A 54,673-nucleotide genomic window follows, 5' to 3' on the forward strand; every position below is an offset into this window, starting at 1 on the left:
GCATCTTCCAGGACCCGGGCCTATGGGTTCGGTTCCGGGGACCGTTCGTGGGAGGAGGGCCGGTGAGGGGGCGTGAGGCGTTCGGGATGGCGCTGGAGGCGCTGCGGGTCAACCGGATGCGCAGCCTGCTGACCATGCTCGGCGTGATCATCGGCGTGCTGTCGGTCGTGATCCTCGTCTCGGTGGGCACCGGTGCGAAGGACACCGTCGAGCGGGAGATCTCCGGCCTGGGCAGCAACATCATCCTGATCGTCCCCGGCCGCCTGAACGTCGGCGCCGCCCCCACCCAGAGCCGGTTGGACCTGACCGACGTGGCGTACGTGCGCCGCGTGGTGGGGGATCCGGGCAAGGTGACCGTGTCCCTGCAGTCCGGCGAGACGGTACGCGTGGGCAGAGCCGAGGTGTTCTCCACCATTGTCGGCACCGACGAGAACCTGCCCAAGATCTTCGCCCGCCCCCTGGACAAAGGCCGCTACCTCAGCGAAACCGACGTCGACACCCGCCGCCGCGTCACGGTCCTGGGCTCAGAAGTGGCGAACAAGCTCTTCGGCGACATAGACCCGATCGGCCGCCAGGTCTCCATCTCCGGCGCCCGCTTCCGGGTAGTGGGTGTGTACGCCCAGCTGGGTTCCGCCTTCGGAGTGGCCAGGGACCAGGAAATCCACATGCCGGTCACCACGGCGCAGCGCCTGCTCGGCATCCCCCGCATCAACGGCATGGCGGTCGGCGCCGGCGGCCCCGACGAAATCGAGCCACTCCAGCAGAAGGTCGTGGACGCGCTGGTCGACCGCTACCCGGGAGAACACTTCTCGGCGGTGACCCAGACCCAGCTCCTGGGCACCATCGGCACCGTGATCAGCATGCTCACCGGCGTACTGGCGGCCATCGCCGGCATCTCACTCCTGGTGGGCGGGGTGGGTGTGTCCAACATCATGCTGGTGAGCGTCCGCGAACGCACCCGGGAAATCGGTCTCCGCAAAGCCCTGGGCGCCCGGCAAGGCGACATCCTGCGCCAGTTCCTGATCGAAGCAGTCCTCCTGACCACGATCGGCGGCCTGATCGGCATAGCCCTGGGAGTGGGCGGCGCCCTGGCCATCGCCACCTTCACCCCCGTCCCGGCCTCAATAACCTGGTGGTCGGTGGCACTGGCCTTCGGCGTCTCGGCCGCGGTGGGCGTCTTCTTCGGAGTGGCCCCGGCCCGCCGAGCCGGCAAACTCGACCCCGTAGTAGCCCTCCGCGCCGAGTAAACCCCCCACCACGCCAGCCTCACCCCCGCCCCGCTGACCTCACCCCTGCGGACCGCTCGCTCCGCTCCCCGAGCGGCTCGCTCCGCTCACCTCGCCTGCGCGGGACTGCGCCGCGCGGGTCGTCCGCCCGCCCAGGGGTGTTGCCGCGCCGGCCTCACCTCTGCGGGAGGGTCGCACTGCTCAGCCGAGCGGCTCGCTCCGCTTGCCCCGCCTGCGCGGGGCTGCGCGGGACTGCGCGGGGCTGCGCCGCGCGGGTCGTCCGCCTGCTCATGTGTGTTGCCGCGCCGGCCTCACTCCTGCGGGCCGCTCGCTCCGCTCGCCTCGCCTGCGCGGGGCTGCGCCGCGCGGGTCGTCCGCTCGCCCGCCCGGGTCGCCCTGCCCGTAGGGGATCGGCACCCCCGTCGGGTGTCCCACCGGCTTGCGCATGCGGGTCCATCGCCGGTTCGGGCTGTGGGCCGACCGCCGGTTCGTGTAGGCGGGGTTGGCTCGCTGGTCCCTGAGCTCGTCCGGCCTGAGCAGCGGGTGTGCGAAGGGCTGGTTTGCGCTGTCTGGCCGGGGTTGCGGGTGTGCGAAGGGGCTGGTCTGCGGGTGGGCGAAAAGGGATGGGCGGTGGTTAGGCGTCGCGGCGGTGGAGGAGGGCGGTGCCGGCTGTCAGGATGACGGCCACCCAGATCAGGTACACCGCGAAGCCGGTCCACGGCGGGAGGCCGGCGGCTCGGGGTTCGACCATGGTGAGCTGGAGGCCGGCGTTGGAGGTGAAGTGCTTGGTGACGATCTCCCCGAGCTGCCCCGGCAGCACGGTGGTCAGCTGGGGCAGGACCAGGGTCAGGGTGATGACCGCGACGATGGCGCCGGGGGTGTGGCGGATCAGGGAGCCCAGGGCCAGGCCGAACAGGCCGCTGGCCGCCAGGTAGAGGCCGGCGCCGGTTACCGCGCGCAGCACCTCCGGGGCGGTGATCGAGGTGTCGAGGTCCTTGATGGCCAGGACGCCCTGGCTGACGAAGAAGGCGGTGTACGCGGTCGTCAACCCCACGACCAGCGCGACGATGGTGAAGACGACGGCCTTGCCGTACAGGAAGGTCAGGCGTTGTGGCACGGCCTGCAGCGACGTCCTGATCATCCCGGTGCGGTATTCGCCCGAGATGACCAGCACCCCCAGCGTCGCCATGGCGATGGCGCCGAACGGCAGGGCGACCAGCGCGGTCATCACCGCCTGCGCCGCGGTGCCGGTGGCGCCGGCCGGGGCGTTGGACACGGCGGCCCAGGAGATGAGCCCGCCGAGGCCGACCATCATCACGAAGCCCGCGATCAGCGTCCACACCGTGGAGCGCAGCGAACGCAGCTTGGTCCATTCGGAGCGCATCACGTCGATCATGAGGTGTACTCCAGGCTGTCCTTGGTCAGCTCCATGTAGGCCGCCTCCAGCGTGGGCTGGACGAAGGTCAGCTCCTCCAGCGGCAGGCCGGCGCGTGCGGTGAGCGTGCCGATCTCCAGGGGCTGCATGCCGGTCACCCGCAGGTGGTCGTGGTGGAGTTCGCCCACGTTGAGGAGCTGGGCGACCTCGGCCAGGCGCGGCGAGCGTACCTTGACGAAGCCCTGGGAGCTGCGGCCGATGAAGTCGGCCACGCTGGTGTCGGCGATCAGCTCGCCCTTGCCGATCACGATGAGGTGGTCGGCCGTCTGGGCCATCTCGCTCATCAGGTGGCTGGAGACGAAGACCGTGCGGCCCTCCGCGGCCAGTTTGCGCATGAAGGTACGGATCCACAGGATGCCATCCGGGTCGAGCCCGTTGACCGGTTCGTCGAACAGCAGGATCTCCGGGTCGCCGAGCAGCGCCGCGGCGATGCCGAGCCGCTGTGACATGCCCAGTGAGAACCCGCCGATCCGCCGCTTGGCCACCTGGCTGAGGCCGACGCTCTCCAGGACCTGCTCGACCCGCGCGGCGGGCAGTCCGTTGCTCTGGGCGATGGCCAGCAGGTGGTTGCGCGCGCTGCGCCCGCCGTGCACCGCCTTGGCGTCGAGGAGCGCGCCGATCTTGCGGAGCGGGTGCTTGAGCTTCTGGTACGGCAGGCCGTCCACCACCACGGAGCCCCCGCTGGGATGGTCGAGCCCGAGGATCATGCGCATCGTGGTCGACTTGCCCGCCCCGTTGGGGCCGAGGAAGCCGGTCACCTGGCCGGGCTCCACGGTGAACGAAAGGCCGGAGACCGCGGTGGTCTGCCCATAGCGTTTGGTCAGGCCCGTGGCCTTGATGGAGGTCATGGATTCAAGGGTGCCGGGGAGATCGGCGGGGGGCTTCCTGCCGGAGGACCGTTCGGGTCGGCGGGAGGTAGGAGCCTGCTCCTACTCCCCGGGGCTGACCAGGCCCGCCTCGTAGGCGAGGATGACGGCCTGCGCCCGGTCGCGTACCCCCGTCTTGCCGAACAGGCTCGTCACGTGGTTCTTGATCGTGGACGGCGAGACGCTCAGCCGGTCGGCGATCTCGGAGTTGGAGCGGCCCTTGGCGATGAGCACGAGTACCTCGCGTTCGCGGTCGGTCAGCTCGGGCAGCGCGGCGGGCTCCCGGCGGGGGCGGGCGGCGCGGACGAACGTGCCGATCAGCCGGGTGAGCAGCCGGGGCGCGACGGCGGACTCGCCGCGGTGGACGACGCGTACGCCCTCGACGAGCTCCTCGGGCGAGATGTCCTTGGGCAGGAATCCGCCGGCGCCGGCGCGGAGGGCGGCGACGACGTTCTCGTCGAGGTCGAAGGTGCTGAGCGCGAGGACCCTCGTCGCCGGGAGCTCGGCGGAGATCAGCCCGGTGGCGGTCACGCCGTCCATGACGGGCATGTGCAGGTCCATGAGCACGACGTCGGGCCGGAGCTCGCGGGTACGCGCGAGCGCCTCCTGGCCGTCGCCCGCCTCGGCGACGACCTCGATGTCGGGCTGGGCGTTCAGCATGAGCTTGAAGCCCGTGCGCACGAGCGCCTGGTCGTCGACCAGCAACACCCTGATCATGTGGTCTCCAGCGGCAGCAGCGCGTACACCCGGAACCCCCCTCGCGCGCGGGGCCCGGTCTCCAGGCGACCGCCACACAGTGCCACACGTTCGGCCATGCCGCCCAATCCGAACCCGGACCCGCCGCCCACGGTCCTGACCGGCGAGCCGTCGTCGAGCACCTCGACCTCGACGGCCCGGCTGAGGTAGGCGACCCTGACGCCGGCCCGCGAGCCGGGGGCGTGCTTGCGGGAGTTGGTGAGCGCCTCCTGGACGACCCGGTAGACCGCGTGGTCGACGGCGGTGGGCAGCGGCACCGGCTCGCCGTCCACGCGCAGCGAGGCGTTGCCCGACTGTTCGACCAGCTCCGGCAGGCGGGAGGCGCCCACGCCGGTGGCGGCGTCCGGGCCGTCGGCGGTGTCGGCCCGCAGGACCTGCAGCAACTGGCGCATCTCCGACAGCGCCTGGCGGGCGCTGCTCTCGGCGGCCTCCAGGGCCTCGCGGGCCGGGGCCGACTCGGGCGGCAGCACCGTGCGGGCGCCGCCGACGAGCGCGTTGATCACGCTCAGGTGGTGGGCGACGACGTCGTGGAGCTCGCGGGCGATACGGCGCCGCTCGCCGTGGATCGCCTCGTCGCGCATCTCCCGCTGCCTGCGCTCCTTCAGCTCGCGGCGCAGCCGTACGAACTGGCCCAGGCCGAGCCCCAGGAACGGGCCGGCGAAACCGGTCAAGGTGGGCGCGATGGCGGAGGCGGCCATGGCGGGGTCGTACTGGGTGATCAGGCCCGAGATCGAGTAGGCCGTGCCCGCGGCCAGCCCGGTGAGCAGCACGCTCTTGCCGGCGCGATGGCGGCCCACGGTGTAGAGCGCGATCAGCGACGTGATCCCGAGGAAGACGCCGGACTCGATGAGGACCGGGACCGCGGCGTCCAGCCCGAGCACGAACCCGGCCACCGTGAGGGGGTAACGCCGCCGCCACACCAGCGGCAGGACGCTGGCCAGCAGCAGAAGCGGCGCGACCCGGTCGACCTGCGGGAGCGAGTACGCCACCCCCACCGCGAACAGGCTGCCGATCACGAGCGGGGAGACCAGCGCGACGTCCTGGACCCACGGGTTGCGCGCGAAGCGGTGCAGCCGGGGGAAGCGCATGCCGCGGAGGATACCTCGCGATTTCCGGATCATGACGATGGGCGGTGGCGTGCGCCTGCGGTAACGTCGGCGAAAGGCTAGGAGGGAGACTCATGTCTGGTGCGGCGAGGGTGATCTGGGACGATGCCCTGACCTCCTACGACTTCGGCCCTGATCATCCGCTGGCGCCCGTCAGGGTCGAACTGACGATGGCGCTCGCCCGCGACCTGGGCGTGCTGGAGCGGGTCGAGCTCGCGGGCTGCGCCCCGGCCACCGAAGACGAGCTGGCGCTGGTGCACAAGCGCGGCTACATCGAGGCGGTCAAGCGCGTCTCGGTCGCGGGCCTGCCCGACGTCTCCGCCGGGCTGGGCACCTCGGACAACCCGGCCTTCGCGGGGGTGCACGAGGCCTCCGCGCTGATCGCCGGCGCCACCCTGGCCGCCGCCCGCGCGGTCTTCGACGGTACGGCGGAGCACGCGCTCAACGTCGCCGGCGGCCTGCACCACGCCATGGCGGCCACGGCCAGCGGCTTCTGCGTCTACAACGACCCGGCCGTGGCGATCGCCTGGCTGCTGTCCAAGGGCGTCAAGAAGATCGCCTACGTCGACGTGGACGTGCATCACGGCGACGGCGTGCAGGCGATGTTCTACGACGACCCGCGGGTCCTGACGATCAGCCTGCACGAGAGCCCGCGCACGTTGTTCCCCGGCACCGGCTGGCCGGAGGAGACCGGCGCGGAGGGCAGCGCGGTGAACGTGGCGCTGCCGGCCGGCTGCGGCGACGGCGGCTGGCTGCGCGCCTTCGACGCGGTGGTGCCGCCGCTGCTGCGCGAGTTCCGGCCGGAGGTCCTGGTGACGCAGCACGGCTGCGACAGCCACGCCCTGGACCCGCTGGCCAACCTGATGCTCAGCCTGGACGGCCAGCGCGCGGCGTACGAGGCCCTGCACCGGCTGGCGCACGAGACGGCGGGCGGCAAGTGGATCGCGACGGGGGGCGGCGGCTACGAGCTGGTCCAGGTGGTGCCCCGGGCCTGGACGCACCTCATGGCCGAGGCGTCGGGCAGCCCGGTCGACCCGGCGACCAGAACACCCGAGTCCTGGCAGCGTTTCGTCCGCGAGCGCACCGGTGAGACACCCCCGCTGACCATGACGGACGGCCGGAGCCCGGAATTTCGTGACCTTTCCGGTGGTTATGATCCTGCGGATCCCATCGACCGTGCGATCATGGCGACGCGTAACGCGGTGTTCCCTCTGCACGGCATCGACCCGCTGCCCTAGGAGAGCTGTGCAGACCCGCGACGAACTCCGCGAGCACCTGGTTCGCACGCGCATCGCCGGCGACGTCGCGACCCCTCGCGAGAACAACCTCGACCACTACAGCTCCCTGGCCAACCGCGACCCGCACTACACGCTGGGCCTGACCGTCTCGCAGCCGTGGTCCTACCGCGACATCCTGGAACTCATGGCCAAGTCCGCGGGCGTGGTGGCCGACGCCAAGCACCGTTCCGGGCAGGACACCATCGATCCCGAGCGGACGATCGACGCCCTGGACGCCATGGCCGACCGGATCGCCGCCGCGTTGTCGCGGCCCTCGCCCCGGCTGCTGTTCGCCACGGGGCATCCGACGGGGCTGCTGGCCGTACACCTGCCGCTGGCGCGGTTCGCGGCCGAGCGCGGCGCGCGGCTGCTGACGCCCGCCGAGGGCTGGACCTACTGGGGCCAGGGCTTCGGCCGCAAGCGCAAGATCCGCTACCTGCAGGACGTCGCGATGCTCGACGACCGCGGCGGATTCGTGCACAGCCACGACCCCGCGCCGATGGTCGCGATGATCGCGGAGATGGGCGAGGAGCGCCCCGACCTGGTCGTCGCCGACCACGGATGGGCCGGCGCGGCGGGCGAGGCGGGCATCCCGACCGTGGGTTTCGCCGACAGCAACGACCCCGCCCTGTTCGTGGGCGAGGCCGAGGGCAAGATCGATGTGGTCGTCCCGCTCGATGACAACGTGCTTCCGCGCTATTACACACCGTTGACGGACCATCTGGTCACACGGGTCTCACGAGCCCTTTGAGTCGAATTCGGTCATCCCCATACCGTCTTTTCGCGCCTGCATTCCAAGAGGCTCGTCGTCCCTTTGCCAACTTTTGATGGGCCTGGGGCGACTCTTATGTGTACGAAGTTGGACAGTTCCAACGTCCTGGCGAGGTGCTCTGCCCGGCTGCTGGCCAGCGACTTTGCTGGTTTGGCTGACAGGTGGCTCCGCGAGCTGAGAAAATAGGGGGTTTGCGCACTCGGAGTCCCGACTTACGCTGACGGCAGTACACGTGCGTGAGCAATGGCACCAGTGGGGATAACCCGGAAACACGTGCGGAAGAGGCGTCCGATGGGTGCAGGCGAAAGACCTCTCAGCGAGGTGAAGTTCCTGACGGTGGCAGAAGTGGCCACGGTCATGCGAGTGTCCAAGATGACGGTGTACCGGCTGGTGCACTCGGGCGAACTGCCGGCCATTCGCGTCGGCCGCTCGTTCAGGGTGCCTGAGCAGGCGGTACACGACTATCTGCGAGAGGCCTACATCGAGGCCGGATGAGAGTTGGAGTAGCGGCGCGTTCGTACTCTCGCCGTGAATACACGCCGTGGGACAGGGCCCGGTCGCACGAACGCGGCCGGGCTCCCACCCCCGAGGGGCGATCTACCACCGATCGCCGGTAGTCTGTGAGCCGGCGTGCGCTCGCACGTCGATTCAGACTTGCTATCAGTTAACTGGGGGTCCCGTGGGCTCTGTGATCAAGAAGCGCCGCAAGCGGATGGCCAAGAAGAAGCACCGCAAGCTGCTCAAGAAGACGCGCATCCAGCGGCGTAACAAGAAGTAGTAGACGCTGTTGTGAGGCGCTGATGACCCGCACCGTGCTCGTCACCGGGGTCTCGCGCCACATCGGCGCCCGGGTGGCGAGCGTCCTGGCGGCCGACCCGGACATCAGCCGCGTCATCGGAGTCGACACCGTCCCGCCCTTGTCGCCGGCGCTTCCCTCGCTGACGCGAGACGGCGGCGGCTCCCTCGGCCGGACGGAGTTCGTCCGGGTGGATCTGCGCAGCCCCGACATCGCCCAGGTGATCGCGGCCGCGGACATCGACACCGTTGTGCACATGAGCCTGGTCAGCGCTCCTTCGCGGAGCACGGGCCGGGCGCTGATGAAAGAGCACAACGTCATCGGCACCATGCAGCTGCTCGGTGCCTGCCAGCGGTCGGCGACCGTGCGCCGCGTGGTGGTCCGTTCCACCACTGCGGTCTACGGCTCGTCGCCGAAGGATCCGGCGGTCTTCGACGAGGACGTGGAGCCGCACGACGGCCCCGGTCACGGCTATGCCAAGGACGCGGCCGAGGTCGAGGGCTACGTGCGCGGGTTCGCCCGCCGGCGTCCCGACGTGACCGTCTCCATGCTGCGCTTCGCCAACTTCATGGGTCCCGGCGTCGACTCGCCGGTCACCCGCTATTTCGCCCAGCCGGTCCTGCCGACGGTGTTCGGCTTCGACCCTCGCCTGCAGTTCGTCCATGAGGACGACGCGGTCGAGGTGCTGCGGCGGATGGCCACGGAAGACCACCCCGGCACGTACAACGTGGCCGGGGCGGGCGTGCTCCTGCTCTCACAGTGTGTACGCCGCGCCGGCCGGCTCTCGCTGCCACTCTTCTCACCCGCCTTCCGCGTGATGGGCGAGATGGCCAGGCGCGCCGGGCTGGTCGAGTTCTCACCCGAGCAACTCCGGCTGATGAGCCACGGCAGGGCCGTCGACCCAGCCAAGCTCGCCGCCGAGCTCGGCTGGAAGCCCAAGTTCACCACCGCGGCGGCCTTCGACGACTTTCTCCGCTCGCGCGGGCTTGGAGCCATGCTGACATGAGCGAGCCCGATCGGCTGGCCGAGATTCTGGCCTTCCTGCGCAGGCGGCTCAACGGAGAGTACGAGGTCGACGAGTTCGGCTACGACCCCGAGCTGACCGACAAGGTCCTGCTCGAACTCCTGCGGCCGATCTACCACCGCTGGTTCCGGGTGGAGACCGTCGGCGTCAAGAACGTTCCCGAGGGCGGCGGCGCCCTCGTCGTGGCCAACCACTCCGGCACGCTGCCCGTCGACGCGCTCATGACCCAGGTCGCGCTGCACGACGAGGCCGGGCGGGCGCTGCGGCTGCTCGGCGCCGACCTCGTCTACCAGCTCCCGGTGCTCGGCCACCTGTCGCGCAAGTCCGGCCACACGCTGGCCTGCCGCGAGGACGCCGACCGCATGCTGCGCAAGGGCGAGCTGGTCGGGGTCTTCCCCGAGGGCTACAAGGGGCTCGGCAAGCCGTACGCCGACCGGTACAAGCTCCAGCGCTTCGGCAGGGGCGGCTTCGTCGCCTCCGCGATCCGGGCCGGGGTGCCGATCGTGCCCACCGCGATCGTGGGCGCCGAGGAGATCTATCCCAAGCTCGGCGACATGAAGACGCTGGCCAGGGCGCTCGGCCTGCCGTACCTGCCGATCACCCCGCTCTTCCCGTGGCTGGGGCCGCTGGGGTTGTTGCCGCTGCCGTCCAAGTGGATGATCGAGTTCGGCGAGCCCATCCGCACCGACGAGTACGAGCCGGGCGCGGCCGACGACCCGATGCTCGTGTTCAACCTCACCGACCACGTGCGCGAGGTCATCCAGCAGATGCTCAACGAGCTGCGCCTGAGAAGAGGTCACGCCTTCGTCTGAGAAGGCTGCAACCGATCAGGCCCGGCGGGTGTTCACGAGGCGTAAACCAAGAAAGGAACCCTCGTGGACCTGCAGCTTTCCGGCCGTGTGGCCGTTGTCACCGGCGCTTCCAAGGGCATCGGCCTGGCCGTCGCCCGCACTCTTGCCGAGGAGGGCGCCCATGTCGTGGCGGCCTCGCGTACCCGCACCTCGGAGCTTCCGCCCGAGGTCGTGCACGTGCCCGTGGACCTCATGGACCCGCAGGCGCCCGCGCACGTGATCGCCACCGCCGCCGAGCGGTTCGGCGGGCTCGACATCCTGGTCAACAACGCCGGAGGGCCGCCGCCCGGCGTGACCCTGCCGCGCTTCGGCTTCCTCTCGCCCGGGGACGACGACTGGCGGGCGATGTTCGAGTTCAACCTCTACTCGGCGGTGCGGGCGATGCGCGCGGCCGTACCTCTGATGCTGGAGCGCGGCGGCGGCTCGATCGTCAACGTCTCCTCGGGCGGCGCGCGGCAGCCCGCGCCGATGAACGTCGACTACAACGCCGCCAAGGCGGCGCTGAACTCGGTGGGCAAGGCCCTGTCCGAGGAGTACGGCCCGCAGGGCATCCGGGTCAACACCGTCTCGCCCGGCCCGACCCTGACCGCCTGGTGGACCAAGGAGGGCGGCGCGGCCGAGGTGCTGGCCGGGGCGACCGGCGGCGACACCGCGACCGTCATCGAGCGGACCGCGCCTGAGATGATGCGGCTGGCCACCGGACGCCTGGTGGAGCCGCAGGAGATCGCCGACGCCGTCGCGCTGCTGGTCTCGCCGCGCTCCGCGAGCACGACCGGCGCCGACTTCGTGATCGACGGAGGCTTCCTCAAGGAGCTGTGAACCGGATGGGCGGGTTGCGGCAAGACATCCCTGACTGATTCCCCCACAGAAGGGCGGAGATGATCACGCAACCCGCCACCAGGGCCGCTGACGCAGAGCTCGTCAGCGCGTCCTGGACCGATCCGGAGGCGTTCGCCGAACTGTTCGACCGCTACTCCGGCATGCTCTACAGGTACGTCGTGAAGCGGCTGGGCCCCGAGCCCGCCGAGGACCTGGTGGGCGAGACGTTTCTGGTGGCCTTCTCCCGCAGGAGGAGCTACGACACGGGCTACTCCGACGCCCGGCCCTGGTTGTTCGGAATCCTGACCAAACTCATCTCGCGCCACCACCGCGGCGAGGCGGCCCGCTACCGCGCCATGCAGCGCGCGCCGCTCGACGGCGACGTGGAGTCCCCGGCCGACCGCGTGGCGGCCGGGGTCACCGCGCAGGCGGCCAGGCCCGAGCTGGCCGCGGCCCTGGCCGGCCTGCCCGCCAAGGACCGCGACGTCCTTCTGCTCATCGCGTGGGGCGATCTGACCTACGACGAGGTCGCACGGGCGCTCGACATCCCGATCGGCACCGTGCGCTCCCGCCTCAACCGGGGCAGGCGGAAGGTACGCGCGGCCCTCGGCGACACCAACCCGATGATCGAGGAGGAGTGACGATGGACGATCTGAAGTTGCTCCGTGACTTCGGCAGGGAGCTGGAGCAGGAGCCGCCGGCCACGCTGGTCCGCCAGCGCCGCCGGTACATGGAGACAGCGCCCAGGCGGCGCCTCCGTACCGGCTGGGCGATGATGGGCGCGGTGGCCGTGGCGACCGCGGTGGCCGTCGCGGTGCCCACGCTGCTGCTGGGCAACCGGGACCGGGAATCGCCGGTGGGGTCGGGGGACCGGCCGGTGAACGTCTCCGGCGTCCAGAACATCCTGCTCATCGGCTCCGACACCCGCCAGGGCGAGGGGAACGAGCAGTACGGCCCGTTGGAGGCGCGGACGGGGTCCAAGGCGCGGGCCGACACGATCGCGCTCGTGCACCTGCCCGCCGACCGGGGCAAGCCGATGGTGGTGAGCATTCCGCGCGACTCGATGGTGGAGATCCCCGCGTGCGGCGACTCTCGCGCGCACCGGGGCATGATCAACAGTGCCTACACCACGGGCGGCGTCGACTGCCTGGTCAAGACACTGGAGAAGCTGACCGACGTCCGAGTGGACCGCTACGCAGAAGTGGATTTTTCGGGATTCAAGAAGGTCGTTGACGCGCTCGGCGGCGTCGAGCTGACGATCAAGAAGCCCGTCAACGACCGGAAGTCGAAGCTGACACTGCCCAGCGGGCGGAGCGTGCTCACCGGCGAGCAGGCGCTCGGCTACTTCCGGCTGCGCGACTACGGCGACGGCTCCGACATCATGCGCATCAAGCGCCAGCAGAGCCTGCTCTACGCGATGCTGGCGAAGGCGAAGACCGCCCTGGTCACCGACCCGGCCGGGTTCCGCGAGTTCCTGGGCGCCGTGACGGCGGCCACCACGTCAGACCTCAACGTCGAGGAGCTGTACCAGCTCGCCGTCGACCTGCGGCAGAGCAAGCCGAGGTTCCTGACCGTCCCCTGGGCGCCCGACCCCGACGACCCCAACCGCCTGACCTGGAAGCAGCCCGAGGCCCAGGAGCTCTTCGCGAAGCTCCGATAGTCTTATTAGACAAAAAGTCCTATAGTCGCGGCATGCGGTACAAGGTGCTCGTGACCGGGCTGCTCCTCGGCGTCGCCGTGGGACTCGTCGCCCGGAAGAGGTCCAGCGAGACGCTCGGCGGTCGGCACGGCCGCCGGCTGCCCGTCGAGACGGACGACGGCGCCGTCATCGACGTCGACGTCAGGGAGTCCGGCACGCCCGCCTACGCCGTGGTCTTCGCCCACGGCTGGGTGCTCAACCGCGACAGCTGGCACTACCAGCGGGAGGCGCTGAGCGGAGGAGCTCGGGGGGAGAGAGCGACGAAGGAGCCAACGAGCCCCGAAGCGGCCGCGACCATGAACACGTCCGATGAGGCCATGCTGGTCGGTTACGACCAGCGCGGGCACGGGGTCTCCACGGCCGGTCCGGCGGGTCCCTGCTCGATAGAACGGCTGGCCGCCGACCTGGAGGCCGTGATCGACGCGGCGGTCCCGCCCGGCCTGCCGATCGTTCTGGTCGGCCACTCCATGGGCGGCATGACCATCATGGGCCTGGCCGCCCGCCGGCCCGAACTGTTCGGCGATCGGGTCGTCGCCGTGGCGCTCATCAGTACCTCGTCGGGAAGGCTGGCGGAGGGGCTCGCAGGCAGAACCGCCCCCGTGCTGCTTAACCGGCTGAAGGCCAGGGCGGCGCTCATCGACGCCAGCCCGGCGCTCCTGCGCGCCGGGACCAACTGGCCGGTCACCCGGCTGGCCGCCTTCGGGCCGAAGGCGCGCGGCCACCACGTGCGCTTCGTCAACAGGATGGTCGCCGCGACGCCCACCGAGGTCATGGTCGGCTACTTCCACGCCATCCTGGCCCACGACAAGCTCGCCGCCCTCCAGGCGCTGAGCCGGGTCGAGACGCTGGTCATGGTGGGCGAGCGGGACCGGCTCACCACGCCCGCGCACGCCCGCAGGATCGCCGCCGCGCTGCCGGACGCCACGCTGGTGGTCGCGCCCGGCGCCGGTCACATGCTGGGGCTGGAACGTCCGGAACTGGTCAACGCCGCGCTGAAGGCCCTGATCCGGCGCTCACTTGGACCGGTAGTGGCGGCGTAGCGCGATCCCGGCCGCGATGCCGCCCGCGACGGCGCCCAGGCCCGCCGCTATCGGCAGCGCGGCCATTGTGGCCTTCCTGCCGGTGCGGAAGTCCTTGATCGGCCAGCCGTGCTTCCTGGCGTGCTCGCGCAGCTCGGAGTCGGGGTTGATGGCCACCGCGTGCCCGACCAGCGACAGCAGCGGCAGGTCGTTGGCCGAGTCGCTGTAGGCGGTGCAGCGGGTCAGGTCGAGCCCTTCCCTGCGGGCCAGCGCGCGCACCGCCTCCGCCTTGGCCGGGCCGTGCAGCAGGTCGCCCACCAGGTGGCCGGTGTAGACGCCGTCCCTGGTCTCGGAGACCGTGCCGAGCGCGCCGGTGAGGCCGAGGCGCTGGGCGATCACGTGGGCCAGTTCGACCGGGGTGGCGGTCACCAGCCAGACCCGCTGGCCGGTGTCCAGGTGCGACTGTGCCAGCGCCCTGGTGCCCGCCCAGATGCGGTCGGCCATGACCTCGTCGTAGATCTCCTCGCCGAGCCGTACGACGTCGTCGACCTTGCTGCCGGCGACGAAGGCCAGGGCGGTCTCGCGGGCGACCGCGATGTGCTCGGGGTTCTCGTTGCCGCGCAGCCGGAACGCGGCCTGTCCGACCGCGAACTTCAGCAGGTCGGAGGTGGTGAACAGGCCACGCGTGGCCAGGCCTCTGGCGAAGTGGTAGATCGAGGCGCCGCGCATCATCGTGTTGTCGACGTCGAAGAACGCGGCGGCCTCCGGGTCGGGATCGGCAGGTTGGGTCACGACCGCCGCCGCGGCGGCGACCTCGCCGGCGACCTGGGCTTCCGTCTCGTGTCGTCGTCGAAGTAGCCGCCTCATGGACAGCAGCTTACCTAGGCACCGCAAGGCCTTCGATGTAGTGCAAATACGTACTCGCCTGGTCCTGCTCGGGGCCGTTGAGCTGCTCCAGCATGGGCTCGACCATGTCGCGCTGGTCCTGGGCGAAACTGTTGAGCTTGGGGGAGCGCGGCTCGACCCGCTCCATCCGCTTGATGGCCGATTTTGTGGATTCGGCCATGTCACTCAGAGTAGCCGAGACGAGGGGCCCGTCACCGGAGCCGCCGAGCAGCACGGCCACCTCGGCGGCGCGTTCCTTGGCCGAGACCATCTCGCGCTCGGCCCGCTCCCTGTCGTCGGTGCTGAGCCGGACGAGCGTGTGCTCCGCCGCCCGCTTGAGCGGGTAGAGCGTGTCGCCGGGCACCGACTGGTAGGTGAAGAAGGCCGACACCATCATGCCCGCGGCCAGGCCGAGCGTCGCGAGCTGCGACGGCCACGACAACCGCACCCTCCTGGTACGCCTGGCGTGCCGGGCCCTGCCAGGCGGCGCCTTGGCCTCTGGCACGGCGGGTGCGGCGGCATCGGCGTCGGCGTCGGCCGAGATCAGCCGTGTTCTCAGCCGCTCACGGAAATCGCCGTCCGGCCCGCCGCCCTGAGGCAGACTGCGCAGCTCGTCCAGATGGCCGAGAAGCCGCTCGTGCGACCCTTGCGTGGCTCCGAACGGCCATCGGCTAGGTCGCGCCCTACCCATGACTGCTCCCTGTGGCCCCCGTCCGGTGTGACACCTGCCTAACGAGGCGCCGCGTGCGGAGGTTACGCGAGGTCGTGCTTGAGAGCCCTGGCCAGCGCCCGGATCGCACGGAACTGCAGGGCTTTGATCGCTCCACTCTTCTTCCCCATGATCAACGCGGTCTCCGCGAGAGACAGGCCGTGCAGGAAGCGCAGGACCACGCACTCCTGCTGCTCGGGATTGAGGTCTCGGACGGCGCGCAGGACGCGGTCGTTGATGATGGCCGTGACCACCGCGTTCTCCGGGATGTAAGCCCCGTCGAGCGGTACGTCGAGCACCTCGCCGGTAGTGATCTCCAGACGGTAGCGCCCGGATTTGAAGTGGTCGGTGACGAGGTTGCGGGCGATCGTCACCAGCCAGGCGCCGAAGTCGCGGCCCTGCCAGGTGAAGTCCGCCACACGACGGAGGGCACGTAAGAATGTCTCTGAGGTGAGGTCCTCGGCCAGGGGGTGAGAGCCCACGCGGAAGTAGATGTAGCGGTAGACAAGATCAACGTAGCGGTCATAGAGCGTGCCAAAGGCTTCCGTGTCGCCGGTCTTCGCCCGCAACACGAGCGTACGCACGTCATCTGGGATCTCTTCGCGCACGGCAAGCTCGCTCGACCGGGTGTTGCCAGCGACCGCTGGCGACAGAAGCCCGGCGAACGGCCACGAGTCAGGCATCCGGTGTCCCTGGGGGTAAGGGCTGCGGCGTGCTCGAACACTCTAGAAATCAACCGGAAATTCCACAATCCGCTTCAGGGTGGCGTCACTAGCCGTAATCGGCGGATACGGTGTGGACCGACCCGTTCCCTCTTCGGCTACCGGCTGGGAGGCATCGTCCGGCAGCATTGGAGTCACCATGGAGATCCTTGTTGCTGTCATCGCGTTCGCGGGCGCGCTCCTCGCCGCGATCGCAACCGGTGCCCTGATCCGTAGTCTTCGCGAGGAGCGCGAAGGGTGGCTCATCGCCTGGACGGTCGCCACGGCGATGCTCTGCATCGCGCTGGGTGCGATCGGCACGGGCTACCTTATCGGCTTCGGCGAGGGCACGTTCAGGATCTACCAACTGGCCGGATCCTTGATCGCCCCGCTGTGGATGGCGATCGGCCTCATCCAGTTGCTGGCGGAGAAGACGCCGCCGAAGTTCGTCGCCTGGCTGTTCGGGATCGCGTTCACGATCGTCAGCTCGGTGGTGATCGTCTTCGACCCCGTGCTCAAGGCCACGGAGATGGCCAAGGCGCTGCCGCCCGGCTCGTCCCACTGGGGGCTGATCGCCGGCTCCGTCCTGGTCGGCGCGCACGTGATCGACGCGCTCATCCTGCTCGGCTGCGTGGTGGTCGCCGCCCTGCGCTGGCGCAACGGCGACGACTACGACACCGACAACCTGCACGCCGCCGCCGTCATCGCGCCCTCGGCGCTGGCCCTGATCGGCGCGGTGCGCTTCGCCGTGCCCGGCGTCTTCACCACCGCGCTGCTCGTGGTGGCCGCCGCGGCGATCTGGTACGCCGTGCTGCGCCCGCTCGCGCCGTACGAGGACGAGGAGGACGACATCAAGAGCGAGAGCTGGGAACCCGCCCCGACCGGCCGCAGAGCCATGCCTGAGCGCACGCCCGCCCGCATGGAGGCGCAGGCGCCGCTGGAGCCCCCGCGGCCCCGGCCCTCGGGCCTGAGCGACCTCGTCGCCGAGTACCGCGCGGGCGACCAGGACGTGGGCTTCGGCGCCCGCATGGAACCGGGCCCGGCGACCGGCCACATCAACCCGGCGAACCCGATGAACCCGGCGAACCCGGCGAACCCGATGAACCCGATGAACCCCGCGCCCGCGATGGACCCGGGCCCCTCGACCGGCTACATCATGAACGGCGGCCCGGAGCAGGCGTTCGGCCGCCACAGCGGCGGCCCGCCCCAGCCCCAGCAGCCGGACAGCTACAACATGCCGAACACCGGCGTCGTCTACCCGGGCGCCGAGGTGTTCCAGCCCAGCGCGCCCCAGCCGGCCGTCGGCGGGCGCCCCTCGCCCAGCATCTACGGCCTGCTGACCGTCTTCACGCTGATGGACGGATCCGGCGACATGTTCGACCGCCTGGCCGACCAGACCGTCGAGGCCGTGCGCCGGGGCGAGCCCGACACGCTCGTCTACGCCTGCCACGCGGTGAAGTCCGCGCCCCTGCAGCGCATCGTCTACGAGCTCTACCGCGACGAGGTGGCCTTCCAGGACCACCAGCGCCAGCCCCACGTCGAGCGCTTCGTCAACGAGCGCCAGGCCATGGTCCTGGCCACCAACATCATCGAACTCAACGTCAACGCCGCCAAGGTCGTCCCGCTGCCGACGGCGCTCTTCTAACCTCCCAGGGCCGCCCGCAGGCGTTCCTCCGACACGCGCCAGAAGTCGTGCTGCACTCCGTCCACGAGCGTGACCGGAATCATGTCGTTGTACTTTTCCCGGAGCTCAGCGGAGCCGTCGATGTCCACCTCGGTCCACCTGACCCCCAGCTCAGCCGCGACTTTCGCGATGACGGCGCGGGCGTCGTCGCACAGGTGGCAGCCCTGCCGGCCGTACAGAGTGATCTCGTGCATGGGGTCCACGGTAGTGGCGACTTTGTGCGTCGGTTCACAAAGGGATTAACCTGAAAGGCGGTTCGATTCCCATGACGCGGCCGAGAGGCCGCCCGTTCCCCTGGAGCTCCGGCACGTGAAGAGCCCGTCCCAGCCCCGTGACCGAGGCATACCCGAGGCAACGGTCGCACGGCTCCCGCTGTATCTGCGGGCGCTGAACGGGATGGCCGAGCGCGGGATCGCCACGGTCTCGTCTGAGGACCTGGCGGCCGCCGCCGGCGTCAATTCGGCCAAGCTCCGCAAGGATCTGTCGCATCTGGGGTCGTATGGCACGCGGGGGGTGGGTTACGACGTTGAATATCTCGTGTACCAGATCTCGCGGGAGCTGGGCCTGACCCAGGACTGGGCCGTCGCCATCGTCGGCGTCGGCAACCTCGGCCGCGCCCTCGCGAACTACGGCGGTTTCGTGTCCCGGGGGTTCCGGATCGCCGCCCTGCTCGACGCCGACCCCGAAATCGTGGGCGACGACATCGCGGGGTTGAATGTTGAACACATCGACGAACTGGAAGCCGTGATCGGGCGGCGCGGGGTCTCCATCGTGGTCCTCGCGACACCCGCGGCGGCGGCTCAGGAAGTGTGCGACCGTGTGGTGACCGCGGGCGTGACCAGCATCCTGAACTTTGCTCCTGTCGTACTTTCTGTGCCGGACAGCGTCGATGTCCGTAAGGTTGACCTATCAATAGAACTGCAGATCCTTGCGTTCCATGAGCAACGCAAAGCTGGGGGGCCACTCATGGCCGTGGACAGTCAATGAGTGTTCTGACGATCGGGCTCAGCCACCGGACGGCTCCGGTGGCCATGCTCGAACGTGTCTCGGTGTCGGGGGACACTCTTTCCAAACTCATCCACGACGTGCAGCAGGACGCCTGCGTCGCGGAGACGATGGTGGTCTCGACCTGCAACCGGGTCGAGGTCTACGCCGCCGTGGACCGTTTCCACGCGGCCGTGACGGCGATCAGCAGGCTGCTGAGCGTCCATTCCGGCGTGCCCGTCGACGAGCTGACGCCACACCTGTACGTCCACTATGAGGACCGCGCGGTCGAGCACCTGTTCTCGGTGGTGTCCGGCCTCGACTCGATGGTGGTCGGCGAGGGCCAGATCCTCGGCCAGATGCGCGGGGCGCTCAAGCTCGCCCAGAAGCACGGCACCGTCGGCGCCACGCTGAACGAGCTCGTCCAGCAGGCGCTGCGGGTGGGCAAGCGGGCCCACGCCGACACCGACATCGACCAGGCGGGCGCGTCCCTGGTCTCCGCGGGCCTGGCCTTCGTCGGCCCGTTGGAGGGAAAGCGGGTGCTGATCGTCGGCGCCGGCTCCATGAGCGCGCTGGCCGCCGCCACGCTCTCCCGCGCGGGCGCCGGCGAGATCGTGGTCGCCAACCGCACCTTCGAGCGAGGCGTACGGCTCGCCGAGCGGGTGAACGGCCGGGCGGTGCCGCTGCGCGAGGTTCCCCGTGAACTCGCCGCGGCCGACCTTGTGATCACGTGCACCGGCGGAGGGTCGCACGTGGTCACCCCGGCCATGCTCGCCGGCAGGACCGGCGGAGAACTGTTCGTGCTCGACCTGGCGCTGCCCCACGACGTGGACCCGGCGGTGCGCGAGCTGCCCGGCGTCACGCTGGTGGACCTGGAGACCATCCAGGAGTCGGGCATCGGCTCGCGGGAGGGCGACGCCGTACAGACGGTGCGCGCGCTCGTCGCCGACGAGCTGGCGGCCTTCCTGAACGCCGAGCGCGCGGCCAGGGTCACCCCGACCGTGGTGGCGCTGCGCAGCAAGGCGGCCAACGTCGTGGAGGCCGAGCTCGGCCGGCTGCTCATGCGCCTGCCCGAACTCGACGACAAGGCGCGCGGCGAAGTGACGCAGACCGTGCAGCGCGTGGTGGACAAACTCCTTCATGAGCCCACTGTGCGTGTCAAACAGCTCGCCACCTCCCCAGGGGGCGATCATTATGCGGAAGCTCTGCGCGAGCTGTTCGACCTGGATCCGAAGATGCCCGAGGCCGTGAGGGAGGTGGAGCTGTGACCCTGAAGCTGGGGACGCGCAGGAGCCTGCTGGCGACCACGCAGTCGCAGATGGTCGCCGACGGCTACACCAGCGCGACCGGCCGGGCGATCGAGATGGTCGGCATCACGACCTTCGGCGACGTGACCAAGGCGCACCTGGCGCAGCTCGGCGGCACCGGCGTGTTCGTCAGCGCGCTGCGCGACAAGCTGGTCGACGGCGAGATCGACTTCGCCGTCCACTCGCTCAAGGACCTGCCGACCAAGCCGGATGAGCGCTTCACGCTGGCCGCCCTGCCCGCCCGCCACGACCACCGCGACGCGCTGGTCGGCGCGCACAAGCTGGCCGACCTGCCGTCCGGCGCCAGGGTCGGCACCGGCTCGCCGCGCCGCGTCGCGATGCTGCGCGCGCTCAGGCCCGACCTGGAGTACGTCCCGATCCGCGGCAACGCCGACACCCGGATCGGCAAGGTAACCTCGGGCGAGCTCGACGCCGTCGTACTCGCCTCGGCGGGTCTGACCAGGATCGGGCGCGACACGGAGATCGCCCAGATCTTCGAGGTCGAGGAGATGCTGCCCGCGCCCGGCCAGGGCGCGCTGGCGGTGGAGTGCCTCGCCGGCCGCGCCGACCTGATCGCCTTCCTTGGCGTGCTCGACGACCCGCGGACCCGCTCCGCGGTCGCGGCCGAGCGCGCCGTTCTGTCCGCTCTCGAGGCAGGGTGCTCCGCTCCGGTGGGTGCCTTCGCCGCCGATGACGGGCAGACTTTGAACCTGACCGCCGCCGTCGTCTCGCTCGACGGCCAGGCTGCGGTCCGCAAGTCCGCCGCCGGCCCGTCCTCGGACGCCGAACGCCTGGGCCGCCTTCTGGCGGCCGAGATGCTCGCCGAGGGGGCCGACAGATTGATGGGGGAGCATTCCCATTGAGCGCCGATAGTCCCACCTCCGGTTTCGTGGCGTTCGTGGGTGCGGGTCCAGGCGACCCGAACCTGCTGACGTTGCGTGGTGCCGAGCTGCTAGGCAAGGCCGACGCGGTGGTCCTCGACGAGGACCTGTTCGGCCCGCTGCTCAGGCACTGCCGCGAGGGCGTCGAAGTGGTCGAGGGCGATTACCTCAAGCGCGCCGGTGACGGCGGGCTGGTGGTACGCCTGTGCGAGGGCGACCCGATGCTGTTCTCCTCGATCACCGAGGAGGTCGCCGCCTGCACCGCCGCCGGGGTGGACTTCGAGATCGTGCCGGGTGTGCCGCCCGCGACCGCGGTGCTCACCTACGCGGGCATCCCGCCGGCCGCGGACGTGCCCGAGTTCCGTGTCGTCGACGCCGCGCAGGATCAGGACTGGTCTTCGCACGCCGCCTGCCCCGGCACGCTGGTGATCTACAACGGCATCGGCGACGCCGTGGCCATCGGCAAGGCGCTCGTCTCGGGCGGCAAGCCCGACAGCACGCCGGTCGCGGTCAGCGGCAGCGGTACCACCACCGAGCAGTTCACCGTGGCGACCACGCTGGGCAGGTTGCAGCCCGATCTGAAGCACGCCGGGTTCACCGAGCCCGCGCTGATCGTCGTCGGCGAGGCCGTCGGGCTGCGCGACAAGCTGTCGTGGTTCGAGACCAAGCCGCTGTTCGGCTGGCGGGTCCTGGTGCCGCGTACCAAGGAGCAGTCCAAGGCGCTGTCGGAGCAGTTGCTCTCCTACGGCGCGGTGCCCGACGAGGTGCCGACCATCTCGGTCGAGCCGCCCCGTACGCCGCAGCAGATGGACCGGGCCATCAAGGGCCTGGTCACCGGCCGCTACGAGTGGGTGGCGTTCACCAGCTCCAACGCCGTCAAGGCGGTGCGCGAGAAGTTCGAGGAGTACGGGCTCGACGCGCGGGCCTTCGCCGGGCTCAAGGTGGCCGCGGTGGGCGAGGCGACCGCGAAGGCGCTGGTCGAGTTCGGCGTCAAGCCCGACCTGCTGCCCTCGGGCGAGCAGTCGTCGGAGGGCCTGGTCGCCGAGTGGCCGCCCTACGACTCGATGCTCGACCCGATCAACCGGGTGCTGCTGCCCAGGGCCGACATCTCCACCGACACGCTCGTGGCCGGGCTGACCGAGCTGGGCTGGGAGTGCGACGACGTCACGGCGTACCGGACCGTGCGGGCGGCGCCGCCACCCGCGCCGATCCGCGAGGCGATCAAGGGCGGCGGGTTCGACGCGGTGCTGTTCACCTCGTCCTCGACCGTGCGCAACCTGGTCGGCATCGCCGGCAAGCCGCACAACGTCACCGTCATCGCGGTCATCGGCCCGCAGACGGCCAAGACGGCCGAGGAGTTCGGCCTGCGCGTGGATGTCATGGCGGACAAACCATCGGCCTCCGCGCTGGCCGCCGCCCTCGCCGAGTACGGTGCTAAGCAGAGGCAGGCGGCGATCGCCGCGGGTGACACCCCGCGTAAGCCCTCGCAGAACCGCCGTGGGGCACGCCGCCGCAAATAGGAGTTTCGTCACATGAGTGCTGAGTTCCCCGCCGCACGTCCGCGGCGGCTTCGCCGTACCCCTGTCATGAGACGGATGGTCGCGGGCACGCGCCTGCACCCGTCGCAGCTGATCCTGCCGGCCTTCGTCAAGGAGGGCCTCGCCGAGCCGCATCCCGTGGCCTCGATGCCCGGCGTCTACCAACACACCCGCGAGTCGCTGCGCAAGGCCGCCCACGAGGCGGCCGAGGCGGGCGTGGGCGGGCTGATCCTGTTCGGCATCCCGGCGGTGAAGGACGCCCGCGGTTCGGCGGGCGACGACCCCGACGGGATTCTCCAGCAGGCGTTGCGCGAGGTGAACGCCGAGGTCGGTGACGCGATCGTGGTGATGGCCGACACCTGCCTGGATGAGTTCACCGACCATGGGCACTGCGGGTTGCTGACTCCCGGCGGCGAGGTGGACAACGACGCCACGCTGGAGCGCTACGCCTCGATGGCGGTGGCGCAGGCCGAGGCCGGCTCCCAGATGATCGCCCCGAGCGGGATGATGGACGGCCAGGTGGGCGTGATCCGCGCCGCCCTGGACGGTGCGGGCTTCTCCCACCTGCCGATCATGGCCTACACGGCCAAGTACGCCTCGGCGTTCTTCGGCCCCTTCCGCGACGCCGCCGAGTGCGCGCCGCAGTTCGGCGACCGCGCCTCCCACCAGCAGGACCCCGCGGGGCCGCTGGAGGAGGCCATGCGTGAGGTACGTCTGGACCTCGCGGAAGGCGCCGACGTGGTCATGGTCAAGCCGGCGATGTCCTACCTCGACGTCATCCGCCAGTTCCGCGACAACGTGGACGTGCCCGTGGCGGCCTACCAGGTCAGCGGCGAGTACTCGATGATCGAGGCGGCCGCGGCCAACGGCTGGATCGACCGCGAGCGGATGATCATGGAGTCGCTGATCGGGATCCGGCGCGCCGGAGCCGACCTGATCCTCACCTACTGGGCCACCGAAGTGGCTCGGCGGCTCTAGGTGGGGGTTTCCCGCTCACCCCTGCGACCTGTGCGTTAGAGTGCGATAACAAGTGCTGGTGTGTCCCAGGTGGCGTGTTGGAGCCCCGGGGTCAGGGACCTCCTCAGGCGCGCGGGATTTTCGAACGGGAGTCACCATGGTCGGGGTACCACTCGCTCGGCGTACGCGGAAGCGGGCCGCGAAACTCACGCGCCCGACCAGGATCGACGCGGTGCTGGGCTATGCCGCTCTCGGGTGGCCCAGCGCGCCGGGGGCGCATCCGCTGCGGCACGGGTCGCGCGCGTGCTCCTGTGACCGCCTCGGCTGTCCGGACCCCGGCGCGCATCCGCTCTCCCCGGCCTGGCATCTGCAGGCCACGACCGACGCCACCCAGCTCACCCGCTGGTGGCAGCACGAGCCCGACGCCAATGTGATTCTCCCCACGGGACGCGTCTTCGACGTCTTCGACGTACCCCTGGCCGCCGGCCTCGCCGCGCTCACGCGCCTGGACGAAGCCGGCTCCCACTCAGGCCCGGTCGCCGCCAACGGCGACCGGGTTCTGTTTTATGTGGCCACGCGCGGCAATCCGGACGACGAGGACGAGTGGTGGTCCTGCCAGCTCGACTGCGATCCGGCGACCATCGACGACAACCCGGGGCTGCGCTGGCACTGCCGCGACAGCTACGTCCTCGCGCCGCCGTCCACGCTGCCCACCGGCCAGCCCGTCTCCTGGCTGCGCCCGCCGGACGGCCGCCCGCTTCCCGACCCGCTGCGCGTTCTGGAGCAGCTCACCGACTGACCGGGCTCGGGGGTCGGCCTCTACCCTGTAGGGGTGAGCCGCACTGACAAGTCTGAGAGCCTGTTCGACCGCGCCAGGACCATCGTGCCGGGCGGCGTGAACTCGCCCGTGCGCGCCTTCGGCGCCGTCGGCGGCACGCCGCGCTTCATGGCCGAAGGCAAGGGCCCCTACATCACCGACGTCGACGGCAACCGCTACGTCGACCTGGTCTGCTCCTGGGGGCCGATGATCCTGGGCCACCGTCATCCCGCCGTCGTCGAGGCCGTCTCCGCGGCGCTGTCCCACGGCATGTCGTACGGCACCGCCACCCCGGGCGAGGTCGAACTGGCCGAGGAACTGGTCTCCCGGGTGGCCCCGGTGGAGAAGATCAGGCTGGTCAGCTCCGGCACGGAGGCCACCATGAGCGCGGTGCGCCTGGCCCGCGGCTTCACCGGCCGTTCCAAGGTGGTGAAGTTCGCCGGCTGCTACCACGGCCACGTGGACGCCCTGCTGGCCTCGGCCGGCTCCGGCGTGGTGACGTTCGGGCTGCCCGACACCCCCGGCGTGACCGGCGCGTCGGCGGCCGACACGATCGTGCTGCCGTACAACTCGCGCGAGGCGGTCGAGGAGGCCTTCGCCGCCGCCGAGATCGCGTGTGTGATCACCGAGGCGTGCCCGGCGAACATGGGCGTGGTGCCGCCGGCGCCCGGCTTCAACGCGTTCCTGAAGGAGATCTGCGCCCGCAACGGCGCCCTGCTGATCGTCGACGAGGTGCTCACGGGCTTCCGCGTCTCCCGCTCCGGCTGGTACGGCCTGGACCCGGTCGACGCCGACCTGATGACCTTCGGCAAGGTGATGGGCGGCGGCCTGCCGGCGGCGGCGTTCGGCGGGCGGGCCGACGTGATGGCCAACCTGGCGCCCGAGGGCCCCGTCTACCAGGCGGGCACGCTGTCGGGCAACCCGCTGGCCTGCGCCGCCGGCCTGGCCACGCTGCGCAACCTCGACGAGGACGCCTACGCCCGCGTGGACGCCGCTGCCGCCACGGTCGCCCAGGCGGCCTCCGCGGCCTTCTCGGCCGAGGGCGTGCCGCACCGGCTGCAGGCGGCGGGCAGCCTGTTCTCGATCTTCTTCACCGACCGCGAGGTGACCGACTTCGACGGGGCCAGGAGCCAGAACACCGCCGCGTTCACCGCCTTCTTCCACGCCATGCTCGATCAGGGCGTCTATCTGCCGCCGTCGGCGTACGAGGCGTGGTTCCTGTCGGCCTCGCACGACGACGAGGCGTTGAACCGCATCGGCGACGCCCTGCCCGCCGCCGCCAAGGCCGCCGCGGCGGTGGCCTGACCCGGCCGGATATTCGCGGGCGGCGAGCCGGCGCGTCGGGTACCGTCGAAGACATGGTGATCACCTGGCGCCGGCTCGCCGAGGACGACTTCCCGCTGGTGAAGCAGTGGCTGGAGCGGCCGCACGTGGCCCGGTGGTGGAACCACGAGACCTCTGCGGAGGCCGTCGCGCGCGACTTCGGCCCGGCGGCCCGGGGCGAGGAGCCGTCGGAGGACCTGCTGGTCTTCCTCGACGGCCGCCCGCTGGGTCTGGTGCAGCGTTCCCGGTACGCCGACTACCCCGAGTACGCCGAGGAGCTGGCCCCGATCCTCGACGTGCCCGGCGGCGCCGTCAGCATCGACTACCTGATCGGCGACGAGGAGCAGGTGGGCAAGGGCCTGGGCCCGTCGATGATCCGCGCGATCGTCGAGTCGACCTGGGCGGACCCGGACGCGACGTGCGTGATCGTCCCGGTGTCCAAGGCCAACAGGGCCTCGTGGCGGGCGCTGGAGAAGGCGGGCCTGCGCCGGGTGGCGGAGGGCGAGCTGGAGCCGGACAACCCGGTCGACGACCGGGACCACGTCATCTACCGGCTCGACCGCCCGGCGGGCGCGAGCGCGGTCGAGGGTGACGGCGAAGGGGCCGAGCGGGGCCGCGTACCGGCGTAAAGGACGCCGCAGACGATGAGTACGGCCGCGCCCGCCTTCACCCAGCCGATGGGCTCGCCGACGAACAGCGCGGCCGAGGACATCCCGAACACCGGGATGAGCAGCGTGTAGGGGGCGACGACCGAGGCGTCGTAGCGGTGCAGCAGCCAGCCCCAGACGCCGAAGCCGCCGAGCGTGGAGATGAACGCCACGTAGCCCAGCGACAGCCAGCCCTCAAGCGGGGCGCTCAGCACGGGCACGCCTTCGACCGCGAACGTCAGCAGGAACAGCGGCGGTGTCGACAGGGCGCTCACCCACACCATGAAGCGCAGCGAGTCGGGCGGCGCGGCCCGGCGCTGCATGATCGTCCCGACGCTCCACGAGGCGGCGGCGGCCACGCACAGCGCGAACGCGCCGAACGGGCCCGAGGCGCCGAAGTCGACGGCGACGAGGACGAGGCCGCCGAGCGCGAGGGTCAGCCCGGTGATCCGGCGGCCGGTCAGCCGTTCGCCCAGCAGGATTACCGCGAAGACGACGGTGAAGAGCGACTGGGCCTGCAGGACCAGTGAGGCGAGGCCGGGCGGCATCCCCGCCCGCATGCCGATGAGCAGAAAGCCGAACTGACCCACTCCAACCGCCGCCGCGACACCCGCGACCCAGCGCCACGGTACGCCCGGCCGTCCCACGAACAAGAGCGCGGGGAAGGCGGCCAGGGCGAACCGGAGCGCCGCGTACAGCAAGGGCGGGAAGTGGCGCAGGCCCACTTCCATGACGACGAAGTTGAAGCCCCACACGGCCGCGAGGCCGACGGCGAGGGCCAGATGGCGCGGCCTCACTACTTGGAGGCGGGCTTCTGGGCGCGGATGCGCTGCTCGCGGGCCTGCTCGGCAAGCTTCTTGAGGTAGGAGGTCTCGGTCTTCTGTGCGGTGTTGTTTCTCATGCATATATTTTCTCTCGCTACACAATCAACCACAAGCGAGACTTTCTACGCTAAACCCTTTAGGATGGCTTACGAGAGGAGGCTCACATCGGATGCTGGATCTGAATCGGCTCAAAGCGCTGCACGCGGTGCACGTCTACGGCTCCGTGGGCGCCGCGGCCGACGCCCTCATGGTCACGCCCTCCGCGGTGTCGCAGCAGATCGCCAAGCTGGAGCGGGAGACCGGCTCGCGGCTCATGGAGCGCAACGGGCGCGGCGTGCGGCTCACCGACGCCGCCGGACTGCTCGCCGAGCACGCGGAGCGCATTCTGGCCCTGGTCGAGACCGCGGAGGCCGACTTCGAGGCGCTGCGCGGCGAGGTGGTCGGCAAGCTCCACGTCGGCTCCTTCCCGACGGCCGCCCGCGGCCTGATGCCGCCCGCGCTCGGCACGCTGCGCGAGCGCCATCCCGACCTGCAGATCCTGCTCAACGAGCGGGAGCCGGAGCGCGTGGTGCGCGAGGTCGCCAGGGGCGAGCTCGACCTGGGCGTCGTCCAGGACTGGCTCAACCGGCCCATGGCCATCCCCGACGGGCTGTCCAAGGCGATCCTGCTCGACGACATCGCCGACGTGATCCTGCCCGCCGACCACCCCCTGGCCGGCCGCAGGGAGATCGAGCTGGCGGAGCTGAGCGGCGAGCGGTGGATCAGCTCCTCGCCCGGCACCATCTGCCACGACTGGCTGGTCTACACGCTGCGCAGCGCCGACCTCGAACCCGAGATCGTCTCGATGGCCGACGAGTACCCGACGCAGATGGCGCTGGTCGCCGGCGGTCTCGGCTGCGCGATCGTGCCCAGGCTGGGCCGTGACTGCATGCCGTCGCGGGTGCGCGCGATCCCCACCCTGCCCCGGCAGACCCGCCGCATCTACGCCATCTGGCGCACCGACGCCGCCCGCCGTCCCGCCATCAGAGCCATGGTCGAAGCCCTGAAAGAGGCCGGAACCCTCAGCTGAGCGCGATCGTCACCACGCCGCCGAGGATCACCCCGGCGGCCAGGAGCCTGCGGCGCAGGTCGCCCTCGGCCAGCAGCCTGCCGCCGAGCAGGACCGCGATCAGCACGCTGATCTCCCGCGTCGGCGCCACCACGCTGACCGGCGCCATCGTGAACGCGAACAGCACCAGCAGGTAGGACAGCGGAATGAGCACGGCCGCGCCCAGCACCCGCCAGCGGTGCTCACGCCAGATCGCCCCGATCAGCAGCCGCCGCCCGCCCTTCAGCATCGCCGGGGTCAGCGCCAGCGCGCGCCCCGCCTCGCCCAGGTAGTTCAGCACCAGCGGCGCCACCGCGAACGCGCCGACCACCTGCGCGTCCCACACCGTGTACGCCGCGATGAACACCCCGGTCCCCAGCCCGAACCCCAGCCCACGGACGTCGGCCCTGCCGCCGCCGCTCATCATGAACACCCCGATCCCGACCAGCGCGATGCCCGCGACCCCCGCGATCCCTGGCCGCTCGCCCAGGAACAGCACCGCCACCAGGCTGGCCAGCATCGGCCCGGTACCCCGCGCCACCGGATACACCGTCGACAGGTCGCCGTAGCGGTAGCCGCGCTGCAGCAGCACGAAGTAGCCGAGGTGCAGCGCCGTGCTGACGCAGACCACCGCCACGTCGCTCCACCGCACCGGAGTGCCCGTGACGAGCAGGAACCCGGCGAACACCGGACCCCACATGACGGTCGAGGCGACCGCGACCAGCCAGAGGAAGATCAGGCCGTCGGCCTGGGAGGCCTTCTTGCTGAGGAGGTTCCAGGTGGCGTGCGCCACGGCGGCGACGAGGACGAGAGCGAGGGCCCAGGCGTTCAAGCGGTGAGCTCCTTCCGGGTGTGCGGATAGGAGCCTCCAGGCTTTTGTCCCGTCAGCTGTACGGCCCAGGGCCGCGGCGCCGCTCGGACCTGTCTCCCCGGCCCTGGTTGTGGTTCATCAGGGCGGACCGGAACGCGGAACCCTAGGCGCAGTCAAGGCGACTTTACCGTCGGTGCCCTTTTCGGACGAGACCGGGTCGCCTATCGGCGCCATCGAAACGGATAGGCTGTGCCACACCATGGCTGAGACCACCGTCGTTCACCTGCTGCGCCACGGTGAGGTGCACAACCCCCACGGCATCCTTTACGGCAGACTGCCCGGCTACCACCTGTCCGAGACAGGTCAGCAGATGGCCGAGATGGTCGCCAAGGCCCTCGCGGGCCGCGACATCGTGGCCCTGTACTCCTCCCCGCTGGAACGTGCCCGCGAGACCGCCGCACCGCTGGCCACCGCGCTCGGGCTGACCGTGGAGCCCGACGAGCGGCTGGTGGAGGCGGGCAACCTCCTGGAGGGCCGTACCGTCGGCGCGGGCCTGGCGATCCTGCGCAACCCGCGTAACTACCGTTACTTCTACAACCCGTGGCGGCCGTCGTGGGGCGAGCCGTACCTGGAGATCGTCCAGCGGATGCGCACGATGATCGAGGACGCCCGCGCCGCCGCGCGGGGGCACGAGGTGGTGCTGGTCAGTCACCAGCTTCCGATCTGGGCGATCAGGCTCGCGGCCGAGGGACGCCGGTTGTCGCCCGACCCGCGGCGGCGTCAGTGCGCCCTGGCCAGCCTCACCAGCCTCACCTTCGACCAGGACCGGCTGATCAGCGTCGGCTACAGCGAGCCCGCCGGATCTCTGCGGAAAGGTCAGCGTTGAGCCCTGGTGTTCGGGGCGTGCGACCTCGCCGGTAGAGTTGCAAGCTCTACCGGTTGTAGTACAAGGAGATCATCCTCCCGTGCGCGCGACGTCACTCTCCCTCGCCCTGCTGACTGTTCTGGTCGCGGGGTGCGCGGGCAACCAGAGCGGCCAGCCGCAGGCCGGTGACACCCGCTTCATCGCCGGCGACGGCAAGATGCAGGTCTTCCCCGCCGCCGAGCGCAAGCCCGCCCCCGCCGTCGAAGGACCGACGCTCGACGGCGGCACCGCCTCGCTGGCCGGGCACAAGGGCAAGGTCGTGGTGATCAACTTCTGGGCGTCCTGGTGCGGGCCCTGCCGGGCCGAGGCGCCGGTGCTCAAGGACGTCGCGGCCAAGACCAAGGCCAGCGGCGTGGAGTTCCTCGGCATCGACTTCAAGGACCGCAAGGCCGACGCGATCGCGTTCGAGCGCACCGAGCAGTCCGGCTACCCGAGCATCTTCGACCAGCCCGGCGAGGTGGCGCTGTCCTTCCAGGGCACGGTGCCGCCGGCGGCCATCCCGTCCACGCTGATCATCGACAAGCAGGGCAGGATCGCGGCCAGGGCGCTGGGCGCGGTGAAGTTCTCCGACCTGATGAACACCGTCACCAAGGTCCGCGATGAATGAGGTCGTGGCCTCGGGGTCGCTCCTGCTGGCCGTCCCGATCGCGGTGCTCGCCGGGATCGTGTCGTTCCTGTCGCCGTGCGTGCTTCCGCTGGTGCCGGGCTACCTGTCGTACGTGACCGGGATGAGCGCCGACCCCAAGCGCGGGCGGCTGGTGCTGGGCACAGTGCTGTTCGTGGCCGGGTTCGCGGTGGTGTTCGTGCTCAGCGGGGCGCTGTTCGGCGGGCTCGGCTCGCTGGTGCTGGGCAACGCCCAGGTGATCACGCGGGTGCTTGGGGTTTTGACGATCCTGCTCGGGCTGGCCTTTCTCGGGCTCGTGCCGGGATTCATGCGGGACGTGCGCATCCATCGCAAACCCGCCGCGGGGCTGGCCGGGGCGCCGCTGCTCGGCGTCGTGTTCGGGCTCGGCTGGACGCCGTGCATCGGCCCGACGCTGGCCGTCGTGCTCGCGCTCGGGCTGAACGAGGGCAGCGCGGCGCGCGGCGCGACCCTGGCCGTCTTCTACGCGCTGGGGCTCGGGCTGCCGTTCGTCGGCGCGGCGCTGGCGTACAGCAAGGCGCTGCGGACGTTCGCGGCGATCCGTAAGCACTCCCAGCTCATCACCCGCATCGGCGGGGGCATGATGGTCGCCGTCGGAGTCCTTCTCGTCACCGGGTTGTGGGGACAGATGATCGCGAGCCTGCAGGGGCTCATCGGCGGATTCCAGCCGGTGATCTGATGGCCGTTCAGGAGATGGAGAAGCAGGCGCCCAAGCCGCCCGGGTTCGGCCCGGTGGCCTGGCTGCGCTGGACGTGGCGCACGCTCACCTCGATGAAGACGGCGCTGCTCCTGCTGTTCCTGTTCGCGCTGGGCTCGATCCCCGGCTCGCTGATCCCGCAGCGCGGCGTCGAGCCGGACAAGGTCGCGCAGATCTACATCAACGACCCGGTCCGCGCCGAGTGGTACGAGCGCTTCCAGCTCTTCGACGTCTTCAACTCGGTCTGGTTCGCCGCGATCTACCTGCTGCTGTTCGCCTCGCTGGTCGGCTGCATCGTGCCGCGGACCACGACGTACTTCAAGGAACTGCGGCGCAAGCCGCCGGCCGCCCCCCGCCACCTGTCGCGCCTGCCCCACCACACGGTCCTCGACGAGGGGCTCACCGTGGAGGTGGCCGCCCGCAGGCTGCGCAAGCTGCGCTTTCGCGTCGACACCGGTGACGGCTGGGTCTCGGCGGAGAAGGGCTTCCTGCGCGAGACCGGCAACCTGCTCTTCCACATCTCCCTGCTCGGCCTGCTGGTCGCCGTGGGCATCGGCGCGGTGTTCGGCTACCGGGGCAACGTGCTGGTCGTGGAGGACGAGGGCTTCGCCAACACCGTCGCCGCCTACGACCGGTTCATGCCGGGCAACCAGGTCTCGGCCGAGTCGCTGGAGCCGTTCTCCTTCACGCTCGACGAGTTCAAGGCCTCCTACCAGGTCGGCGGCGACCCGACGAAGGTCGGCCAGCCGCTCGACTTCTCCGCCCACCTCAAGGTCAGCGACGCGCCCGGCGCGCCCAAACGCGACTACGAGCTGAAGGTCAACGAGCCGCTGGAGATCAACGGCACCCAGACCTACCTGATCGGCAACGGCTACGCGCCCTTCTTCCGCATCACCGACGGCAAGGGCCAGGTCGCCTTCGAGGGCGCGGTCCCGTGCCTGATCGAGTTCCCGGCCACCCGGGTCTCCGGCTGCGTGCTCAAGGCGCCCGACGCCCAGCCGGGTCAGCTCGGCTTCCTCATGCGCTTCCTGCCGACCATCGCGCCGGCCCAGGGCGGCGGCTACACCTCAAGCTTCCCCGGCGACCTCATGCCGAGGGTTCAGGTCCTCGGCGCCTTCACGGGCGACTTCGGGGTGCGCTCGGGAAGACCTCAGTCGGTGTACGAGCTCGCGCCGCCCGATGTCATGAAGAAGCTCAAGCCGCTGGTCATGGGCTCCACGGCACCTGAGCCGCTGGCCCCCGGCCAGTCGTTCGACCTGCCAGACGGGCTCGGCAAGCTGGAGTTCGTCGAGGTCAAGGAGTGGATGACGCTCCAGATCGCCTACGATCCCGGCCGCGTGCCCGCCCTGCTCGCCGCCGGTCTCGCCACCGTTTCCATCGTGTTCTCGCTGGTGATCCGCCGCCGCCGTGTGTTCGTCCGGGTCAAGGACGGCGCGGCGGAGGTGGGCGGTCTCACCCGTACCGAGGGCTCCGCCGCGGGCTTCACCGAGGAGTTCGCCGACATCGTCAAGGTCCTATCAGCTGGAGACAAGGATGTCCGCTGAAGTACTGGCCGAGGCGAGCGACCAGCTCGTCGTCGGCGCCGTGCTCCTCTACCTCGCCGCCATGATCGGCTTCGCTCTGGAGCTGGCCTACGGCAGGGCCCGTACCGACGCGCCCGCCAAGGGCCGCGTCAGGCAGCCCGCGACCGTCGGCGCCCCGCTGGACGAGGCTCCCGACCAGGTCGTGGCTCCCGCCGATCCCGAGCCGCCCGCCTGGGCGGGCACCGCGGGCAAGGTGGGGATGGCCCTGGCCTGGGTCGGCTGGGGGGCCAACACCGCCGCCATCGTCACCCGCGGGCTGGCGGTGGAGCGCTGGCCCTGGGGCAACATGTACGAGTTCGTGGTCGCCATCTGCATGGCCGCCGTGACCGCGTTCCTGGCCACGCAGCTGCGCGCCAACGTGCGCTTCCTCGGCCCGTTCGTCATGGTCGTGGCGGTGCTCGGGCTCGGCGCCGCGGTGAAGTTCCTCTACACCGCCGCCGGTCCCGTGGTGCCCGCGCTCAACTCCTACTGGATCGCCATCCACGTCTCCGCCGCGATCCTGGCCAGCGGCCTGTTCATCGTGGCCGGCGCGGCCGGCGTGCTCTATCTCATCCGTGGCGACGGCCTCTCACGCCTGCCCACGCGCGCCGACCTGGAGCGGGTCGCGCACCGCGCGATCGTCGTGGCCTTCCCCATCTGGACCTTCGCCGTGATCGCCGGCGCGCTGTGGGCCGACAAGGCGTGGGGGCGCTACTGGGGCTGGGACCCCAAGGAGGTCTGGTCGTTCATCACGTGGGTGGCCTACGCCGCCTACCTGCACGCCAGGGTCACGGCCGGGTGGCGCGGCAGGGCCGCCACGATCGTGCAGCTCGTCGCCTTCGCCTGCCTGATGTTCAACCTGGTCGGCGTCAACATCTTCCTCGGCGGCATGCACAGCTACGCCGACGTCGGCAACTAGCCGCAGGAGCTCACTCCTCCCCGCGCATCCGCTTGTCGAGGTCGCGCAGGAACTCCGGGTCGTCCTCCGGTCCCTTGGGCGGATCCTGGCGCGGCGGCGCCGGGCGCCGCGGCATGCGCAGGGGACCGTCCTCGGCGCCGCCGCGGGCGGGCCTGCCGAGCAGGAACCACAGAATCCCGCCCACCACGGGGACGAGGATGATGACGAGCACCCAGAGGGTCTTTGGCACGTTCCGCACCTCGTCCTCCGGCGTCGTGATGACGTCGAACAGGGAGTAGAGCCAGAAAGCCAGCACCGCCAGGGTGACCAGGACACCTGCCATGCCCGAACTGTAAGCCATCCGAGGCGTGATCGTGCTTGCTCGGTGTCCCATTTCGGATGACTCGGGAAGATCGGCCGCGTACCGTGGAACCGGATCAGGTGGAGCGGCGGGGTTTCACCTGATGGGCAGGGTGTCTAGGGGTGAGATGGCCTTCTCCAGCGACAAGGGCCGGCATCGACGTGGACGTTGGTGGCGGCGCGGGTCCTACCTCTTCTCGCGCCGTGGTGACGCGCCGCCGGAGGCGGACCGCTCGTTCTGGTCCCGTGACACGCCCGCGGAGGGCTTTCGCGAGGCCGAACGGAAGCGTGCGGAGAGGTCAGCCGGGGCAGACGGGCCGCCCTTCCGGGCACAGCCGCAGGCCGAGCGGAGCGTGTGGCCGTTCCGAAGACGCGAGCGCGTCGAGCGCGCGGAAGAGGCGGAGCAGGCGCGGCGACCCGAGCGGGCCGACGAGCCCGGCTGGCGGCGCGAGCGGCTGCCCGCCGCGGTCGTGGAGCGGCCGCAGTACACCTGGCACGACTTCGAGCTCACCGACCTGCCGCCGCGCGCGCAGCCCAACCGGCCCGACGCGCCCGTCCAGGCGGACGGCTTACGCCACTGCGGCGAGTTGGAGGCCGTCCTGCACCGTCAGTGGGACGCCCGGCTCGGTCCGCCCTCGCCGGAGGCCGTGCGCGCCGTGGAAAGCCTCGCCCGGTTGCCCGAACGGCTGAAGCGCAAGCTCGCCATCGGACTCGAAGGCATCTACGTCGGCGCCGGCGGCGTCCCCGACCTCGACGACATGGGCTATCTGCGCGGCGCCCCCCTGCCCTCCGGCAAGGCCTCCTGGGACATCTGCGCCGGCGCGTACGGCGACCGCAAGATCGTCGTAGGCGATCGGCCCTCTCCCACCCCCGACGTGATGATGCACGAGGTCGGCCACGCCCTCGACGACATCGACTCCCCGCATGGCGATTGGGTCTCCGACTTGCCCGAGTTCGTGGCACTCTACGAGAAGGCCGCTCCCATGCTGGCCTCCGCCTTCCACCGGCAGGGCGGGGGGCTCGGCCGCAAGGAGTTCTTCGCGGACGCCTTCGCCGCGATCTCCTCGCGCCAGCGTCCCGCGCTGGTCGACATGCTGGGCGGTGACACGCGGATGGCCCTCGACGTCATGTTGTTCTTCAACCGGCGCTACGGAATCTAGGTGATGAGCGATGTACGTCATCCGGCTCGCTGACGGGACCCTGCGCGTGCCGCAGAGCCTGACCAGTGAAGACGGGCGTCTCATCGGCAACGCGTATGTGGAACTGGAGCCCGGGGATCCCGACTACGAGCGATGGCTGCCGGAGTCGTGCACCGAGGAGGAGGCGGCCGAGCGGCGTGCGCGCTGGGCGGCGGAGAACGACGAGCTGGAACAGGAGTTCCTGGCCTTCAAGGCGGAGCAGGAGGACGCCTGACATCGGGGGACAACCCTGACCGACGGGGGGTGGTGGTCACCGCGACGGCCTGAGGGGTGGAGGCCGGGTCGTGGTTCGGGTCGTCCGGGCAATGTACGTAGAGGGCGTGGGCACGCGTGCCGGGATTCAGCGCGGGGTGGGGCGCTCGTTTCGGTCCTCGGCCACGGGGGGCCGGGCCGTACCGGCGAGAAGAGCGTGCCTGTGGGATCCGTGGCGGTGATCCTGCGGCGCAGGATCACCGACCTGACGGAACGTCAAACGCGCGGGGACTCACCTGCCGGCCGTTCGGCCGTAAGAACGTCCTCGCCTCTAAGAAGGGCGTGCACTTCCGACTCGCGGAAGCGACGGTGCCCTCCGGGGGTGCGGATACTGCTGATGCGGCCTGCCGCAGCCCAGCGTGTAACCGTCTTTGGGTCTACCCGGAAGAGGGCGGCAACCTCTCCTGGGGTCAGCAGACGCTCGCTGCTACTCTCCACCAATCTCTCCCCCTCGCATCCCGCTTCCTGCCAGCGGGCGGACAGGTAACCAGTGTGTCGAGCGAAGCCTGATTTATCCGTGGTTTTCGACAAAGATCACGGGTTGTTATCGGCTGACTGCCCGATTGTTATATGATAGAGCCTCTTTGGGGCTCTCGTGGGTGTTTCTTTACGAAACACCCTGACTGGGAACAGTAGCAGTGCTCGCGCCCGATGCGAAGAGCGGCAGCGGGTACGGCTCGCAGGGGCACGACCAGGAGCGAGTAGCCTCTGACCTGTGCATCCCGTTCTCGTTTACACCGCGTCGCGCATCGGCTTGTTCATCGTGACCCTCGGTGTCCTGTACTTGCTCGGACTGCAAAATCCGCTGGTGCTGATCCTGGTGGCTTTCCTGATCAGCGGTGTGGCCAGCTACGTCCTGCTGTCCAAGCAGCGTGACGCCATGAGCGCCCGCATCAGCGACAAGATCAACCGGCCTAAGCCGCAGGACGACTAGGGCAGAGGGAACATGCCAATCCGGGCATGGTACTCCCGTCCGAGTCGAGTTGTGTCACTACCAACGAGTAGTCCGCGGCTGTACGCCAGAAATGCCTTGACGCCGATACCGCGTTCACGTCCCGGATTCCACGCCAGCGCCTTTCCGGTGCGCGGATCGAGGGCGGCGATGCCCTCTCTGGGCACGGCGCCGGGCCCCGCCGAGTCACGGCCGCGCGGGTTGTTCATCCAGCGCTGATGCCCGCCCACGTAGACGGCCGCGCCGGTCGCCGCGACCGAGTAGAGCGAGTCGCCGCCGGTGTGGTTCACCCAGGTCGGCCGGACGCGCTGGCTCCTGGTGTAGGTCTCGAACCTGGCCGCGCTGTCGCACAGGCGCCGCGGGTCGCCGTTGCCGCCGGTCGTGACGACCACGAAATAGTCGCCTCCGGGTGACAGGTCGAGGCCGCGGACATAGGTGGGGAAGACGTCCTGGCACTTCGGCTCGTACGCGGCCGTGCGCCAGTTGGCCACCCGGGGCGTCGACGAGGAGATGTCGATCACGCCGAGCTGGGGCCGCGGCTCGCCGTCGAGCGTGGTGAAGCTGCCGTCGACCACCAGCCGGTCGGCGCTCGCGGCCAGCGCGTGAACCTTGACCTTGGGGGTGCGGGGCAGGCCGGGCTCGATGGTGAAGCGCGGGTCGGCGGCGCCGGTCGTGGCGTCGAGCCTGGCCAGGGCGGTTCTCGGCGAGGTGAAGTCGCCGCCGGTGTAGAGGTGGGCGCCGCGCCTGGCCAGCGTGGTCACGACGCCGCCGGACACGCGCGGGGCGAAGCCGCGTACCGTCGAGCCGTCGGACAGGCTCAGGCGGGTCAGGGCGCGCGCCCGTGTGCGGTTGACGGACGGGAAGTCGCCGCCGACGTAGACGGTGCCGCCGGCGCCGGCGGCCAGCGCGTGGACCGGACCGGCGACGTCAGGGGCGAAGCCGGGCAGGACGGCGCCGGTGGCCAGGTCGAAGGCGAAGAGGTTGCTCCGGGGGAGGGTGGTCGTGCGTCTCGCGTCGGCTACCTCGCTGAACGAGCCGCCGACCACCACGGTGCCGCCCACCAGGGCGATGGTGTTGACGATGCCGTCGAGGACGTGGGGGGTGGTGTCGGCCGGGTTGGCGGACACCACGCGGGTGTGCGTGACAGGGGCCATCGTGATGACCGCTGCAAGGGTGACACGCGCGAACATTCGCCAAGTTCTAGCAGACGGTGCGTTATGGAGTGGCTACTTTCCGTTCATTGTCGGGATAGGGCACACGCGATGAGGGCCTTACGGGCGGGGGCAATAGGCTTGACGCATGACCCGCGCTCAGTTGGACAAGCAGCCGCACGAGGTCGCCGCGATGTTCGATCGCACGGCCCGGCGCTATGACCTCGTCAACGATGTGATCTCGTTCGGTCAGGTGCGCTACTGGCGCAAGGCGGTCGCCGCGGCCGTGGACGCGGGGCCGGGAGAGGTGGTCCTCGACCTGGGCGCGGGGACGGGCACCTCCACCGACAGCTTCACCACGCTGGGCGCGCGGGCGATCGCCTCCGACTTCTCGCTGGGCATGCTCCAGACCGGCGTGCGCCGCCACGGGGGCAACGCGCTCAGCGGCCCCGGGATCCCGTTCGTCGCGGGTGACGCGATGCGGCTGCCGTTCGCCGACGACAGCTTCGACGCGGTGACGATCTCGGTGGCGCTGCGCAACGTGCACGACACCCCCGTGGCGCTGCGCGAGATGCTGCGCGTCACCAAGCCGGGCGGCCGGCTGGTGATCATGGAGTTCTCGCACGTGACCGTCAAGTCGTTCGACCTCTTCTACCGCGAGTACCTGATGAAGATGCTGCCCAAGGTGGCCAAGGTCCTCGGCTCCAACGACGACTCCTACGAGTATCTGGCCGAGTCCATCAGAGACTGGCCGGACCAGCCGTCGCTGGCGCGGATCATCCAGGAGGCCGGCTGGGAGCGTGTCGCCTGGCGCAACTTGAGCCTCGGCATCGTCGCCATGCACCGCGGCTTCAAGCCCGCCTCATGAACGAACCCCCCGACTGCCACTTTGCCCCGCAAAAGCGTTAGACTGCGGGCCGACAAGTTTGTGAAGGGGTTCACAAAGGAACGAAGGCGCCATACCCCACGGCCTTCGAGTGTGTAGGACAGGACAGGACAGTCCAGTGACCGTGCCAGCAGCCATACGCCAAGCGCAGGAGCTCGCCACGAGAGAGCGAGGCACGATGCCAACGAGTGGTGAGCGGGCGCGACCATGAACACAGTTGACGCTGACGTCATCGTCGTCGGCGCCGGTCCCTCAGGCTCCGCGACCGCGTATTACCTGGCCCGAGCAGGGCTGGACGTGCTCCTCCTGGAGAAGACGCGTTTCCCCAGGGAGAAAGTCTGCGGAGACGGCTTGACCCCACGCGCGGTCAAGCAACTGCAGAACATGGGCGTCGACATCGACGGGCCCGGCTGGATCAGGAACAAGGGACTGCGGGTCGTCGGCGGCGGGCTCCGCTTCGAGCTCGACTGGCCGCAGCTCGACAGCTTCCCCGACTTCAGCCTGGTCCGCACCCGCCAGGACTTCGACCAGATCATGGCCGCCCACGCGGTGAAGGCCGGGGTACGCCTCATGGAGGGCGTCAACGTCACCGGCCCGATCCTGGACGATCGCAGCGGGCACGTGACCGGTGTCACCACCAAGGACGGCGCGACCTACCGCGGCCGCCTCGTGGTCGCCGCCGACGGGAACAGCACGCGCATGGCGCTCGGGATGGGGCTGCACAAGCGCGAGGACCGTCCGATGGGCGTGGCCGTACGCACCTATTTCCAGAGCCCGCGCCACGACGACGACTACCTCGAGACGTGGCTCGAACTGTGGGACCAGGACACGCTGCTGCCGGGCTACGGGTGGATCTTCCCCGTCGGCGACGGCACCAGCAACGTCGGGCTCGGCCTGCTCAACACCAGTGACGCCTTCGGCAAGATCGACTACCGTGAGCTGCTCAAGCGGTGGTGCAGGAACATGCCCGCCGAATGGGCCTTCACCGAGGAGAACATGACGGGGCCGATCCGCGGTGCGGCCCTGCCGATGGCCTTCAACAGGCAGCCGCACTACACCCGCGGCCTGGTGCTCGTCGGCGACTCCGGCGGCGCCATCAATCCGTTCAACGGCGAGGGCATCGCCTACGCCATGGAGACGGGCGAGATCGCGGCCGAGGTGATCGCGAAGGCGCTTCGCGGTACCACCCCCGCGCAGCAGGAACGTATCCTGCGCACGTACCCGCAGGTCCTCAAGGACGCGTATGGCGGATATTTCACCTTGGGCAGATTGTTCGTCGAAGCGATCGGGAAGCCAGGTGTGATGAGCTTCGGTACGAGGCACGGGCTGCCTCACCCGAGGCTGATGCGCTTCGCGCTCAAACTCCTTGGTAATCTCACCGACCGGCGAGGCGATGCGTCAGACAGGATCATCAACGCACTCTCGAAGGTCGCCCCACCAGCATGAACCGCAGACCCACCCGGCAAACTTATAGGTCAGACTGCGCGCCCGCGCGCGTTGCGACAGAAGAGGAGGCGTAGCGATGGACCTTTATGTGCCCATCCTGGTGCTCGCCATTCTCGCGGGAGGCTTCGCGATCTTCTCGGTCGCGGTCGCTCCCTTCACCGGTCCCAAGCGCTGGAACCGCGCCAAGCTTGACGCCTACGAATGCGGCATCGAGCCGACGCCCCAGCCTGTCGGTGGCGGACGCTTCCCGCTGAAATACATGATCACCGCGATGCTGTTCATCGTGTTCGACATCGAGATCATCTTCCTTTATCCGTGGGCGGTCTCCTTCGCCCCGCTGAAGGGCGCCGACGGCCAGGTGATCGCCTCGGGCCTCGGGGTGTTCGCGCTGGTCGAGATGGTGCTGTTCATCGTCACCGTGCTTGTCGCCTATGCGTACGTGTGGCGCCGCAAGGGTCTGGACTGGGACTGATTATGGGACTTGAAGAGAAACTCCCCAGCGGGTTCATCCTCACCACGGTCGAGCAGGCCGCCGGTTGGGCGCGCAAGAACTCCGTGTGGCCGGCCACCTTCGGCCTCGCATGTTGCGCCATCGAGCTGATGGCCACCGGTGGCCCCCACTTCGACCTGGCGCGCTTCGGCATGGAGCGCGCTTCGGCGTCTCCCCGCCAGGCCGACCTGATGATCGTCGCCGGTCGCGTGTCGCAGAAGATGGCGCCGGTCGTGCGCCAGATCTACGACCAGATGGCCGAGCCCAAGTGGGTCATCTCCATGGGCGTGTGCGCCTCCAGCGGCGGCATGTTCAACAACTACGCCATCGTGCAGGGCGTGGACCACATCATCCCGGTCGACGTCTACCTGCCCGGCTGCCCGCCGCGGCCGGAGATGCTGATCGACTCGATCGTGAAGCTGCACGACAAGATCCAGAACATGAAGTTCGGCGCGCACCGCAAGAAGCAGATCGACGAGCTCGAACTGCAGGCCCTGCGCACGCTTCCGCTGATCGACCAGGGGGCGGGCAAATGAGCGACAACCTCCCCGAGGTACCGGGGACCGAGCCGCCGCAGACGCCGATCGCCCGGCAGGGCATGTTCGGCGCGCACGACACCGGTGACACCTCGGGCTACGGCGGCCTCGTCGTACGGCGGGCCCCCGAACTGTCCACCCCCCGCCCCTTCGGCGGCTACTTCGACGCCCTGGTCGACACCCTCGACCTGGACGACGCCATCGAGCGCGTCGTCGTCGACAGGGGCGAGCTGACCCTCCACGTCAAGCGCGAGCGCCTGGTGGAGGTCCTGCAGAAGCTGCGCGACGACGCCGCCCTGCGCTTCGAGCTGTCGCTCGGCGTGACCGGCGTGCACTACCCGCACCTGCAGGGCGAGGAGCTTCACTCGGTCGTCCACCTGGTCTCGATCACCCACAACACCCGGGTGCGCGTCGAGACCTGCGCGCCGGACGACGACCCGCACATCCCGTCGTCGGTCGCCGTCTACCCGACGCACGACTGGCACGAGCGCGAGGCGTACGACTTCTTCGGCATCGTCTACGACGGCCACCCCGCGCTGACGCGGATCATGATGCCGGACGACTGGGACGGTCACCCCCAGCGCAAGGACTACCCGCTGGGCGGCATCCCGGTCGAATACCGCGGCGCCACGATCCCCGCGCCGGACGAGAGGAGGTCCTACTCGTGAGCACGGGCTATGACGAGGCGACCGAGGGCAAGGTCTACTCGGTCAGCGGCGGCGACTGGGACGAGGTCGTCACCAGCGCGCGCGACTCCGAGGAAGAGCGCCTGGTCATCAACATGGGCCCGCAGCACCCGTCCACGCACGGCGTGCTCCGCCTGGTCCTGACTCTCGACGGTGAGACGGTCACCGAGGCGCGCGGCGTCATCGGCTACCTGCACACCGGCATCGAGAAGAACATGGAATACCGGACGTGGACCCAGGGGACCACGTTCGTGACCCGCATGGACTACCTCGCGCCGATCTTCAACGAGACCGCGTACTGCATGGGTGTGGAGAAGCTGCTCGGCGTCACCGACCAGATCCCCGCGCGGGCCCAGGCGATCCGCGTGATGATGATGGAGCTCAACCGCATCGCCTCGCACCTGGTCGCGATGGGTACGTTCGGCATGGAGCTGGGCGCGACGACGCCGTTCCTGTTCGGCTACCGCGACCGCGAGCTGATCATGGATCTGTTCGAGTACATCACCGGCCTGCGCATGAACCACGCCTACGTACGGCCGGGCGGCGTCAGCGTCGACCTGCCCGCGGGCGCCGTGGACAAGGTGGGCGAGTTCCTCAAGGAGATGCCCAAGCGGATCAAGGACGTCCGCAAGCTTCTCGACGAGAACCCCGTCTACGTCCGCCGCACCAGGGACGTCGGCTACCTCGACCTGACCGGCTGCATGGCGATGGGCGTCACCGGCCCGATCCTGCGCGCCGCCGGCCTGCCCTGGGACCTGCGCAAGTCGCAGCCCTACAGCGGCTACGAGACCTACGACTTCGAGGTCGCCACCGAGCGCGGCTGCGACGTCTACTCCCGCTACCTGGTGCGCATGAAGGAGATGGAGGAGTCCCTCAAGATCATCGAGCAGGCTCTCGACCGGATCGCCGGTCCGCTCAAGGGCAAGCCCGTGATGGTCGAGGACAAGAAGATCGGCTGGCCGGCGCAGCTCGCGCTGGGCCCCGACGGCCTCGGAAACTCGCCCGACCACATCGCGCACATCATGAGCAGCTCCATGGAAGCCCTGATCCACCACTTCAAGCTGGTGACCGAGGGCTTCCGGGTGCCGGCCGGCCAGGCGTACGCCTCGATCGAGTCGCCCAAGGGCGAGCTCGGCGCGTACGTGGTCAGCGACGGCGGCACCCGGCCCTATCGCGTGCACTTCCGCGAGCCCTCCTTCACGAACCTGCAGGCCTTCCCCGCCATGACGGAAGGCGGCCAGGTCGCCGACGTGATCGCCGCGGTGGCTTCTATCGACCCGGTTATGGGAGGTGTTGACCGGTGAGCTATTCACCGGAGGTCCGCGAGCGTCTTGAGCGGGACGCGAAGGAGATCATCGGGCGTTACCCGAAGACTCGTTCCGCGCTGCTGCCCCTGCTGCACCTGGTGCAGTCGGAGGAGGGCTACGTCTCCGACGACGGCCACGAGTTCTGCGCGGAGATCCTGGGCCTGAGCAAGGCCGAGGTGGTGGGCGTCTCGACGTTCTACACCATGTACAAGCGCCGCCCGGCCGGAGACTTCCACGTCGGCGTCTGCATCAACTCCCTGTGCGCCGTCATGGGCGGCGACCAGATCTGGGAAGAGCTGTCGGAGCACGTCGGCGTCGGTCACGAAGAGGCGACCGCCGACGGCAAGGTCTCGCTTGAGCGCATCGAGTGCAACGCGGCCTGCGACTTCGCCCCGGTCATGATGGTCAACTGGGAGTTCTTCGACAACCAGACGCCCGACTCGGCCAAGCAGCTCGTCGACGACCTGCGTGACGGCAAGAGCATCTCGCCGACCCGCGGCCCGAAGAAGCTCTGCACCTTCAAGGAGGCCTCGCGCGTGCTCGCCGGGCTGCCCGACGAGCTGGCGGGCGACGGCCCCTCGGCCGCCGGCGCCTCGCTGGAGGGCCTCAAGGTCGCCAAGGCCAACGGATGGAAGGCCCCTGAGGCATGACGACTACGCTGACGCCGGTCCTGACCGCCAACTGGGACCAGCCCAACTCCTTCACGCTCGAGGGCTACGGGCCCTACGAGGCGGCGAAGAAGGCCCTGGCCATGGATCCCGACGCGGTCATCCAGGCCGTCAAGGACTCCGGCCTGCGCGGCCGCGGCGGCGCGGGCTTCCCCACCGGCATGAAGTGGGGCTTCATCCCGCAGGGTGACGGCAAGCCCCACTACCTCGTCGTCAACGCCGACGAGTCGGAGCCGGGCACCTGCAAGGACATCCCGCTGATGATGGCCAACCCGCACTCGCTGGTCGAGGGCATCATCATCACGTCCTACGCCATCCGCGCCAACCACGCCTTCATCTATGTACGCGGCGAGGTGCTCCACGTCATCCGCCGGCTGCACGCGGCCGTGCGCGAGGCGTACGAGAAGGGCTACCTCGGCAAGGACGTCTTCGGCTCCGGCTATGACCTCGACCTGGTCGTGCACGCGGGCGCTGGGGCGTACATCTGCGGCGAGGAGACGGCGCTGCTCGACTCGCTCGAAGGGCGTCGCGGTCAACCTCGGCTCAAGCCCCCGTTCCCGGCCGTGGCGGGCCTGTACGCCTCGCCTACTGTCGTGAACAACGTGGAGTCGATCGCCAGTGTTCCCTCGATCGTCACCAACGGCGCCGACTGGTTCGCCGGGATGGGCACGGAGAAGTCGAAGGGCTTCGGCATCTTCTCGCTGAGCGGGCACGTCACGCGGCCCGGCCAGTTCGAGGCGCCGCTGGGCATCACGCTGCGCGAACTGCTCGACATGGCCGGCGGCATCCGCGCGGGCCACGAGCTCAAGTTCTGGACCCCGGGCGGCTCCTCCACGCCGATCTTCACCGCCGAGCACCTGGACGTGCCGCTCGACTTCGAGCAGGTCGGTCTCAAGGGCTCGATGCTCGGCACCCGCGCGCTGCAGATCTTCGACGAGACCACCTGCGTGGTCAGGACCGTGCTGCGCTGGACGGAGTTCTACGCCCACGAGTCCTGTGGCAAGTGCACGCCCTGCCGCGAGGGCACCTACTGGCTCAAGCAGGTGCTCAAGCGCCTGGAAGCCGGTCAGGGCACCGAGGAGGACCTGTCCACGATCACCGACATCGCGGACAACATCCTCGGCCGGTCCTTCTGCGCCCTGGGCGACGGCGCGGCCAGCCCGATCCACTCGTCGGTGAAGTACTTCCGCGACGAGTACCTCAAGCACTTCGAGGTCGGCGGCTGCCCGTTCGACGCGAAGAAGTCCACTGTCTGGGGTGACCAGTGACGACCACCGCTGTAGAAACCTCCCTGGTGACCCTGAGCATCGACGGCTTCCAGGTCAGCGTCCCCAAGGGCACCCTGATCATCCGCGCCGCCGAGCTCCTGGGCATCCAGATCCCGCGGTTCTGCGACCACCCGCTGCTCGACCCGGCGGCCAACTGCCGCCAGTGCCTGGTCGACATCCCCGACGCCGGCAACGGTCGCGGCTTCCCCAAGCCGCAGCCCTCCTGCGCGATCGAGGTCGCCCAGGGCATGGTCGTGCAGACCCAGCTCACCTCGCCGGTGGCCGAGAAGGCGCAGCGGGCGGCCATGGAGTTCCTGCTCCTCAACCACCCGCTCGACTGTCCGGTCTGCGACAAGGGCGGCGAGTGCCCTCTGCAGAACCAGGCGATGTCCAACGGCCAGGGCGAGTCCCGCTTCCACGAGCACAAGCGGACCTTCCCCAAGCCGCTGCCGCTGTCGACGCAGGTGCTGCTCGATCGCGAGCGCTGCGTGCAGTGCGCGCGCTGCATCCGCTTCTCCGACCAGATCGCCGGCGACCCGTTCATCGACTTCTTCGAGCGCGGGGCCAAGGAGCAGGTACGGGTGGCCGACGGCCAGCCGTTCGAGTCCTACTTCTCCGGCAACACCGTCCAGATCTGCCCGGTGGGCGCGCTGACCGGCGCCGCCTACCGCTTCCGCGCCCGGCCGTTCGACCTGGTCTCGACGCCGAGCGTCTGCGAGCACTGCGCCTCCGGGTGCGCCCAGCGCACCGACCACCGCCGCGGCCGGGTCACCCGCCGGCTGGCCGGTGACGAGCCGCAGGTCAACGAGGAGTGGAACTGCGACAAGGGCCGCTGGGCGTTCACCTACGCCACGCAGCCCGACCGGTTGAAGACGCCGCTGGTCCGCAACGAGGAGGGCGTGCTCGTCCCGGCCTCCTGGCCGGAGGCGCTGACCGTCGCGGCCGAGGGCCTGGCCGCCGCCCGCGGCAGGACCGGCGTCCTGCTCGGCGGCCGGCTGACCGTCGAGGACGCCTACGCCTACTCCAAGTTCGCCAGGCTCGCGCTCGGCACCAACGACATCGACTTCCGCGCCCGGCCGCACTCGGCCGAGGAGACCCAGTTCCTCGCCCACGCCGTCGCCGGCAAGGGCATCGAGGTCTCCTACACCGACCTGGAGAAGGCCCCGGCCGTCGTCCTGGTCGGCTTCGAGCCCGAGGAGGAGTCGCCGATCGTCTTCCTGCGCCTGCGCAAGGCCTGGAAGAAGCATGGCCTGAAGGTCACCGCGATCGCGCCGTTCGCCGCCAAGGGGCTGGCCAAGATGGGCGGCACGCTCATCCGCACCGCCCCCGGCGCCGAGGCCGAGGCCATCGGCGACCTCATCGGCACGCTGGCCGAGGGCACGATCGTGCTCGCCGGCGAGCGGCTCGCCACCGCCCCGGGCGCCCTGTCCGCTCTGGTACGGCTGAGCGCCGCCACCGGCGCCAAGGTCGCCTGGGTCCCGCGCAGGGCCGGTGAGCGTGGCGCCATCGAGGCCGGCGCGCTGCCGAACCTCCTGCCGATCGGCCGCCCGGTCGAGGACGAGAGCGCCAGGGCGGAGATCGCCAGGGCGTGGAACGTCGCCTCGCTGCCGGCCACGCCCGGCCGCGACACCGACGGCATCCTGGCCGCCGCCCGGGCCGAGGAGATCGACGCGCTGGTGATCGCCGGCGTCGACCCCTACGACCTGGCCGACCCGGCCGCCGCGCTGGCCGCGTTGGAGAACACGCCGTTCATCGTCAGCCTGGAGATCCGCGCGAGCGCGGTCACCGACCGCGCCGACGTGGTGCTGCCCGTCGCGGCCGTGCAGGAGAAGTCCGGCACGTTCGTCAACTGGGAGGGCCGCGGCCGCTCGTTCGAGGCGCCCATCAGGGTGCCCGGCCTGCAGAGCGACCTCCACGTGATCGGCAATCTGGCCGACCGCCTGGACGTGCACCTGGGCCTGCCCGACGCCAAGGCCGCCCGCCGCGAGCTCGGCTCGGTCGGCGCCTGGCGCGGCAGCCACGTGGCCGCGCCCAACGTCGGCGGCGGTGCCGCCGGGGCGCCGCAGGCGGGTCAGGCGCTACTGGCGACCTGGCACCTGCTGCTCGACGACGGCCGCCTGCAGGACGGCGAGCCCTACCTCGCGGGCACCTCCCGCGCGGCTGAGGCGCTGGTCTCCGAGAGCACCGCGGCCGAGATCGGCGTGGGCGACGGCGACAAGCTCGTCATCGGCGACGCGATCACGCTGCCGGTGCGCATCGCCGAACTGCCCGACCGTGTGGTGTGGGTGCCGGCGAACTCCGGCGGCAGCTCGGTCACCCGCGACCTGCGCGCGGTGTCCGGCGACATCGTCACGATCGGGAGCGCTTCATGATCCTCCTCGCCACGGAACCGACCCTCGCCGACTTCGGCAAGGATCCGCTCTGGATCACCATCGTCAAGGCGCTGATGCTCTTCGTCTTCCTGATGCTGGGGATCCTGTTCGGCGTCTGGTACGAGCGCAAGCTCATCTCCAAGCTGCAGAACCGCATCGGTCCCAACCGGGCGGGCAAGTTCGGCCTGCTGCAGTCGGTGGCCGACGGCCTGAAGATGGGCCTCAAGGAGGACCTGTTCCCGAACACGGTGGACAAGGCGCTCTACCTGATGGCTCCGGTCATCATGGTGATCCCCGCGTTCCTGGCCTTCTCGATCACGCCGTTCGCCGGCATGGTCAACCTGTTCGGGGTCCAGACGCCGCTGCAACTCGTGGACCTTCCGGTCGCGGTGTTGTTCATGCTGGCCATGGGCGCCATCTCGGTGTACGGCGTCGTGCTGGCCGGGTGGTCGTCGCGCTCGCCGTACGCGCTGCTGGGTGGTTTGCGGAGTGCCGCGCAGGTGGTCTCCTACGAGATCGCCATGGGACTGTCCTTCGTCGGCGTGTTCCTGTTCGCCGGGACGCTGTCCACCTCGGAGATCGTCAAGGCGCAGGCCACGGGCGGGGAGTTCTGGGGCATCCCGATGCCCTCCTGGTACGTGGTGCTGCTGCTGCCGTCCTTCCTGATCTTCGTGATCTGTGGCTTCGGCGAGGCCGCCCGTATCCCGTTCGACCTGCCCGAGGGCGAGGGCGAGCTGGTCGGTGGTTTCCAGACCGAGTACTCCTCCTCGCTGAAGTTCGCCCTGATCATGATGGGCGAGTACCTGCACACGTTCACCGCGTCGGCGATGGCGATCACGCTGTTCCTGGGCGGCTGGCAGGCGCCCTTCGGCCTGCCGGACGAAGGCTGGTGGGGACTGCTCTGGTTCTTCATCAAGTTCGTCCTGGTCTTCTCCTTCGTGGTCTGGGTACGCGCCTCGCTGCCGCGTGTCCGCTACGACCAGCTGATGTCGCTGGGCTGGAAGGTCCTCATCCCGCTGAACCTGGCGTGGATCATGCTTGTGGCCTCGGTCCGGGCGATCATGTACGTCAGGGAGGGTCCGACCTCCGGCTTCGAGGGGAGCATGGCGGTCGTCCTGACGATCACCGCCATCGTGGTCCTCGGCGCGCTCGGCATCTGGGCCCGGTTCGACACCGTCAACCAGCGCCGCAAGGAAGCCGAGAAGGCCAAGGTCGCCGCGGAGTTCGAGGAGCTGGACCGCGAGCCGACCGCCGGCGGATTCCCGGTGCCGCCGCTCGATCTGCCGCACTACCACGGGGTGCAGCACAAGGAGGTTCCCAGTGGGACTAACTGATTGGCTGAACCCCGTCAAGGGCTTCGGCGTCACCTTCCACACGATGTTCAAGAAGCCCGTCACGGTGAACTACCCGGAGGAGAAGCGGCCCACGGCCCCTCGCTTCCACGGTCGCCACCAGCTCAACCGCTGGCCCGACGGGCTGGAGAAGTGCGTCGGCTGTGAGCTGTGCGCATGGGCCTGTCCGGCCGACGCGATCTACGTCGAGGGCGCGGACAACACCGAGGAGGAGCGCTTCTCCCCGGGCGAGCGTTACGGGCGCACCTACCAGATCAACTATCTGCGGTGCATCCTGTGCGGCCTCTGCATCGAGGCTTGCCCGACTCGCGCGCTGACCATGACCAACGAGTACGAGCTGGCCGACACCAACCGTGAAAGCCTCATCTACACCAAGGAGATGCTGCTCGCACCGCTGACGCAGGGCATGGAGCAGCCGCCGCACCCGATGCGGCTCGGTGAGACCGAAGAGGACTACTACCGCCTGGGACGGACCAATGGGTGAGCAAGTCACTTTCTGGGTGCTCGCCGTCGTGTCCGTGGCGGCAGCCCTGGGCGTGGTGTTCAGCCGCAAGGCGGTCTACTCCGCGCTGATGCTCGGCGGCGTCATGCTCTGCCTGTCGGTGCTGTACGCGGCGCAGGACGCGCCGTTCCTCGCCGCGGTGCAGATCATCGTCTACACCGGCGCCGTCATGATGCTCTTCCTGTTCGTGCTCATGCTGGTGGGCGTCGACTCCTCCGACTCCTTCGTGGAGACGTTGAAGGGGCAGCGCTTCTGGGCCGCGATCGCCGGGCTCGGCTTCGCCTCGCTGATCATCCTGGCCGTCGGCAACGCCGTCTTCGGCAACGCCAAGGGCCTGGCCGCGGCGACCGGTCAGGGCGGCTACATTCGCACGCTGGCCGGGCAGATCTTCACCCGCCACGTGTTCGCCTTCGAGGTGACCTCGGCGCTGCTGATCACCGCCGCGCTCGGCGCGATGGTCCTCGCCCACCGCGAGCGGCTCACCGCCAAGGCCACGCAGAAGGACCTCTCGCGCGCCCGGTTCCAGGGCGACCAGCCCTCGCCGCTGCCCGGCCCCGGCACCTACGCCCGGAGCAACGCCATCGACATGCCGGCGCTGCTGCCCGACGGCTCGGTCTCCGAGAAGTCGGTCAACCGCTACATCGCGCGCTACGACGTCGAGCACGGCCACCTGCCCGCCGACCCGAAGCTCGCCGAGGCGATCAAGCACTCGGTCGAGGTCGAGGAGGACTCGAAGTGACGACGCAGTACCTGATCCTCTCGGGGCTGATTTTCGCCATTGGCGCGCTCGGTGTGCTGATCAGGCGTAACGCGATCGTGGTGTTCATGTGCGTGGAGCTGATGCTCAACGCCTGCAACCTCGCGTTCGTCACCTTCGCCAGGCAGAACGGCAACCTCGAAGGCCAGATCATCGCGTTCTTCGTGATGGTGGTGGCCGCGGCCGAGGTCGTGGTCGGTCTGGCCATCATCGTGACGATCTTCCGAACCCGCAGGTCGGCGTCCGTGGACGACGCGAACCTGCTGAAGTACTGAGGGGTGACTGGTGGATCCCGTTAAGATCGCCGATTTCGCCGGCAGCGGCGCGATCGGTGTGTCATGGCTGATGATCGCCTTGCCACTCCTCGGCGCCGCGATTCTGCTGGTTCTCGGCCGGATCACGAACAAGTGGGGACACCTGCTGGGCGTGGCGATGTCGCTCGCCTCGTTCGTCGTGGCGGTGCTCGGGTTCGTGGAGTTGCTCGGGCTTCCCGAGGAGAACCGGCGGCTGGCCGTACACCTTTATGAGTTCATCCCCGGCATGGTCGACATGGGGCTGCTGATCGACCCGCTGTCGATCAGCTTCGCGCTGCTGATCACGGGTGTCGGATCGCTGATCCACATCTACTCGATCGGCTACATGTCGCACGACCCCGAACGGCGCCGGTTCTTCGCCTACCTGAACCTGTTCGTCGCGGCGATGCTGCTGCTGGTGCTGTCCGACAACTACGTCGGGCTGTTCATCGGCTGGGAGGGCGTGGGTCTCGCGTCCTACCTGCTCATCGGGTTCTGGCAGTTCAAGCCGTCGGCCGCGGTCGCGGCGAAGAAGGCGTTCATCGTCAACCGCGTCGGTGACTTCGGCCTGCTGGTCGGCATGTTCATCATCTGGACCTCCTTCGGCACGCTGGCCTTCGGCGACCTGCAGGGCAAGGTGGGCGAGGCCTCCTCGGGCACGCTGACCGCGATCGGGCTCCTGCTGCTGCTCGGCGCGTGCGGCAAGTCGGCCCAGCTCCCGCTGCAGTCCTGGCTCCTGGACGCGATGGAGGGCCCGACCCCGGTCTCGGCCCTCATCCACGCCGCGACCATGGTCACCGCCGGCGTCTACCTGGTGGTCCGCTCTGGCGCGTTCTTCGAGGCATCCAGTACGGCTTCGCTCGTCGTCGCCATCGTCGGCGTCGCGACCCTGCTGGCCGGTGCGATCATCGGTTGCGCCAAGGACGACATCAAGAAGGGCCTGGCCGGCTCGACGATGTCGCAGATCGGCTACATGATGCTCGGCGCCGCCCTCGGCCCCGCCGGCTACGCCTTCGCGATCGCGCACCTCATCGCGCACGGCTTCTTCAAGGCCGACATGTTCCTCGGCGCCGGTTCGGTCATGCACGCCATGAACGACGAAGTGGACATGAGGAAGTACGGCGGGCTCCGCAAGCTCATGCCGATCACCTTCGCCACCTTCATGGTGGGCTACCTGGCGATCATCGGCTTCCCGTTCCTGTCCGGGTTCTACACCAAGGACGGGATCATGGAGACGGCCATGGAGCACGGGCAGTGGATGGGCTGGCTGGCCGTGCTGGGCGCGGGCATCACCGGCTTCTACATGTCCCGCATGATCTTCATGACGTTCTTCGGCGAGAAGCGCTGGGACAAGGACGCGCACCCGCACGAGTCGCCCTCGGTCATGACGGTGCCGCTGATCCTGCTCTCGCTCGGCTCGATCGGCCTGGGCTACTACCTGATCAGCGACAACCGGTTCATGAAGTTCCTGGCCCCGGCGGTCGGCCTGCCTGAGCGCCTGCCCGAGTTCCACCTGTTCAGCACCACCACGGTGGGGCTGTCGTCGCTGGCCCTCGTCGCCCTGGGCGCGGGCTTCGCCTGGTACAAGTACGGCAAGTCCGAGGTTCCGGTCCTGGCGCCGCGCGGTTCGTTCCTGACCGCCTTCGCCCGGCGCGACCTGTACGGCGACGCCCTCAACGAGTCGCTGTTCATGCGCCCCGGCCAGTGGCTGACCAGGATCGCCGTCTTCTTCGACAACCGCGGCGTCGACGGCCTGGTCAACGGGCTGGCGGCGGCGATCGGCGGGACCTCGGGCCGCATGCGGCGGCTGCAGACGGGCTTCGCCAGAACGTACGCGCTGTCCATCCTGTTCGGTGCGGCCCTCCTGGCCGGCGCCCTGCTCCTCGTTGGGAACATCTGATGTCACCCTGGCTCCCAATCCTCATGGCGGTGCCCGTCCTGGGCGCCGTCGTGGTGGCCCTGCTTCCCAAGGGCAGCGACAAGCTGGCCAAGCAGGTGACCCTGCTGGTCTCCCTGGTCGTCATGGTGCTGACGCTCGTCATGGCGGTGCAGTTCAGCCCGCGCGGCGACCGTTTCCAGTTCGTGGCCGAGTGCAACTGGATCCCCAGCTTCGGGGTCAAGTTCGGCGTCGGCGTGGACGGCGTCGCGCTGGTGCTGATCGCCCTGTCCGTGGTGCTGGTGCCGATCGTGGTGCTGGCCTCGTGGAACGACGCCGACGGCGTGAAGACGGCGGACGGCACGGTCATCGCGCCGAAGCGGTCGGTCAAGACCTACTTCTCGCTGCTGCTGGTGCTGGAGACGATGATGATCGGCGTCTTCGCGGCGACCGACATCTTCCTCTTCTACATCTTCTTCGAAGCCATGCTGATCCCGATGTACTTCATGATCGGCTCCTACGGCGGCGCCCAGCGGTCCTACGCGGCCGTGAAGTTCCTGCTGTACTCGCTGTTCGGCGGCCTGCTCATGCTGGTCGCGGTCATCGGGCTGTACTTCGCGGCGGGCAAGGGCACGTTCATGTTCCCCGAGCTCGTCGGCGCCATCCAGGACCCGGCCACGCAGAAGTGGCTGTTCGCCGGATTCTTCATCGCCTTCGCCATCAAGGCGCCGCTGGTGCCGGTGCACACGTGGCTGCCCGACGCGGCGGCCCAGGCTCCGGCGGGCGCGGCCGTACTGCTGGTGGGCGTGCTCGACAAGGTCGGCACGTTCGGCATGCTGCGCTTCTGCCTGGAGCTCTTCCCCGAGGCGGCCAAGGCGTTCACGATGCCGATCGTGGTGCTCGCGGTGATCAGCATCATCTACGGCGCGATCGTCGCCATCGGGCAGACGGACATGAAGCGCCTGATCGCCTACACCTCGATCTCGCACTTCGGCTTCATCGTCATGGGCGTCTTCGCGATGTCCCAGGTCGCGCAGTCCGGCGCCGCGCTGTACATGGTCAACCACGGCTTCGCCACCGGCGCGCTGTTCCTGGTCGCGGGCTTCCTCATCTCCCGCCGCGGCTCGCCGTACATCGCCGACTACGGGGGCGTGCAGAAGGTCGCCCCGATGCTGGCCGGGTTCTTCCTGGTCGCCGGTCTGGCCGGGCTGTCGCTGCCGGGGTTGTCGTCGTTCGTCAGCGAGTTCATGGTGATGGTCGGCACGTACTCCAGCGAGGCGTTCGGATCCGGCGCCCTCGCGGTGGCGGCGATCGTCTCCGCGGTGGCGGTCATCCTCGCCGCCGTCTACATCCTGTGGATGGTCCAGCGGGCGCTGAACGGCCCGACGGCCGAGTCCGTCAAGGGCTTCAAGGACCTCAACGTCCGCGAGGTCGTGGTGCTCGCCCCGCTGGTCGCCCTGATCATCGGGTTCGGCTTCTTCCCGAAGCCGCTGCTCGACGTGATCAACCCGTCGGTGCAGCACACGCTCACCAACGTGGACGTCAAGAACCCCGCCATCGCTGAGAAGGGGGCCGGAGAGTGAACGGCTTCGAGGCGCCGACCATCGAGTACGGGCAGCTCGCGCCGCTGCTGCTCGTCTTCGGCGCGGCCTGCATCGGCGTCCTGGTGGAGGCGTTCGCGCCGCGCTACCTGCGCAAGTCCATCCAGGTGCCGCTCTCGCTGCTGAGCCTGATCGGCGCGTTCGCGCTGGTCATCGTGCAGGTGGCCAGGGGCGGCGTGCCGACCACGGCCTCGGCGATGGGCGCCGTCGCGGTGGACGGTCCTTCGTTGTTCATCTGGGGCGTCATCCTGGTGCTCTCGCTGGGCGCCGTGCTGATGGTCAACGACGACGGGCACTTCGTCGCGTCGGCGGCGGCCGTACCCGGGAGTGCGGATGAGGAGGAGGCGGAGACGAGCGGTGGCGCGCACACCGAGGTCTACCCGCTGGTGCTCTTCGCCGTCGGCGGCATGCTGCTGTTCGCGGCCTCGCACGACCTGCTGGTGATGTTCGTGGCCCTTGAGGTCATGTCGCTGCCGCTGTACCTGCTGTGCGGCCTCGCCCGCCGTCGCCGCCTGCTGTCGCAGGAGGCCTCGCTGAAGTACTTCCTGCTCGGCGCGTTCTCCTCGGCCTTCTTCCTGTACGGCATGGCCATGATCTACGGCTACGCCGGCACGGTCAGCCTGCCCGGGATCAGCCAGTCGATGTCCACCGGCTCGCTCATGGACCCGCTGCTGCTGCTCGGCCTCTCGCTGCTCGGCGTGGGCCTGCTCTTCAAGATCGGTGCGGCTCCTTTCCACGCGTGGAAGCCGGACGTCTACCAGGGCGCCCCGACGCCGGTCACCGCCCTGATGGCCTCCGGCACGCTGGTGGCGGCCATGGGCGCGGTCCTGCGGGTGTTCTGGGTGGCTCTGGGCAACCTGGACTGGGACTGGCGTCCGGTCATGTGGGTGGTCGCGGCGCTGACGATGATCGTGGGCGCGATCCTGGCGATCACGCAGACCGACATCAAGCGCATGCTGGCCTACTCCTCGATCGCGCACGCGGGCTTCCTGCTCATCGGCGTGATGGCGACGTTCGAGGCCGCGGAGAAGAACGCCGCCTCGCTGTCGGCGATCCTGTTCTACCTGCTGGTCTACGGCTTCACCACCGTGGGCGCGTTCGCCGTGGTCACCATGGTGCGCGACCCCGGCGGCGAGGCGGGTCATCTGTCCCGCTGGGCCGGACTCGGGAAGCGATCTCCGCTGCTTGCCGGT

59 protein-coding genes (2 of these 59 only partly in view) are annotated in these 54,673 nt (G+C 69.7%); 46 read left to right on the forward strand and 13 right to left on the reverse strand.

The genetic code is table 11. From position 1 onward, the window contains the following. On the forward strand, nucleotides 1–66 hold the 3' portion of the coding sequence (locus ACFWYW_RS36795; protein ID WP_379611386.1) for an ATP-binding cassette domain-containing protein. It extends 969 nt beyond the left edge of the window; the window shows 66 of its 1,035 coding nt (coding positions 970–1,035); its start codon lies beyond the left edge, outside the window; the stop codon is at nucleotides 64–66. Continuing rightward, nucleotides 63–1,247 (forward strand): ABC transporter permease, encoded by a 1,185-nt coding sequence (locus tag ACFWYW_RS36800; protein WP_379611388.1) that lies wholly within the window; start codon nucleotides 63–65, stop codon nucleotides 1,245–1,247. Before ACFWYW_RS36795 ends, ACFWYW_RS36800 begins: the two co-directional genes overlap by 4 nt. A 613-nt stretch (nucleotides 1,248–1,860) precedes the next feature. Here the strand turns inward: ACFWYW_RS36800 and ACFWYW_RS36805 are convergent. The 4 genes from ACFWYW_RS36805 to ACFWYW_RS36820 form a co-directional block, all read right to left on the reverse strand. Then, the gene (locus ACFWYW_RS36805; protein WP_379611390.1) at nucleotides 1,861–2,622 is read right to left on the reverse strand and encodes an ABC transporter permease; all 762 of its coding nucleotides are present in this window, start codon (nucleotides 2,620–2,622) and stop codon (nucleotides 1,861–1,863) included. After that, complete coding sequence (locus tag ACFWYW_RS36810) at nucleotides 2,619–3,509, reverse strand: ABC transporter ATP-binding protein (RefSeq protein WP_379611391.1); 891 nt, start codon at nucleotides 3,507–3,509, stop codon at nucleotides 2,619–2,621. The genes ACFWYW_RS36805 and ACFWYW_RS36810 overlap by 4 nt, the downstream gene beginning before the upstream one ends. Before the next feature lie 81 nt (nucleotides 3,510–3,590). After that, nucleotides 3,591–4,244 (reverse strand): response regulator, encoded by a 654-nt coding sequence (locus tag ACFWYW_RS36815; RefSeq protein WP_379611392.1) that lies wholly within the window; start codon nucleotides 4,242–4,244, stop codon nucleotides 3,591–3,593. Next, nucleotides 4,241–5,371, reverse strand: coding sequence for a sensor histidine kinase (locus ACFWYW_RS36820; RefSeq protein WP_379611393.1), 1,131 nt, complete (start codon nucleotides 5,369–5,371; stop codon nucleotides 4,241–4,243). Before ACFWYW_RS36820 ends, ACFWYW_RS36815 begins: the two co-directional genes overlap by 4 nt. Nucleotides 5,372–5,463: 92 nt before the next feature. Between ACFWYW_RS36820 and ACFWYW_RS36825 the strand changes: the two genes are divergently transcribed. The 10 genes from ACFWYW_RS36825 to ACFWYW_RS36870 all read left to right on the forward strand — a co-directional run bounded on the left by ACFWYW_RS36825 (nucleotide 5,464) and on the right by ACFWYW_RS36870 (nucleotide 13,667). Continuing rightward, nucleotides 5,464–6,627 (forward strand): acetoin utilization protein AcuC, encoded by a 1,164-nt coding sequence (locus ACFWYW_RS36825; protein ID WP_379611394.1) that lies wholly within the window; start codon nucleotides 5,464–5,466, stop codon nucleotides 6,625–6,627. Between the two features lie 7 nt (nucleotides 6,628–6,634). Next, nucleotides 6,635–7,417 (forward strand): phosphatase, encoded by a 783-nt coding sequence (locus tag ACFWYW_RS36830; protein WP_379611395.1) that lies wholly within the window; start codon nucleotides 6,635–6,637, stop codon nucleotides 7,415–7,417. A 312-nt stretch (nucleotides 7,418–7,729) separates the two neighbouring features. Further along, nucleotides 7,730–7,933: a helix-turn-helix domain-containing protein gene (locus ACFWYW_RS36835; RefSeq protein WP_026214222.1), complete on the forward strand. Its 204-nt coding sequence runs from the start codon at nucleotides 7,730–7,732 to the stop codon at nucleotides 7,931–7,933. Between the two features lie 184 nt (nucleotides 7,934–8,117). Next, nucleotides 8,118–8,216 carry a 30S ribosomal protein bS22 gene (locus tag ACFWYW_RS36840; RefSeq protein ID WP_018654693.1) on the forward strand — a complete coding sequence of 33 codons (99 nt, stop codon included), beginning with the start codon at nucleotides 8,118–8,120 and terminating at the stop codon, nucleotides 8,214–8,216. Between the two features lie 22 nt (nucleotides 8,217–8,238). Then, nucleotides 8,239–9,240: an NAD-dependent epimerase/dehydratase family protein gene (locus ACFWYW_RS36845; RefSeq protein ID WP_379611396.1), complete on the forward strand. Its 1,002-nt coding sequence runs from the start codon at nucleotides 8,239–8,241 to the stop codon at nucleotides 9,238–9,240. Further along, the gene (locus ACFWYW_RS36850; protein ID WP_379611397.1) at nucleotides 9,237–10,070 is read left to right on the forward strand and encodes a lysophospholipid acyltransferase family protein; all 834 of its coding nucleotides are present in this window, start codon (nucleotides 9,237–9,239) and stop codon (nucleotides 10,068–10,070) included. Before ACFWYW_RS36845 ends, ACFWYW_RS36850 begins: the two co-directional genes overlap by 4 nt. Nucleotides 10,071–10,133: 63 nt before the next feature. Beyond that, on the forward strand, nucleotides 10,134–10,928 hold the full coding sequence (locus tag ACFWYW_RS36855) for an SDR family NAD(P)-dependent oxidoreductase (RefSeq protein WP_379611398.1): 795 nt from the start codon (nucleotides 10,134–10,136) through the stop codon (nucleotides 10,926–10,928). Between the two features lie 59 nt (nucleotides 10,929–10,987). Then, a complete protein-coding gene (locus ACFWYW_RS36860; RefSeq protein WP_379611399.1) occupies nucleotides 10,988–11,569 on the forward strand; it encodes an RNA polymerase sigma factor in 582 nt (193 codons plus the stop codon). 2 nt (nucleotides 11,570–11,571) lie between these two features. After that, complete coding sequence (locus ACFWYW_RS36865) at nucleotides 11,572–12,588, forward strand: LCP family protein (RefSeq protein WP_379611401.1); 1,017 nt, start codon at nucleotides 11,572–11,574, stop codon at nucleotides 12,586–12,588. Between the two features lie 32 nt (nucleotides 12,589–12,620). Then, nucleotides 12,621–13,667, forward strand: a complete 1,047-nt coding sequence (locus tag ACFWYW_RS36870) for an alpha/beta fold hydrolase (RefSeq protein ID WP_379611402.1) — start codon at nucleotides 12,621–12,623, stop codon at nucleotides 13,665–13,667. Here ACFWYW_RS36870 and ACFWYW_RS36875 read toward each other — a convergent pair. The 3 genes from ACFWYW_RS36875 to ACFWYW_RS36885 form a co-directional block, all read right to left on the reverse strand. Continuing rightward, entirely contained in the window at nucleotides 13,641–14,513 is an 873-nt protein-coding gene (locus tag ACFWYW_RS36875; protein WP_379611403.1) for an HAD family hydrolase, read from the reverse strand. The genes ACFWYW_RS36870 and ACFWYW_RS36875 overlap by 27 nt on opposite strands. Before the next feature lie 10 nt (nucleotides 14,514–14,523). After that, nucleotides 14,524–15,222, reverse strand: coding sequence for a DUF5667 domain-containing protein (locus tag ACFWYW_RS36880; RefSeq protein WP_379611404.1), 699 nt, complete (start codon nucleotides 15,220–15,222; stop codon nucleotides 14,524–14,526). 62 nt (nucleotides 15,223–15,284) lie between these two features. Beyond that, nucleotides 15,285–15,923, reverse strand: coding sequence for a sigma-70 family RNA polymerase sigma factor (locus ACFWYW_RS36885; RefSeq protein WP_379611405.1), 639 nt, complete (start codon nucleotides 15,921–15,923; stop codon nucleotides 15,285–15,287). Nucleotides 15,924–16,101: 178 nt separating this feature from the next. Here ACFWYW_RS36885 and ACFWYW_RS36890 point away from each other — a divergent pair, with 178 nt between their 5' ends. Then, entirely contained in the window at nucleotides 16,102–17,586 is a 1,485-nt protein-coding gene (locus tag ACFWYW_RS36890; protein WP_379611406.1) for an antibiotic biosynthesis monooxygenase, read from the forward strand. Here ACFWYW_RS36890 and ACFWYW_RS36895 read toward each other — a convergent pair. Further along, nucleotides 17,583–17,819: a glutaredoxin family protein gene (locus ACFWYW_RS36895; protein ID WP_379611407.1), complete on the reverse strand. Its 237-nt coding sequence runs from the start codon at nucleotides 17,817–17,819 to the stop codon at nucleotides 17,583–17,585. The two genes, ACFWYW_RS36890 and ACFWYW_RS36895, sit on opposite strands and share 4 nt — an antisense overlap. 115 nt (nucleotides 17,820–17,934) lie before the next feature. Between ACFWYW_RS36895 and ACFWYW_RS36900 the strand changes: the two genes are divergently transcribed. From ACFWYW_RS36900 to ACFWYW_RS36935, 8 genes are all read left to right on the forward strand, one after another. Beyond that, the gene (locus tag ACFWYW_RS36900; RefSeq protein ID WP_379611408.1) at nucleotides 17,935–18,612 is read left to right on the forward strand and encodes a redox-sensing transcriptional repressor Rex; all 678 of its coding nucleotides are present in this window, start codon (nucleotides 17,935–17,937) and stop codon (nucleotides 18,610–18,612) included. Further along, nucleotides 18,609–19,877 (forward strand): glutamyl-tRNA reductase, encoded by a 1,269-nt coding sequence (locus tag ACFWYW_RS36905; RefSeq protein ID WP_379611409.1) that lies wholly within the window; start codon nucleotides 18,609–18,611, stop codon nucleotides 19,875–19,877. Before ACFWYW_RS36900 ends, ACFWYW_RS36905 begins: the two co-directional genes overlap by 4 nt. Next, nucleotides 19,874–20,779, forward strand: coding sequence for a hydroxymethylbilane synthase (gene hemC / locus ACFWYW_RS36910; RefSeq protein WP_379611410.1), 906 nt, complete (start codon nucleotides 19,874–19,876; stop codon nucleotides 20,777–20,779). The genes ACFWYW_RS36905 and hemC overlap by 4 nt, the downstream gene beginning before the upstream one ends. Next, nucleotides 20,776–22,317, forward strand: a complete 1,542-nt coding sequence (locus ACFWYW_RS36915) for a uroporphyrinogen-III synthase (RefSeq protein WP_379611411.1) — start codon at nucleotides 20,776–20,778, stop codon at nucleotides 22,315–22,317. The genes hemC and ACFWYW_RS36915 overlap by 4 nt, the downstream gene beginning before the upstream one ends. Before the next feature lie 12 nt (nucleotides 22,318–22,329). Beyond that, nucleotides 22,330–23,313 carry a porphobilinogen synthase gene (gene hemB, locus ACFWYW_RS36920; RefSeq protein ID WP_379611412.1) on the forward strand — a complete coding sequence of 328 codons (984 nt, stop codon included), beginning with the start codon at nucleotides 22,330–22,332 and terminating at the stop codon, nucleotides 23,311–23,313. A gap of 136 nt (nucleotides 23,314–23,449) precedes the next feature. Beyond that, nucleotides 23,450–24,091, forward strand: coding sequence for a bifunctional DNA primase/polymerase (locus tag ACFWYW_RS36925; protein ID WP_379638220.1), 642 nt, complete (start codon nucleotides 23,450–23,452; stop codon nucleotides 24,089–24,091). Between the two features lie 33 nt (nucleotides 24,092–24,124). Continuing rightward, on the forward strand, nucleotides 24,125–25,414 hold the full coding sequence (hemL, locus tag ACFWYW_RS36930) for a glutamate-1-semialdehyde 2,1-aminomutase (protein WP_379625250.1): 1,290 nt from the start codon (nucleotides 24,125–24,127) through the stop codon (nucleotides 25,412–25,414). Between the two features lie 53 nt (nucleotides 25,415–25,467). Further along, nucleotides 25,468–26,061 carry a GNAT family N-acetyltransferase gene (locus tag ACFWYW_RS36935; RefSeq protein ID WP_379625252.1) on the forward strand — a complete coding sequence of 198 codons (594 nt, stop codon included), beginning with the start codon at nucleotides 25,468–25,470 and terminating at the stop codon, nucleotides 26,059–26,061. Here ACFWYW_RS36935 and ACFWYW_RS36940 read toward each other — a convergent pair. Continuing rightward, nucleotides 25,980–26,876 carry an EamA family transporter gene (locus ACFWYW_RS36940; protein ID WP_379625254.1) on the reverse strand — a complete coding sequence of 299 codons (897 nt, stop codon included), beginning with the start codon at nucleotides 26,874–26,876 and terminating at the stop codon, nucleotides 25,980–25,982. The two genes, ACFWYW_RS36935 and ACFWYW_RS36940, sit on opposite strands and share 82 nt — an antisense overlap. A gap of 196 nt (nucleotides 26,877–27,072) precedes the next feature. Between ACFWYW_RS36940 and ACFWYW_RS36945 the strand changes: the two genes are divergently transcribed. Beyond that, nucleotides 27,073–27,972: a LysR family transcriptional regulator gene (locus ACFWYW_RS36945; RefSeq protein WP_379625256.1), complete on the forward strand. Its 900-nt coding sequence runs from the start codon at nucleotides 27,073–27,075 to the stop codon at nucleotides 27,970–27,972. On the opposite strand, the gene ACFWYW_RS36950 is transcribed toward ACFWYW_RS36945, so the two are convergent. Then, nucleotides 27,965–28,822, reverse strand: coding sequence for an EamA family transporter (locus tag ACFWYW_RS36950; protein ID WP_379625258.1), 858 nt, complete (start codon nucleotides 28,820–28,822; stop codon nucleotides 27,965–27,967). The two genes, ACFWYW_RS36945 and ACFWYW_RS36950, sit on opposite strands and share 8 nt — an antisense overlap. 238 nt (nucleotides 28,823–29,060) lie before the next feature. Between ACFWYW_RS36950 and ACFWYW_RS36955 the strand changes: the two genes are divergently transcribed. The 5 genes from ACFWYW_RS36955 to ccsB all read left to right on the forward strand — a co-directional run bounded on the left by ACFWYW_RS36955 (nucleotide 29,061) and on the right by ccsB (nucleotide 33,547). Then, complete coding sequence (locus ACFWYW_RS36955) at nucleotides 29,061–29,687, forward strand: histidine phosphatase family protein (protein WP_379625260.1); 627 nt, start codon at nucleotides 29,061–29,063, stop codon at nucleotides 29,685–29,687. A 79-nt stretch (nucleotides 29,688–29,766) separates the two neighbouring features. Continuing rightward, entirely contained in the window at nucleotides 29,767–30,333 is a 567-nt protein-coding gene (locus tag ACFWYW_RS36960; RefSeq protein WP_379625262.1) for a TlpA family protein disulfide reductase, read from the forward strand. Then, nucleotides 30,326–31,048 carry a cytochrome c biogenesis CcdA family protein gene (locus ACFWYW_RS36965; protein ID WP_379625264.1) on the forward strand — a complete coding sequence of 241 codons (723 nt, stop codon included), beginning with the start codon at nucleotides 30,326–30,328 and terminating at the stop codon, nucleotides 31,046–31,048. Before ACFWYW_RS36960 ends, ACFWYW_RS36965 begins: the two co-directional genes overlap by 8 nt. Continuing rightward, complete coding sequence (locus ACFWYW_RS36970; protein WP_379625266.1) at nucleotides 31,048–32,610, forward strand: cytochrome c biogenesis protein ResB; 1,563 nt, start codon at nucleotides 31,048–31,050, stop codon at nucleotides 32,608–32,610. The genes ACFWYW_RS36965 and ACFWYW_RS36970 overlap by 1 nt, the downstream gene beginning before the upstream one ends. After that, on the forward strand, nucleotides 32,600–33,547 hold the full coding sequence (gene ccsB / locus ACFWYW_RS36975; RefSeq protein WP_379625268.1) for a c-type cytochrome biogenesis protein CcsB: 948 nt from the start codon (nucleotides 32,600–32,602) through the stop codon (nucleotides 33,545–33,547). Before ACFWYW_RS36970 ends, ccsB begins: the two co-directional genes overlap by 11 nt. 10 nt (nucleotides 33,548–33,557) lie before the next feature. Here the strand turns inward: ccsB and ACFWYW_RS36980 are convergent, their stop codons facing one another. Continuing rightward, nucleotides 33,558–33,869 carry a PLDc N-terminal domain-containing protein gene (locus ACFWYW_RS36980; RefSeq protein ID WP_379625270.1) on the reverse strand — a complete coding sequence of 104 codons (312 nt, stop codon included), beginning with the start codon at nucleotides 33,867–33,869 and terminating at the stop codon, nucleotides 33,558–33,560. 370 nt (nucleotides 33,870–34,239) lie between these two features. Between ACFWYW_RS36980 and ACFWYW_RS36985 the strand changes: the two genes are divergently transcribed. Both ACFWYW_RS36985 and ACFWYW_RS36990 read left to right on the forward strand, forming a co-directional pair. Beyond that, a complete protein-coding gene (locus tag ACFWYW_RS36985; protein ID WP_379625272.1) occupies nucleotides 34,240–35,046 on the forward strand; it encodes a hypothetical protein in 807 nt (268 codons plus the stop codon). Nucleotides 35,047–35,056: 10 nt separating this feature from the next. Continuing rightward, nucleotides 35,057–35,299 carry a hypothetical protein gene (locus ACFWYW_RS36990; protein ID WP_379625274.1) on the forward strand — a complete coding sequence of 81 codons (243 nt, stop codon included), beginning with the start codon at nucleotides 35,057–35,059 and terminating at the stop codon, nucleotides 35,297–35,299. Between the two features lie 254 nt (nucleotides 35,300–35,553). Here ACFWYW_RS36990 and ACFWYW_RS36995 read toward each other — a convergent pair whose 3' ends face one another. Continuing rightward, nucleotides 35,554–35,775: a BldC family transcriptional regulator gene (locus ACFWYW_RS36995; RefSeq protein ID WP_157248821.1), complete on the reverse strand. Its 222-nt coding sequence runs from the start codon at nucleotides 35,773–35,775 to the stop codon at nucleotides 35,554–35,556. Between the two features lie 277 nt (nucleotides 35,776–36,052). Here ACFWYW_RS36995 and ACFWYW_RS37000 point away from each other — a divergent pair, with 277 nt between their 5' ends. Next, complete coding sequence (locus tag ACFWYW_RS37000) at nucleotides 36,053–36,271, forward strand: DUF4229 domain-containing protein (protein ID WP_379625276.1); 219 nt, start codon at nucleotides 36,053–36,055, stop codon at nucleotides 36,269–36,271. Here ACFWYW_RS37000 and ACFWYW_RS37005 read toward each other — a convergent pair. Then, on the reverse strand, nucleotides 36,268–37,479 hold the full coding sequence (locus ACFWYW_RS37005; RefSeq protein ID WP_379625278.1) for a hypothetical protein: 1,212 nt from the start codon (nucleotides 37,477–37,479) through the stop codon (nucleotides 36,268–36,270). The two genes, ACFWYW_RS37000 and ACFWYW_RS37005, sit on opposite strands and share 4 nt — an antisense overlap. A 109-nt stretch (nucleotides 37,480–37,588) precedes the next feature. On the opposite strand from ACFWYW_RS37005, the gene ACFWYW_RS37010 reads away from it, so the two are divergent. The 16 genes from ACFWYW_RS37010 to nuoN form a co-directional block, all read left to right on the forward strand. Next, nucleotides 37,589–38,308 carry a demethylmenaquinone methyltransferase gene (locus ACFWYW_RS37010; RefSeq protein ID WP_184958610.1) on the forward strand — a complete coding sequence of 240 codons (720 nt, stop codon included), beginning with the start codon at nucleotides 37,589–37,591 and terminating at the stop codon, nucleotides 38,306–38,308. A 225-nt stretch (nucleotides 38,309–38,533) separates the two neighbouring features. After that, complete coding sequence (locus ACFWYW_RS37015) at nucleotides 38,534–39,772, forward strand: geranylgeranyl reductase family protein (protein WP_379625281.1); 1,239 nt, start codon at nucleotides 38,534–38,536, stop codon at nucleotides 39,770–39,772. A gap of 76 nt (nucleotides 39,773–39,848) precedes the next feature. Beyond that, nucleotides 39,849–40,244: an NADH-quinone oxidoreductase subunit A gene (locus tag ACFWYW_RS37020; RefSeq protein ID WP_184958606.1), complete on the forward strand. Its 396-nt coding sequence runs from the start codon at nucleotides 39,849–39,851 to the stop codon at nucleotides 40,242–40,244. A gap of 2 nt (nucleotides 40,245–40,246) precedes the next feature. After that, nucleotides 40,247–40,798 (forward strand): NADH-quinone oxidoreductase subunit B family protein, encoded by a 552-nt coding sequence (locus ACFWYW_RS37025; RefSeq protein ID WP_184958604.1) that lies wholly within the window; start codon nucleotides 40,247–40,249, stop codon nucleotides 40,796–40,798. Beyond that, complete coding sequence (locus ACFWYW_RS37030; protein WP_379625284.1) at nucleotides 40,795–41,466, forward strand: NADH-quinone oxidoreductase subunit C; 672 nt, start codon at nucleotides 40,795–40,797, stop codon at nucleotides 41,464–41,466. The genes ACFWYW_RS37025 and ACFWYW_RS37030 overlap by 4 nt, the downstream gene beginning before the upstream one ends. After that, nucleotides 41,463–42,788 carry an NADH-quinone oxidoreductase subunit D gene (locus ACFWYW_RS37035; protein WP_379625286.1) on the forward strand — a complete coding sequence of 442 codons (1,326 nt, stop codon included), beginning with the start codon at nucleotides 41,463–41,465 and terminating at the stop codon, nucleotides 42,786–42,788. Before ACFWYW_RS37030 ends, ACFWYW_RS37035 begins: the two co-directional genes overlap by 4 nt. Next, entirely contained in the window at nucleotides 42,785–43,441 is a 657-nt protein-coding gene (nuoE, locus tag ACFWYW_RS37040; RefSeq protein ID WP_379625288.1) for an NADH-quinone oxidoreductase subunit NuoE, read from the forward strand. The genes ACFWYW_RS37035 and nuoE overlap by 4 nt, the downstream gene beginning before the upstream one ends. Continuing rightward, a complete protein-coding gene (nuoF, locus tag ACFWYW_RS37045) occupies nucleotides 43,438–44,727 on the forward strand; it encodes an NADH-quinone oxidoreductase subunit NuoF (protein ID WP_379625290.1) in 1,290 nt (429 codons plus the stop codon). Before nuoE ends, nuoF begins: the two co-directional genes overlap by 4 nt. Continuing rightward, entirely contained in the window at nucleotides 44,724–47,099 is a 2,376-nt protein-coding gene (locus tag ACFWYW_RS37050) for an NADH-quinone oxidoreductase subunit G (protein ID WP_379625292.1), read from the forward strand. The genes nuoF and ACFWYW_RS37050 overlap by 4 nt, the downstream gene beginning before the upstream one ends. Then, on the forward strand, nucleotides 47,096–48,433 hold the full coding sequence (nuoH, locus tag ACFWYW_RS37055) for an NADH-quinone oxidoreductase subunit NuoH (protein ID WP_379625294.1): 1,338 nt from the start codon (nucleotides 47,096–47,098) through the stop codon (nucleotides 48,431–48,433). Before ACFWYW_RS37050 ends, nuoH begins: the two co-directional genes overlap by 4 nt. Further along, the gene (gene nuoI, locus ACFWYW_RS37060) at nucleotides 48,420–48,935 is read left to right on the forward strand and encodes an NADH-quinone oxidoreductase subunit NuoI (protein ID WP_090931991.1); all 516 of its coding nucleotides are present in this window, start codon (nucleotides 48,420–48,422) and stop codon (nucleotides 48,933–48,935) included. Before nuoH ends, nuoI begins: the two co-directional genes overlap by 14 nt. Continuing rightward, nucleotides 48,928–49,692, forward strand: a complete 765-nt coding sequence (locus tag ACFWYW_RS37065; protein ID WP_379625296.1) for an NADH-quinone oxidoreductase subunit J — start codon at nucleotides 48,928–48,930, stop codon at nucleotides 49,690–49,692. The genes nuoI and ACFWYW_RS37065 overlap by 8 nt, the downstream gene beginning before the upstream one ends. Continuing rightward, nucleotides 49,689–49,985 carry an NADH-quinone oxidoreductase subunit NuoK gene (gene nuoK, locus ACFWYW_RS37070; protein WP_184958585.1) on the forward strand — a complete coding sequence of 99 codons (297 nt, stop codon included), beginning with the start codon at nucleotides 49,689–49,691 and terminating at the stop codon, nucleotides 49,983–49,985. The genes ACFWYW_RS37065 and nuoK overlap by 4 nt, the downstream gene beginning before the upstream one ends. 70 nt (nucleotides 49,986–50,055) lie before the next feature. Continuing rightward, a complete protein-coding gene (gene nuoL / locus ACFWYW_RS37075) occupies nucleotides 50,056–51,903 on the forward strand; it encodes an NADH-quinone oxidoreductase subunit L (RefSeq protein ID WP_379625330.1) in 1,848 nt (615 codons plus the stop codon). Beyond that, nucleotides 51,903–53,462, forward strand: a complete 1,560-nt coding sequence (locus ACFWYW_RS37080) for an NADH-quinone oxidoreductase subunit M (RefSeq protein ID WP_379625299.1) — start codon at nucleotides 51,903–51,905, stop codon at nucleotides 53,460–53,462. Before nuoL ends, ACFWYW_RS37080 begins: the two co-directional genes overlap by 1 nt. After that, nucleotides 53,459–54,673: the 5' portion of an NADH-quinone oxidoreductase subunit NuoN gene (nuoN, locus tag ACFWYW_RS37085; RefSeq protein WP_379625301.1), read on the forward strand. 369 nt of this gene lie beyond the right edge of the window; the window shows 1,215 of its 1,584 coding nt (coding positions 1–1,215); its start codon is at nucleotides 53,459–53,461; the stop codon falls past the right edge of the window. Before ACFWYW_RS37080 ends, nuoN begins: the two co-directional genes overlap by 4 nt.

This window comes from Nonomuraea sp. NPDC059023 (genome assembly GCF_042740095.1).
GTDB lineage: Bacteria > Actinomycetota > Actinomycetes > Streptosporangiales > Streptosporangiaceae > Nonomuraea.

Coding starts and splice junctions, on each gene's coding strand:
- ACFWYW_RS36805 (WP_379611390.1), bottom strand. CDS start 2,622: ATGATCGACGTGATGCGCTCCGAATGGACCAAGCTGCGTTCGCTGCGC.
- ACFWYW_RS36810 (WP_379611391.1), bottom strand. CDS start 3,509: ATGACCTCCATCAAGGCCACGGGCCTGACCAAACGCTATGGGCAGACC.
- ACFWYW_RS36815 (WP_379611392.1), bottom strand. CDS start 4,244: ATGATCAGGGTGTTGCTGGTCGACGACCAGGCGCTCGTGCGCACGGGC.
- ACFWYW_RS36820 (WP_379611393.1), bottom strand. CDS start 5,371: ATGCGCTTCCCCCGGCTGCACCGCTTCGCGCGCAACCCGTGGGTCCAG.
- ACFWYW_RS36825 (WP_379611394.1), top strand. CDS start 5,464: ATGTCTGGTGCGGCGAGGGTGATCTGGGACGATGCCCTGACCTCCTAC.
- ACFWYW_RS36835 (WP_026214222.1), top strand. CDS start 7,730: ATGGGTGCAGGCGAAAGACCTCTCAGCGAGGTGAAGTTCCTGACGGTG.
- ACFWYW_RS36845 (WP_379611396.1), top strand. CDS start 8,239: ATGACCCGCACCGTGCTCGTCACCGGGGTCTCGCGCCACATCGGCGCC.
- ACFWYW_RS36850 (WP_379611397.1), top strand. CDS start 9,237: ATGAGCGAGCCCGATCGGCTGGCCGAGATTCTGGCCTTCCTGCGCAGG.
- ACFWYW_RS36860 (WP_379611399.1), top strand. CDS start 10,988: ATGATCACGCAACCCGCCACCAGGGCCGCTGACGCAGAGCTCGTCAGC.
- ACFWYW_RS36865 (WP_379611401.1), top strand. CDS start 11,572: ATGGACGATCTGAAGTTGCTCCGTGACTTCGGCAGGGAGCTGGAGCAG.
- ACFWYW_RS36870 (WP_379611402.1), top strand. CDS start 12,621: ATGCGGTACAAGGTGCTCGTGACCGGGCTGCTCCTCGGCGTCGCCGTG.
- ACFWYW_RS36875 (WP_379611403.1), bottom strand. CDS start 14,513: ATGAGGCGGCTACTTCGACGACGACACGAGACGGAAGCCCAGGTCGCC.
- ACFWYW_RS36880 (WP_379611404.1), bottom strand. CDS start 15,222: ATGGGTAGGGCGCGACCTAGCCGATGGCCGTTCGGAGCCACGCAAGGG.
- ACFWYW_RS36885 (WP_379611405.1), bottom strand. CDS start 15,923: ATGCCTGACTCGTGGCCGTTCGCCGGGCTTCTGTCGCCAGCGGTCGCT.
- ACFWYW_RS36890 (WP_379611406.1), top strand. CDS start 16,102: ATGGAGATCCTTGTTGCTGTCATCGCGTTCGCGGGCGCGCTCCTCGCC.
- ACFWYW_RS36895 (WP_379611407.1), bottom strand. CDS start 17,819: ATGCACGAGATCACTCTGTACGGCCGGCAGGGCTGCCACCTGTGCGAC.
- ACFWYW_RS36905 (WP_379611409.1), top strand. CDS start 18,609: ATGAGTGTTCTGACGATCGGGCTCAGCCACCGGACGGCTCCGGTGGCC.
- hemB (WP_379611412.1), top strand. CDS start 22,330: ATGAGTGCTGAGTTCCCCGCCGCACGTCCGCGGCGGCTTCGCCGTACC.
- ACFWYW_RS36925 (WP_379638220.1), top strand. CDS start 23,450: ATGGTCGGGGTACCACTCGCTCGGCGTACGCGGAAGCGGGCCGCGAAA.
- ACFWYW_RS36935 (WP_379625252.1), top strand. CDS start 25,468: ATGGTGATCACCTGGCGCCGGCTCGCCGAGGACGACTTCCCGCTGGTG.
- ACFWYW_RS36945 (WP_379625256.1), top strand. CDS start 27,073: ATGCTGGATCTGAATCGGCTCAAAGCGCTGCACGCGGTGCACGTCTAC.
- ACFWYW_RS36955 (WP_379625260.1), top strand. CDS start 29,061: ATGGCTGAGACCACCGTCGTTCACCTGCTGCGCCACGGTGAGGTGCAC.
- ACFWYW_RS36965 (WP_379625264.1), top strand. CDS start 30,326: ATGAATGAGGTCGTGGCCTCGGGGTCGCTCCTGCTGGCCGTCCCGATC.
- ACFWYW_RS36970 (WP_379625266.1), top strand. CDS start 31,048: ATGGCCGTTCAGGAGATGGAGAAGCAGGCGCCCAAGCCGCCCGGGTTC.
- ccsB (WP_379625268.1), top strand. CDS start 32,600: ATGTCCGCTGAAGTACTGGCCGAGGCGAGCGACCAGCTCGTCGTCGGC.
- ACFWYW_RS36980 (WP_379625270.1), bottom strand. CDS start 33,869: ATGGCAGGTGTCCTGGTCACCCTGGCGGTGCTGGCTTTCTGGCTCTAC.
- ACFWYW_RS36990 (WP_379625274.1), top strand. CDS start 35,057: ATGTACGTCATCCGGCTCGCTGACGGGACCCTGCGCGTGCCGCAGAGC.
- ACFWYW_RS37005 (WP_379625278.1), bottom strand. CDS start 37,479: ATGTTCGCGCGTGTCACCCTTGCAGCGGTCATCACGATGGCCCCTGTC.
- ACFWYW_RS37010 (WP_184958610.1), top strand. CDS start 37,589: ATGACCCGCGCTCAGTTGGACAAGCAGCCGCACGAGGTCGCCGCGATG.
- ACFWYW_RS37015 (WP_379625281.1), top strand. CDS start 38,534: ATGAACACAGTTGACGCTGACGTCATCGTCGTCGGCGCCGGTCCCTCA.
- ACFWYW_RS37020 (WP_184958606.1), top strand. CDS start 39,849: ATGGACCTTTATGTGCCCATCCTGGTGCTCGCCATTCTCGCGGGAGGC.
- ACFWYW_RS37025 (WP_184958604.1), top strand. CDS start 40,247: ATGGGACTTGAAGAGAAACTCCCCAGCGGGTTCATCCTCACCACGGTC.
- ACFWYW_RS37030 (WP_379625284.1), top strand. CDS start 40,795: ATGAGCGACAACCTCCCCGAGGTACCGGGGACCGAGCCGCCGCAGACG.
- nuoF (WP_379625290.1), top strand. CDS start 43,438: ATGACGACTACGCTGACGCCGGTCCTGACCGCCAACTGGGACCAGCCC.
- nuoH (WP_379625294.1), top strand. CDS start 47,096: ATGATCCTCCTCGCCACGGAACCGACCCTCGCCGACTTCGGCAAGGAT.
- ACFWYW_RS37065 (WP_379625296.1), top strand. CDS start 48,928: ATGGGTGAGCAAGTCACTTTCTGGGTGCTCGCCGTCGTGTCCGTGGCG.
- nuoL (WP_379625330.1), top strand. CDS start 50,056: ATGATCGCCTTGCCACTCCTCGGCGCCGCGATTCTGCTGGTTCTCGGC.
- ACFWYW_RS37080 (WP_379625299.1), top strand. CDS start 51,903: ATGTCACCCTGGCTCCCAATCCTCATGGCGGTGCCCGTCCTGGGCGCC.